This is a genomic window from Aetokthonos hydrillicola CCALA 1050 (genome assembly GCF_017591665.1).
Taxonomy (GTDB): Bacteria; Cyanobacteriota; Cyanobacteriia; order Cyanobacteriales; family Nostocaceae; genus Aetokthonos; species Aetokthonos hydrillicola.
This window is the reverse complement of record NZ_JAAKGC010000039.1, coordinates 1-57,671: the sequence shown is the minus strand read 5'-3', so window position 1 is coordinate 57,671 and position 57,671 is coordinate 1. Positions and strand designations below refer to the sequence as shown.

The following is a 57,671-nucleotide window of genomic DNA, read 5'->3' as shown; positions in this document are numbered from 1 at the left end:
AGCAACAGCAAATTCTCCGTTCATCCACCCAAAAACTTCTTTATCTAAGTCAATATTGACTAACTTCATTCGTCCACGAAGCTGATCGAGTGCTTGATTCAATTCTGGATAATCTTTTGACTGCTCCACAAATGCTGACCACCAACTGCTGATTCCTTGTCCACTGATCAGAGCCATAGTGTCAGCAGGTAATTGCGACACCACTTTAGCATCAGAATTTTGATATTGAAATTTTACCAATTGTGGGTCTAAATTAGCAACCACTTTCATCCGTACACCTACATCATCAACACCCACACCTGCCACCATAGATTTGACTTGTTTCGACTGTGCTAAGGTTTGTGGGGGTAGCTGCGCTGCTTGGGGATTTGCAGCTATCAATTTTTGTACCATGTTCCCGTAGTCAGGCACGTAAATTTGTGCCAAGGTGTTGTCTACATTTACGCCTTTTGTTAATACATTTTCTGCACCTTCTTTACTTACAAAAGAAGGCTCTCCCTTATAGGCATCAATAGCATGTTCTACAGATTGCTTTTGTGGAGCTAATACTAAATAGGTATTATTTAAAATCGTGGTGTAAGTTGATTTATTCTTGCTTGTTGTTTCTATAATTTTCTCTCCTTTATAGTCAACTTCGTTAGTTGTAATGTCTTTTTCTGACTTAAGTTTATTCGCAAAATTCAAAGCGCTAAGTTTATCCTTAATCCCCACCACCATAAGCATATTATTCTGTTGTTGTGATGTCACGGGGGGGTTTTGGACTTTTTGAGTTGAACTTGGTGGTAACATAGCAATCATCACACCACCAATCCACGGCTTTATATCTTGTTCATAAGAAATGTTACTATCAGGCAATAGCTGTTTATTTAATTTATTTAGGCTTTCTAACATTACCTGTTGTGCTTCTTTTGTTCCAAACTGCTGGAACTTTGACCAAACTTTAGGGTCAGTGGAGATATAAGTTGCCATTATTGCCTCATTGGGTACAACTTTGGCAGTTTCCAAAGCACCTGATATATCTCCAGCAGGTCCATTTTTTAAATACATGTAACAAGCAATACTTCCAGCAACAACTAATGCTGCTCCAACTACAGGAATTAATAATTTTGATTTCTTTTCAGGCATTGTTATTATCCTCTTTTATTCAAATTGTCCTCAAGACTTCTAACAGTGTCATTCGGGAGTTTGCCTATTTATGATCTAGATAGCACTAATTTATCGGTATTTACTGATGGTACCAGTGATCGTACGCACACGGTAATTGCGATAGTTTTAAACATTACTTCAAAAGTATAAAGAGGGAATTCGGAAAATTTATATTCTTGCAGAAAAAAATCCTTATATAACTTAAAAGATTGTTTTATCTTGCCAAACAGCATATAATCGTACTTTATTTACACGGCTCGGAATCTCCGACTTTTTAAGTGTTTCTTTTTCAAATTGTTACAATAGTGTAACCGCGCTTATGGTAGCATACACGGAACAAGGGGGTGAGTGAAATTTTTGAGGGTAATAAAGGTGAGACTTCACCATATAAGTGAGCATGAATTACCACTCCTGAAATCTTTTGGGTGTGCTAAATGCCATTGAAATTACACTTAAAATGCTTACATTCATCACCATGAAAAAAAAGAAAAGACATTAAAGAAGGAGTCAGAAGGAGCCACTGCGTTGACGGGTTTCCCGGCATAAAATATGTGGCATTCAGAAATCAGAAGCAATCTCGTTGGGGATTTAGGGACTTGCAAGATTAAACACTCCGTATAGAAAGTGGGAATTTGATGCCCCTTTATTCATCAGCCAGTCTCATACAATTAGTGCTGACGCGAGTGAATTTTTTCTTATTAAGACTGTTACTATCTCTAAAAGTTCTACAAACAAGGATTTTACGTAGTTCACTAAAATCCAGCTAAAGTTATCAGGATGACAAGGTCAGTAAGCATATAATGTTACAGAATTATTTTGATACAGAAAATAACCATCATAAATCTTTTGAAGTACCAGGGGCAAAACCACACTACAATCCAGATCGCCCCGGACAGGTAGAACACATTTTTCTAGACCTCAACTTAGATATACCTCAGCAAAGTTATAGTGGTAATTGCATCATCACTCTAACACCAATCCGGGATGGGATTGGGCGTTTGACCTTGGATGCTATCAATTTAAATATTCAATCTGTCCTAGTCGATGACCTGAATCAAAATTTTGACTATGATGGGGAACACTTATCTATTGAACTACAGCAACCGACACAAGTTAATAAGCGAGTCGTGATTGCGATCGCCTATTCAGTAGAAAAACCTCAGCGTGGAATTTACTTTATTCAACCAAACAAACACTACCCTAATAAACCCTCCCAAGTCTGGACACAAGGAGAAGACGAAGACTCTCGCTTTTGGTTTCCCTGCTTCGACTACCCAGGGCAGTTATCTACTTCAGAAATTCGTGTAAGAGTCCCTAAACCTCTGATTGCTGTATCCAATGGGAAACTCATCAATACAAGTGAAGACGGCGATCAAAAAATTTATCATTGGTTCCAGGAGCAACCCCACCCAACGTACTTAATTACGCTTGCTGTAGGGGACTTTGCTGAAATTCGAGACGAATGGGAAGGTAAACCCGTTACCTATTATGTGGAGAAAGGACGGGAAGAAGATGCTAAACGTAGCATGGGCAAAACGCCCCAAATGCTCAAGTTTTTGAGCGAAAAATACGGTTATCCTTATCCATTCTCGAAATATGCCCAAGTCTGCGTTGATGATTTCATCTTCGGGGGAATGGAAAATACTTCTACTACCCTGTTAACGGATAGATGTTTACTGGATGAAAGAGCAGCATTAGATAACTATAACACCGAAAGCTTGGTTGTTCACGAATTAGCGCACCAGTGGTTCGGTGATCTAGTAGTGATTAAGCATTGGTCTCATGCTTGGATTAAAGAAGGGATGGCTTCCTACTCCGAGGTATTGTGGACAGAACATGAATATGGTCCCGAAGAAGCAGCGTATTATCGATTACACGAGGCTCGTAGTTATTTAAGTGAAGATAGTGATCGCTACCGCCGTCCAATGGTAACCCATATCTACCGAGATGCGATCGAACTTTATGACCGTCACATCTACGAGAAAGGATCTTGTGTTTATCACATGATTCGGACGGAATTGAAAGACGATCTATTTTGGAAAGCAATCCAAACATTTGTGCAGGATAATGCCTACAAAGCTGTAGAAACAGTAGACTTGTTAAGGGCAATAGAAAAAGCTACTGGACGTAATCTTTTGTTCCTTTTCGATCAATACGTTTATCGTGGTGGTCATCCTGACTTTAAAGTAGCTTATACCTGGGATGCAGATAGCAAGCTAGCAAAAGTGACGGTTACCCAAACTCAAGCAGCACCAGGCAATAATGGTAGTAAGAGCAATTTATTTGACCTCAAAATCCCTATTGGTTTTGGTTACGTTAAGCAGGGAGAGCAACTGGGGGATTCCCGATCCAAAACGTTCACAGTCCGAGTTCACGAGTACGAACAAAGCTTTTATTTTCCTCTAGAAGAAAAACCCCAGTTTATTAGTTTTGATGAGGGAAATAATTACTTAAAGACAGTATCCTTAGAATACCCAATACCAGAGTTAAAAGCGCAACTGGAATTTGACCCTGATCCCATTTCTCGTATTTATGCAGCAGAAGCTTTGGCGAGAAAAGGAGGATTGGAGGTGGCGAAGGCGTTGTCTGAGGCACTGAAAAAAGACTCTTACTGGGGTGTGCGTGCTGAAGTCGCTACGCAACTGGCAGAAATTAAGTTGGATCAAGCTTTTGAGGGACTTGTTGCTGGGTTAGAAGACGAGGAAGCTCATACCAGACTAGCTGTAGTCAATTCACTCGCCAAAATCAAAACTCATGAAAGCTACCAGGCTGTAGAAGATTTATTAAAAAAAGGTGATCCCAGCTACTATGTAGAAGCAGCAGCAGCGCACGCTATTGGAGCAATTGTTGCTACAGGTGAAGATAAACAACAGGAACAACAAGCACTAGATCTCCTGAAATCTGTTTTGCTAGAAAGAGCAGGTTGGAATGAAGTAGTACGCAGTGGAGCGATCAAGGGTTTAGCTGAACTCAAAACTTCTGAAGCAGCTTTAAATCTTGTGATGGAATATACTGTATTAGGTGTACCGCAACCCCTACGTTTAGCTGCAATTCGCTCTCTTGGAAAGATTTCTACTGGTCAAAACACTGCCAATGTAGAACGGATTTTAGAGCGATTGACAGAAATTTCCCATGAACCGTTCTTTTTAACACAAGTAGCAGCGCTTACAGCTTTAGGATACATGGAGACTCCTAAGGCGATTGGTATTTTGAATGCGATCGCTCTTGCAGCATTAGATGCAAGGGTGCGTCGCTACTGTGAAGAAGAAATTGCTCGCGTGCAAAAGAATGTCGGGACAGAAAGTACACTTAATGTACTGCGCTCTGAACTAGACCAACTTAAACAACAAAACCAGGAGCTTAGAAGCCGTCTAGAAAGCTTGGAAGCTAAATCAAAATAAACCACCTACACTGTACTTAAGCGGAATCCGTGTAGGTAATTTACAAAAAATAAGGAAGTCCCAATGAAACTAGTTTCATTGGGACTTTCACTTAATGGGTAGCTTCGGGAGAATACTGCGTGAGGCATGTACTGTTTGACAGTTGTCCACGCTACACTTATTTGTAATAATACAATATTGGTTTAGTGATATTTTCTTTTTAGAATATACCCTGAGAGCCTTACAACCTCTAGTTTTAAAGCTTTGAGATTTTGACAACTTAACTTGAATTCCCCTAATCATTTAGATTATTGAAATTAATTATTTTCGCAAACATCTGTCTAAAGATTTTGCTCAATATCTATCTCAAGAAGGATTTTTGTTGTGCGAGAAACGTGTGGAATGTATGCAAAAAAGGTATCAGTGATGATAACGTGAGCAAGTCAGAGAATGTTCACATGGGACATTAGAAAAATCAGGAAATCTCTAAAAAATCAGTATTTATTGTTAAATTGAAGAGGAGAATCTGACACTGTCACGCTTTCTTCTAGAAAGATTCCATCAGAAGGATGACATTTTACGTAAAGGAGAATAGCATTTGAAGTATGTATTTAGTTCTACCATGTAGAAATCACACAAATTCGAGTTATTTTTTTAAGTGGGGAATCTTCGGAAGTAATTGTAAAAATTATTGACGAAGTTGTATGATTTTTTTGTATGCATGTTCGTTTTGTTAGTTTTATTTTTGGAATCCAACTATAGGAGGAATTCAGAGAGTAGTTAACTTATTTACTTTTTAAGAGAATACAGTCACAATTTCGAGCTTAGGTGTTTTCAGAAATTGCAAATTAACCCAGTGTTTGTACTTAAATAGTACATAGTGCCTGTTATGCGTAAGCCTGTTTTGACCATCTTTTACCAGTTCAATCCTTGGAACGCCACCATAGGTGGAATTCAGACATTAATAAACACCTTCATCAAGTATGCTCCGAACGAGTTTGAATTAAGACTCGTGGGAACAGGGAACGATCAAAATCAACCTTTAGGGAGATGGCAAAAAACAGAATTCGCAGGCAGAGAAATCAGTTTTCTGCCTTTATTTATATTGGAGAATGACAATGTCAGAAAGCTAATACCTACAACAGTTAAATACACTGCTGCTTTGATGGGCCGTTGTTTAGCCTCAGATTTTATGCACTTTCATAGACTGGAGCCAAGTTTAGCAGCTTTTAATTGGCAGGGAGAGAAAACCTTATTTATTCATAATGATATTCGGACGCAAATTCAAACAGGAAGTAATAAAAAGGCAATTTTGTGGCGGAGATTTCCTGCTGCCTATTTTGCATTGGAAAATTTGTTAGTGCGTCAGTTTAGTCAAATTCTCTCATGTAATACAGACTCTGCACAATTTTACAAGCAGCGTTATCCTAGTATGCAAGACCGAATCGCATACATCAAGAATTCATTTGATAATGAAGTTTTTTATCCATTAAGTAGGGAGGAACGAGAAGCAAAAAGGCGCGAGCTAGCTTCGCAGCTTCTTTTGGCTGAAGAAACACGTTTTGTTCTTTTCGCTGGGCGGTTGCATCCTCAAAAAGATCCTATTCTGCTAGTACGCGCGATCGCCGCTCTAAACGATCCGAGTATTCATTTGTTAATAGCAGGGGATGGGGAGTTGGCAGGAGAAGTTCGAGCAGAAATAGGTAGGTTAGGCTTATCAGATAGAGTAACCATGCTTGGGGCAATTGCCCAAGCAGAACTAGCACCGCTACATCGCATATCTAGTGCGTTTGTCCTGAGTAGTGTCTATGAAGGTCTCCCCTTAGTTGCTCTTGAGGCGTTAGCTAGTGGAACCCCTGTCGTCACAACTCAATCTGGTGAAACTCCAAAATTGCTTTTATCAGGAAGCGGTATTGTATGTGGGGAACGAACGCCCACATCCTTAGCAGATGCTTTACGCAAGATACTACAACACCCGGATGATTATCCAATAGATTCTTGCGTGCAAAGTGCAAAACCTTATGCTGCATCTAATGTAATTCGGGATGTCTATAATGCTATGTTACATCGCTGGGAGAAAAAAGGGGTTAGGGCATAGGAGAATTTAGTTGGCGATTTAAGCCTGATTAGAGTGGGTGAAATAGCGTATACGAAATCGATAAATAAAATAAACTTTGAGCAAGTCTACAAAGTCCACACTCTAACTCCTGATATTGATCAAATCTTACTCTAAGCTGACGGCCAACATGGCTTTTGAGAGAAGCCGCAACATATTTTCAGACATACAATAACGTGGATTCTATCGCCGCCGTGTATGTTCTCGATTGAGTCTTATCAAATAAACCAAAGTAAGAGTGCTTACTATGAAAATTGCTGTGATTGGTGCGAAAGGTCTTCCGCCTAAACAGGGTGGGATCGAACATTACTGTGCAGAAGTTTATCCTCGCATGGTAAATCAAGGCAACAGTGTAGATTTATTTGCTCGCTCCTCTTACACCGAGTCTGGTTGGTTAAGCCGTTACGACTTTCAAGGAGTTCAAGTTATCTCTCTACCTGGGCTCCACACGAGAGGAGTTGACGCCTTCATTACTTCAGGACTAGGAGCGATCGCCGCCACTGCTCAGAAATACGATATTGTTCACTTCCATGCTCTGGGACCTTCTTTATTCACCTGCGTTCCTAAAATCTCTCCGTCTACAAAGGTTGTAGTTACATGTCAGGGGTTAGATTGGCAACGAGCGAAGTGGGATAGCTTTTCCAGCCGCTTAATTCAAATGGGGGAGAAGGCAGCAGTACGATTCGCGGATGAATTGATTGTGGTTTCTGATGCGCTCCAAAATTACTTTTGGCAAACCTATAATCGGAGGACTATTTACATCCCTAACGCTCCAGCAAGCTACGCTGAGTCAGACCCAGATTTTAATTATGGAACCGAGCTAGGTCTTGAAAAAAAACGCTACATCCTATTTTTAGGAAGACTTGTACCAGAAAAACGCCCCGATTTGCTTGTCCAAGCCTTCAGCGCTTTAAAACCTGCCGGATGGAAACTTGTTCTTGCAGGAGGTGTGAGTGATACTAAATCGTTTACCTCACAGCTATTAGCAGACGTTGCAAAAAATCGAGATATTGTATTTGCCGGTGAATTGCGAGGAGATCGTCTTTGGGAAATTGTTCGAGGTTCAGGTTTATTTGTTCTTCCTTCTGATTTAGAGGGATTACCTCTGGCTATGCTAGAGGCGATGCAGGAAGGTATACCAGTTCTCGCAAGCAACATCCCACCTCATCAGCAATTGATCAGTGGAGGGCGGGGAATGTTGTTTGAGGCTGGAAATTTAGAATCTTGTATTTGTTCTTTAGAATGGGCAATGGCTCACCCGCAAGAATTAGCAGTTATGGCGAAGAAAGCACAAAGATCTGTGCAGATTAACTATAGCTGGGATCGCATTACCTCCGAAACATTGAAAGTATATACAACGCTTTTGAACTCTTCTAAGCGGGTTAGTATATCAGAGCATCGTGAGAGCAAGCTAGCTGGTGTTATCGGCAAAAAATAGGTTTTGTGATTAATAACAGGGGTATGTGTAATGGAGAAAGGTTTTTCATCCATACTAGCGGTGTTGAAAAGACGGAGTATACCAGCTGCAGCTACTTTCGTGGCTGTTATTGGTGGAGCGATCGCTTATTTAACGATTACTCCACATCGCTACGAAGCTTCAGCACGACTGATGCTTGATGACAAAAGGGTCAGCGTTTCTGATTTGGGTCGTGATTTAACCCAAGCGTCTTCAGCAACACCAGTTGGTGTCAGTCCACTAGCTAATCAAGCAGAATTAATTAAGTCGCAACGAGTTTTAGAACGAGCACGTCAGATATTAGCTGCTCATGGACAAACTGAAGTACTCAAAGGCACGTTAACAACTGATGATTTGAGTAAAGACTTGAAAGTAAAGATTGTTCCCGCAACCAATATTCTCGAGTTGAGCTATCAAAACAAAGATCCAAAACTAGCAGCGCAAGTGCTTAATGCCGTTTCTCAGGCAATGGTAGAAGATAACATCAGAACTATCAGTTCTGAGGCGACAAAAATCCGACAATTTTTGCAAACAGAGGTCCCTAAAGCACGCGGGCAGTTGCTTGACGCTGAAGCACAAGAAAACAGATACAGACAGCAAAGCGGTCTTGTCTCCTTTGAAGAGCAAAGCAAAAGTTTAGTTGAAAGCTTAGCATATGTGGAAAATCAACAGCGTGCTTTAGAGAGCCAACTACAACAAGCGCGATCGCAGAGTGCATCTTTACGTCAAATCACTGATTCAAAAGGTATTAATAGAGCCTATGCAACCGTACGTGGTGGTCAAGATGAACAACTTAAGGCTTTACGAAGTAAGTTGATAGAGGTACAAACAAAGCTAATCGAAGCTAGGATGCGCTTTAAAGATGATAGTCCGCCTGTAAAGAATTTGCTTGACCAACAGCAATCTCTCCGTGCATTATACACTCAAAATCTCGAACGGGTCTCGCCAGGTAATCGAGCCATATCTTCTAATAGTGTTGCAGATGACGATATTAGCCAAGATTTGACCTCTAAACTGATCCTCAATGAAACTGAGCGTACAGCATTGGAGAAGAAGCTTAAGCTGATGAAATCAGAAGCAGCTAACCTCCGGGATCGCCTCGCACAGCTACCTATAAAACAGCAACCTTTGACAGCACTGACCCGTCATAGGGAAGAAGCAACAGCATCTCTGAAGTTTCTCCAAAGCAAATTGGAAGAAGCGCGGATTACAGAAGCACAAAAAGTTAGCAATGTTCAAGTTATTGAACGAGCTAAACAACCTGCTTCACCTTCTTCACCTAAACGACTTGTTGTCTTAACACTTGCTAGTACTTTCGGCGCTGTTCTAGCTGCTGGTGTTGTACTGCTGCTAGAAATGATGGACAACACTTTACGTGATGCATCCGAAACTGAAGAACTGGTGAAATTACCAGTGCTGGGAGTATTGCCGAAACTACCAGCGAAAACCCTCGTTCTTAAACAAGCTAATCAGTTCTTGGATAACGTTGGCTTAGTAGAGCCTTATCGTTCGTTGTTTAAAACTTTGGAGTTTCGCTCTAATACGTTAAGGGTGATTGTTGTTAGCAGCACTATCTCTGGGGAAGGTAAGTCAATAGTAGCCTCACACTTAGCTGCTGTATCAGCGATGTTGTCTTGGCGAACATTAATTATCGATGCTGATTTGCGAAGACCTGTGCAGCACTCGCTGTTCAACCTAAATCCCAAAGCAGGACTTACTGATGTAATTGAAGGTAGTAAATCTTTGGAGGAAGCAGTTCAGCCTACAAACGTAGAAAACCTGGATGTTTTGCCTAGTGGAAAACTCCACGGACGACCCTCTCAGTTTTTAGAGTCAGTGGGAATGAAGTCTTTGATCGAAGAAGCTTCTCAAGAGTATGACTTAGTTATTATAGATACTCCTCCGATAAGTGCATGTGCTGATGCTGCTACATTGAGCCGTCAAAGTGATGGTTTATTAGTCGTAACTCGTCCTACCGTTACTGTCAAGGAAATGCTCACAAAGTGTGTATCAGAATTAACGAAAAATAGGATACCAGTATTAGGGGTTGTGGTAAATGGAATGACAAGTACAACAGAAAATTATTACCGCTATCCTGTGAATGGCTACCCACCTAGAAATAATTTAATTGGTCTGGGGGGGAGCGCTAAAGAATCTTTTAACGTCATAAGGACTAAGTGACGATGCTCACGAATCAACCTTCTAGTCGTTCCTCTCGTCTGGCGCTGTTGATTGGATTGGCAGGCGTGGCAATTGGTATTGCTGTAGGATTTGGCGCAGGTGTCAAGCCTGTTTATGTGGGCTTATTGTTGGGTGCATTGCCGATCATCTTCTTATTTTTTGCTTACTTCAAGCAAGCAGTGATCGTTTTATTGGTTGTGCGTACCTCTCTCGATTCTTTCTCTGCTCAGCAACTACCATCGGTATATACGCTAGCCATAGATGCTCTCACTTTGCTTTATGTGGTCGTGATGCTATTGACCGGTCGTCGAATACACACCGATCGCTTTTGGTGGTTCTTTGCTGTTTGGGTAATGCTACAAACTTTGTGGCTAATACTCATGCCTTTAGGTGGGTTAGGACTAGATGCTTCGTTGTTACCGCTAGGAATTAGGGAATGGGTGCGTCGGTTTTCCTTCCTGATGATCTACTTGCTGGTGATGCAGCTAAAAGATCACTACCATCCTCAAAGGGTTGTCTCTCTGCTGCTTCTTTCATTAGTGACACCAGTAAGTATAGGAATAACGCAAATTCCCTCAGGACAGAGAGTGGAGAGTACTTTAGGCCACCCTAATGCTTTAGCCACCTACCTATCATTAATGATGGCTTTTGTTTGGTGGAAGCTAAATTGGGCTCAACGCCGTCTACCTTGGATAGTTTTGTTAAGCATACTCACACTTGTATATGTTAGTACTCGTTCACTAGCAGCACTAATAACACTTGTCGTACTTATTTTTGTTTTAAATGCTTCTAAGCTTAATCCCTTAAAAATTATTGGAGCAGTTGTTTTATGCTTGATAGTTTTGGCGCTGTTTGCTAGCACCGAAGCGGGACAAGCGCGCCTTTTACAGTTAACTCAAACACCCCTGCTGAATCCAGACATAGATGTATCCAGAACGATGATTTTAGCAACCGAAGACGGTAATAGTTTTAATTGGCGAGTCACCCATTGGTACTACCTATTACAGTCATGGCAAAAAAGCCCAATACTCGGTTATGGAATTGGAACAGGTCAATACTTAAGTCCACTTAAAGGTCCAGACGGAAACGGTTATGCACCACACAATGATTACATCAGATTTCTTGTAGAACAGGGGCTTGTTGGTTTTGCTCTATTTATTGCTTTTTTGAGCGCTCAGTTTATCCATCTTTGGGGAATTGTGCGACGTGCGCCTCCTAACAGTGCTGAAAGGCAACTAAGTCTCATACTACTGGGTTTTTTAATCTCTACGTTGGTAAATATGCTTTCTAACAACGTTCTAGATAACGGTGATTTTTGGTTTTATTGGTGGGCTGTTTTTGCAGTTGCTGGTTGGGGAACTGACCGATTCACTAATCATCCAGAAGCAATTCAAAAAGAATAAACTTTCGTCTACTAAGTACAAAAATGAAAATTCATTCGACAAGAGGTGTACATAAACAAAGATTAATCGGCATTGACTTATTTAGAGGTATTGCTGCCTATGCTGTTTGCATCATTCACGCTGATGCAGTGATGACTTTTTCTGGTTTCTCTGTAGACGACTGGATGACTGGACTGACTCAAATGAGCAGATTCGCTGTGCCGTTTTTCTTAGCTGCATCTTTCTACTTAATGACGAATAAATTATATAAAATTGATAGCCATTTTTCATTTTTTGCTAACTTCAAGTCAAGATTTATACGTCTGTTTATTCCTTACCTGTGCTGGAGTATAATTTATATGTTACTTCGATTAATCGAAGCTCTAGGGACACATAAAGGATTAGCTAACCTATTTCAAGATCCAGTTCTAGTAATCCTTCTCGGAGGTTCAGCTTTCCATCTGTATTTTTTACCGCTTTTATTTTCTGGAAGTTTTTTACTTATATTTGCTCAATACTTGGCAAAAAGGAATATAAAAATCATAAGTCTCATTTCTCTATTTATCTTGAGCATTATTATTTATGAAATAATGATAGTCTCCGGAAATGGATTTCAACTTGGGACATATTGCCTTGAAGAAAAAGCGAGTTCTTGCTCTGTTGCATTTCAGGGATTTATACAATCAGCTTTACCAAATTTTCGCAACAATCAACTAGTGAGGCTAGTATTTGTTGAAATATCTTGGCTAGTTCAGTGCTTACCTTATGTTTTTATGGGAATGATTTTAAATTACCCATCAATAAAAGAATATATTCTAAAAATTAATAAAAGAAAGACATTGATTTTTCTTGTTACAGCAATTTTATTTTCTGTGTTTGGTGTCTTAAACAGATTTGATATTTTGTATTTTCCAGTTTCATTGTATGAAGTGGGAACGTCAGTTTTTCTGTTAATATATAGCATTTTATGTTCGAGTAATATGGGAAAATATCACTTCATAGAGAATTTAGGGATATCCAGTTTTGGAATATATCTCATGCATTATTTAACATTGAAACCTTATGCAAATATTGCTGCCAAACTTCCTACTGAATTTACAATTCTATCACCTGCTTCTACGATGCTTTTGCTTGCAACACTGTGTTTTCTGACAAGTTGGTTAATCACCTCTTTATTCTTGAATAATAAACTATTTTCAAGACTTTTATTCGGTCTATAAAGGAAGATCATATGTCATTTGCTTATAAAATATCGGGTTGGAATCGCCAACGTAAATGGAAGTTATTTTTGGCAGAAGTTCAACCAACTGCTAATACAACCGTTTTAGATCTCGGCTTTAGTGAACAAGAATATAGCGATACAGACAATTTTTTAGAGAAACATTATCCTTACGAGGAACAAATAACTGCTCTTTGCATTGAGATACCTGATATATACTTATCATCTCGTAAAGATTCTGATTTTAAAGTCCCAGAAGAAGCAATTTTGAGGAAAAAGAACGAATCTTCAGAACGTTACCCGCACTTAAAAATTGTTAATTACGATGGGAAAATATTTCCATTTGATAATCAAACATTTGATGTTTGTTGGTCAAATGCTGTTTTAGAGCATGTCGGAAATGAAGAAGAGCAAATTCTCTTTTTAAAAGAGATTAAAAGAGTAGCCAAGAAAGCATTTATTACGACACCGAACAAGTATTTCCCTGTCGAACTACATACGCGGACGCCACTCTTACACTTTTTACCGAAAAAAATCTTTGACCGCTATTTGCATTCTGTAGGAAAGGGATGGGCAGCCAATGATTACATGTACTTATTATCTATTTGGGATTTGCATAAGCGGCTGCGTGCTGCCGGAATTACAAACTACAAGATTATCAAAAATAGATTATTGTCATTTGTCATGGATTTTGTGATTATTTTTGAAGCAGATCAGAACAGTGAAAAAGAGAGTATTGCTCAATCGGTTAGCAGAAGCCACTCTTGAGTGAAAAATTTTCCTTAATTGTAGGAGTTGAAGTAAGTTATGCCGAAAGTTTCCGTTATCATTCCTGCTTACAATGCAATGAATTATCTGCCAGAAACTTTAGAAAGTGTTTTGCAGCAAAGTTTCTCTGATTTTGAAGTATTGATTATTGATGATGGTAGCTCGGATAATATTCAGGAATGGGTTTCTCTGATAACAGATCCACGAGTTAAACTCCTAACCCAAAAAAATCAAGGTTTATCCGGAGCGCGAAATACGGGGATACACAATTCTCATTCAGAGTACATAGCATTCCTTGATGCTGACGATTTATGGGAGCCAACTAAACTAGAAAAACAAGTGCGTTGCCTAGAAGAAAATCCAGAAGTTGGTTTGGTTTATACGTGGACTGCCTTAATTGATCATAAGGGGATATCTACAGGTAGAGTGTTTGTGAATTACGCCGAGGGTTATGTATGGAAGAGCCTAATTGAACACAATATTGTTGAATGTGGAAGTGTACCTATGGTTCGTCGCTGTTGCTTTGAAACCGAGGGGGTATTTGATCGGAATTTACGTTCTTATGTTGAAGATTGGGATATGTGGCTTCGGATCGCGGCGCGTTATCCTCTTAAATTGATCAAGGAACCTTTAGTTAAGTATCGACAGCATTCTGCAAGTGCTTCTAGAAACTGGGAAGCTATGGAACAGAGCTTTCGTATCGTGATCGAAAAAGCCTTTAACGCCGCACCAAACGAGTTGCAGTATTTAAAGAGCCGAAGCTATGGCTGTGCAAATCTTTGTCTTGCGTGGAAACCTCTACAAAGTCAACAAAAAGATTTGCAAAAGTCAATTTATTACCGTAGGCAAGCCTTAATACACTATCCTCAACTACGTTTCTCTAAAGAATATCTCCGACTGAGTTTGGCGATCGCTATCCTGGAGTTCTTAGGAATTGATGGCTACAGCAAATTACTGAATCTATTTTACACTTGGCGACGTAACATTCTGAATTTTTTTAGTTCCAAAATCATGACTAAATCTAGTTGAATTTCTAAGTATAAGCGATACAGAACTGATTCTTTACCCTTTTTTCAAAATTTAAACGAATATTCGTAAATTACTATGGAATTCCAACAACAATGCTAACCTCTGAAACCACTGAGTTACAAACCAAAAGTTACACAACACAGCCAGCGATCGCATTACTGCATTGTATGGACTTAATCGACGATTTTTTAGATCAAATTAATATTTCATTTGAAACTTTTTGTAATGAATTTATAGGGAGTTGGATGTTCGGCTACATCAACGCACTCAAACAAGTTGATGTGAGAACTGTACTATTCTGCGTGTCTGCCCGTTTTAAAGAACCGTCACGCTTCACTCATCTACCAAGTGGGATCACAATTTGTGTTTTACCGGCTCCTAAAGGTTATCTTGCCTACCGTGCTATTCGACATAAAGCACTAAAGCTTTACGGTGGAAGTGAAGGAAAAACGTTTAAAAATATCCAGGATACTAATGCAACTCGTCGTTCCTTACTAACAAAAACCAAGAATCTAGCTCAAAGTTTAGGTGCTTATCTGGCTACTCCAGTAGAGTTATTGGCACGTGAGATACGGCGGGAAAACTGCGAGGCTATTTTATGCCAAGAGTATGAGTATGCACGCTTTGATGTTTGTGTGCTTTTAGGGCAATTAATGCATCTGCCGGTATTTGCTACTTTTCAAGGAGGTGACAAAACCCATAGCATTCTTGAATACCCTGTACGACAGTTAGCGTTTCGCGGTTGTACCGGTGTGATCATCTCTACGAAAAAAGAAATTGAACGGGTTCGTGCTCGCTATAAAATACCCTCCGCTAAGATAGCCCGGATTTTCGATCCGATGGATACAGAGACATGGAGTGCTGTGGACAAAAGTGAGGCACGAATGGCGATCGGCATTCCTTTTAAGGCAAAAGTGGTGGTGTGTCACGGGCGCATTGAATTTTATCGAAAGGGTTTAGATATACTCCTAGCTGCTTGGGAGAAAATCTGCCGCGATCGTCCTGAACAAGATCTGCGATTACTACTTGTAGGGACAGGTTCCGACGCAGACAAACTTCGAGAGAACATTGCAAAAATGCAGTTACAAGGTGTGATATGGCGAGACGAATTTGTTCATGATCGCGATGCGCTTCGCCGTTACCTGTCTGCGGCTGACGTTTATACTCTTTCATCTCGACAAGAAGGCTTCCCCATAGCACCACTTGAAGCAATGGCTTGTGGTCTACCTGTAGTAGCTACCGATGCTCCGGGTGTACCAGACATTCTTGAAGGAGGTGAGGTTTCAGGTGGAGTTGTTGTTCCAAGGGAAGATTCCACAGCACTAGCCTTAGCACTTGGTCGTGTTCTCGATGATGAAACTTTGAGGTGCGAATTGGGTAAGCGCGCTCGTCATCGCATAGAGGAGTACTTCTTACCTAAGGTAACAGGTAAGCAACTGCGAGATTTGATGTTGAGATAAAAAGTATAAATCAGCCGCACATATTAATATCAAGGACTTGAAGTATGCCAAAAGTTTCCGTTGTCATCCCAGCCTATAATGCTATGGCTTTCTTGCCAGAAACCCTAGAAAGCGTTCTCAAGCAAACTTTCACTGATTTTGAAGTGTTGATTGTTAATGATGGCAGTTCAGATCACATTGTAGAATGGGCTTCTCAAATAACAGACCCGCGAGTGAGACTAATTACGCAAGAGAATCAGCGTGTGTCTGCTGCACGTAACACAGGTATTGCCAATGCTCAAGGTGAGTATATAGCATTCCTAGACGCTGACGATTTGTGGGAGCCAGCTAAGCTAGAAAAGCAGGTACTTTGTTTGGATAATAACCCAGAAGTAGGTTTGGTATACACTTGGACGCTTTTAGTAGATAAGCAAAACAAACCTACAGGCAGAATTTTTGCCTCCGATGTAGAGGGGAAAGCATGGGATAAAATTCTTGAAAACGACATGATTTCTAGTGGTAGCTGTCCGATGGTTCGTCGTTGTTGCTTTGAAGCTGTTGGAGTGTTTGACCGTGATTTAGCTTATGCACCTGATTTAGATATGTGGGTTCGCATTGCTTTTCGTTATCCGATAGCAGTAGTCAAAGAACCTTTGGTTCGTTATCGGCAAATTCCTAACAGTTTCTCCAGAAATCGGGAAAAGATGACTCAAGATCTTCGCCAAGTCATCGAGAAAACATTTCAATGTGTTCCTCTGGATTTATTGTATTTGAGAAACCGATGTTACGCCAGTATCATTCTCCCTTTAGCTTGGCTCGCTATAGACGAAGGGGACTATAAAAAGGCGATTCATTTCCGCCAGCAAGCTTTTCTACATTATCCACAAGTTTGTTTTTCTGAAAAATTTATACGTCTAAGTTTGGCAATATTTATGATCAGGTGGTTTGGTCCTCGTGGCTACGATGGAGTGCGAAACCTGACTCATATTCTACGTCAAAGCATGTTAGGTGTTTTCAGCTAACTATTTAATATGTATAGAGACATAAGCAATCAAGAACTAATAGTTGATCAAAGTCCTAATCGAAAGCAGTATTGGCTTAATTTATCGAAATATGGAGAGAAATTTTATTTTCCGCCAGTGCAACAAATTGTTCCACACTAAAACTAGCCGATTATTATGAATTTCTTTGCATTATATCCTTACAATGACAGATTCTTAAATTAGATAAAAGCAATATGATCGGTGTGATTACACCAGTGCGTAAATTTGTTGTTTAGATAGAGGAAGGAAAGTGTCAGATACTGTAATCCAAGTTGAAAACTTAGCAAAGAAGTACGTTATTGAACATCAAGAACAGGGAGTATCTAATTACAAGACATTTCGTGGAGCAATGACAGATGCTGCAAAATCCCTTACAAGAGTTTTTCAGGCTCATACAAAGAACGACGCAAAACCAGGGCGTGAGGAGTTTTGGGCACTACACAATGTCTCGTTTGAGATTAAACAAGGTGAAAGAGTCGGGATTATTGGGCGAAATGGAGCAGGGAAGTCAACACTGCTGAAAGTTCTTAGCAGAATTACAGAACCAACAAGGGGATTGATAAAAATTAAAGGACGAGTCGCAAGTTTATTAGAAGTCGGTACAGGTTTTCACCCAGAACTTACTGGTAGAGAGAATGTCTATCTTAATGGCGCGATCCTGGGTATGAGCAAAGCCGAGATTCAGCGAAAGTTTGATGAAATTGTTGCGTTTGCAGAAATTGAAAAGTTTTTAGATACACCAGTCAAGCGTTATTCTTCTGGAATGTATGTCCGTCTTGCATTTGCGGTAGCTGCTCACTTAGAGCCAGAAATTTTGATCGTAGATGAAGTCTTAGCAGTAGGAGATGCAACTTTCCAGAAAAAGTGCCTTGGCAAAATGGGAGAGGTTGCAGAAGGTGGTAGAACTGTACTGTTCGTTAGCCACAACATGCAAGCCATTAGGCGGTTATGTTCTCAAGCAATTTACCTTGAGCGAGGACTTACGAAAAAAGTCAATAATGTTGAAGAAGCAATCCAACTCTATTCTGCACAGTCATCTATGTCAACTTTTGATATTGACTTAGATTCAATGCGTAGAATTAGTGGATTTGGAGAAAAGGTTCGTTTACTTCGTCTTCAATTAGCTGGAGATACGGGTTTTAGCTACGGAGAACCTTTAAATTTAAAATTTACTATACAGTGCTTCCAGAAGATACCCGATTTAGTAATTGGAATTGGGTTTGACACATTAGATGGTAACAGGATCATGACACTTGACTCTGACCACAATCAACCTGCTTTACAACTACCAATAGGTATTCATGAAATTTGTTTGTATTTAGATAGAAATCCACTTCATCCAAATATTTATTATGTTGCTCCTGCAATACATTCACACAATTATCCTTTGGATGCTATCAGTAACCCGTTAATTTGGGAAGTTAGTTCAGGTCCTACTGATTTGGTTGGAGATAGAGGTTATGGAGGTTGTCGTCTACCTCTCAAAGTGTTTACACCAAATTTTTCATATTAATCATTTTGAATGGCAAACTCAAATTACTTAGAGATGTTCAGAACTTTTATAGTAGAATTCTTCTCACACTTACGCCTGTTAATACGTTGGAATTTTATCTTAGTACTCCATCGAGTAGCACAAATCCTTCAGCAAAATAGATCTCACACTAGTAAATATCAACCACGTAAGGTAGTACATATCTCGCCTAAATATTTTAGTGAACATTCATACATCGGTGGTGGGGAAAGATATCCCACTACTTTAGCGCAGACTATGGCTCATTATGTTGAGACTGTACTAATTACCTTTGGTGAAACCAGAAATAGCTGTATTCAAGAAAATCTGAGAGTGGAAGTATACCGCAAAATTGGAACTTTACCTGACTCTATATTTTATCTCTGGGAGTTAGTAAATGCTGATGTAGTACATTGCCATCAATATAAAACAACTTTAACTAATCTCACCGTTCTGATTAGTGCAATTTTAGGAAAGCGCATATTTGTGACAGATCACGGAGGATGGGCAAATAATTTTAGTGAACAACTCCCAATAGATAAATTTGTGGATAGATTCCTTACTGTCTCTGACTTTTCTGCAAAAACTTTAGCATTGACTGAAAGAACAGAGACAATATACGGCGGAGTTGCTCAAGAATTTATAGATGCACAAATCAGTGTTGAACGACAAACAAAGATTCTCTTTGTTGGACGCTTACTACCACATAAGGGAATTGATTATCTTATCGAAGCAGTAGATCAGGAGACACCATTAGACATCGTTGGTAGGATTTACGATGAAATATACTTTTCACACTTAAAAAAATTAGCAAGTAATAAGCGAATACGATTTATCACTCATGCTACTGATAATGAAATCGTTTCTAGTTATCTAAGTGCGACAGTAACAATACTTCCTTCAGTGTATGTAGATATGAATGGAATGAAACACCCAGCACCAGAACTACTGGGATTAGTGTTGCTAGAAAGCATGGCGTGTGGAACACCAGTTATCTGTACAAATGTAGGAGGTATGCCAGAAATAGTTGTGGACGGAGTTACTGGTTTTGTAGTGCCTCCCAATGAAAAAAATGTATTAAAAGATAGAATTAACTATTTAATAAATCATCCTAATATTGCATTAAATATGGGTAAAGAAGGGAGGCAAAAAGTGTTGAAAGAATTTACATGGGATGCAGTAACACAACGTTGCTTAAGTGCTTACAGTGGATAACTTTATCTAAGCTGAAATTACTTATTTCAAAATTCTACTGTGGTCAAACATGTATAACTAATTCCAGGATTTGAAAATGACGAAACTATTGATAATATTACCATCTACTCAACGTGGCGGTACGGAAGAATATGCATTAACCATCGCATCGGCGGCAGTAAAGAATGGTTGGGACGTACATGCAGCATTTCCAGAAATTACGACGACAGCAACACTAGTTCAAACCTTTGAGGAGAAAGATGTATATTATCACAGTTTAAATATTTCTGAAGTTAATAATTATAGATTTAAGACATTGAAATATATTTTGCAATTATTTAAAACGCTTATTCTCTTGTTTAAAATACAGCCAGATGTAGTACAAATAAACCTTCCAGGATTTGACTGCTGTTTTGGCAGTATACTAGCGTGTGGCTGGTTAAGAATACCAACATTGGTTGTGTTTCATTTATTCTTGGATCGTGCTTACTTCTCTGAGCATAAATTGAAACTTTATGCTTGGGCAAGAGCCAGAAATCAGCAGTGGACAGCAGTCTCAGAATACAATCGTCGATTAGTATCTGAATCATTTAGAATTCCCTCCAACGAAGTACTTCTTATCTATAATGGTGTCAACACTAAGGAGGTTGATAACAAAAATAAATCAGAGGGAATTGTCGATATACGTTATCAATTACGCCAAGAAATTGGAGTTCCTCAAAATAGTATACTTGTTTTAACAGTTGGGCGTTTGCATTCTCAAAAAGGCCATAAAGACTTGATCCCAACAATTCCTTATTTGATTAAAGACTTTCCAGATTTAAGGTTTATCTGGGTGGGGGATGGCGAGGAAAAAGAAAATTTAGTGAATCAGGTTCGAAGATATGGTGTAGAAGATAAAGTCTTTTTTCTAGGATATCGATCTGATGTATCAAGATTGCTCAAGTCTGCTGACCTTTTTGTATTTCCGACTCACTTTGAAGGACTACCACTTGCAGTGCTTGAATCAATGGCAAACAATTTGCCAATTATCACCACAGAAGCAGCTTCTATTCCAGAAGTCATTGAGGATAAAGTACACGGTTTGTTATGCAAGATAGGTGACAGTTGTGATTTACTGGAAGCTCTTCGTTGGGCTCTAGAACACCCTGATAAAATGAAACAAATGAGTATCAATGCAAAATTACGTGTCCAGGAATTCTCAGAAGATAGAATGGTTCAAGAAACTTTAAGTATCTTACAAAAGTTGAGTTATACTTTCCCAAAAATCTCACAATCCGTTGTCAAACATGAATTCTAATTATAATGAAGCAAAAAAGTATATATGAATACCCCTATTAAAATTCAGATTGTTAGCAGAGACATTCCAATTGAAAATACTATCGGTAACGCTACTTATATTCTAGATTTCATGCGTTACTTACGAAAGGCAGGTTGTAAAATCGAGTTTGTATTCCTTAATTCCTCACCTAACGGCAGATTTCCTTGGTATATCATCCCGCCTGCAATTGCAGAACTTGCGAATGTTTCTGCTAAAGATAACTTGAGGATAGGTCGTATTTTAGTTAGGTTTAATCCCTTATCTAACTTGGTAGCCGAGCTGCTGCGACCGATTTACAATCAGCTACCAAAAATGTTGAAGAATATTTATCGATCTTATAGAGATAGACGACAAGAAAAACCTATATATAAATATGGGGTTTCCTCTCAGCCTTGGGACACCTTAGCAAGCTTAGAAGAGATAAGTTTTGCCAATTTACGCTTTGTTAAATTCAAACCCGATGTCGTAGTAGTTAATTACGCCTTTTTAAGCGATATCTTATGCTCGCATTTTCTAAACGAAAAAGTATTAAAAGTCATACTTACACATGACGTACGTTCCCAAAGATCTGCTCACTTTAAAAAATTAAATTTTTCGACTTTTGAGTCATATTGGAGCGTGGAACAGGAAATTATAGCCTTAAGCAAAGCACAACTATTATTAGCCATCCAGCAAGAAGACGTAAATATCTTTAAGGAATTAGTCCCTCAATGTGACGTAATTCGTATGCCTATATCTGCTGTATGTCATTCTCACACTGTTAAGCAAATAGCTGGCCGTTGCTTGTTCGTCGGTAGTGCGACAGATCACAACTACTACGGTTTACAGTGGTTTCTTGAAAATGTATGGCCAATTATTGTACGGTTAATACCCAATTGCACCCTCCATGTATGTGGTAGTGTATGTGACTTAATTCAAGGCACTTTTCCCAATGTTCGTTTTTTAGGTAGAGTCGAGGATTTAAAGCCTGAATACAGTGCTGCCGAAGTTTGTCTGGTTCCTTTGGTTGCGGGTAGTGGGCTGAAGATTAAACTTGTAGAAGCGATGTCTTATGCTCGTGCTTGTGTTTCTACCAGTGTCGGTGTTCAAGGATTGCATGAGATTGTAGACAAAACTGTGCTGACAGCAGATCAATCTGAGGATTTCGCACTAGCTATACATACGCTCTTAACCAATCCAGGTAAACGCCAATGGATGGAGGAACAAGCTTATAGATACGTAACCGAAAAACTTTCTCCTCAAGCAGTTTATCAACCTTTTATAGATTATATTCACCAGTACTTGCAGCCAGGATCAAGGAGAACTCAAAAAGTGAAAACTAAGGAAACTGAGGATTTGAGCAACGTCACGTCTTTATTGTAGTCATTTAATCAGTTTGTATTGTTGTTTAGCCATCTCATTATCATGTTTTAGGCAGATAAAAAATAGCAGTCTAAATCTTAAAAATAAACACATAAAAAAGGTAGCAAAGATATGCAAGTAATAAGCAGAGTTCAATTTCCTAAGACATTAGAAGCTTCAGATGTATGTATAAAGTTAGAGACAGATAAATTAATAGATTTTTATGCAGGGAATAACAAGATTATTTTGCACTCAGGTAGCAAAATATCTTTCAACACTTACTTTAATTCAATCTACGAAAAATTCTATACCAAATACACAAGCCTGAAATCGCTGTACTATTTATTAAAGCTAGAGGGTGATTTTGAAATTTGTGCTTATCGGGAAACCTATGAGGCAAGTGAAAAAAAACTGATTTATCAACAAACAGAAAAAGGTTGTCAGGTATCAGATTATGTAAAGGTGGTATTACCAGAACTCAAGGAAAACGAACAAGCAGGTCGAATGTATTTGGAAATAACTTGTTTAAGTTTACAAGGCTTGTTTATAGAAGGATTAGTGGTAACCGACCAAGAAAAGCAGCGAGATGTATCTTTAGCTATTATCAGTTGTACATTCAAGAAAGAAGCCTACATTAAAAATACAGTTCATACCATATTACAAGACAGTTTTTTACAAAACAAGAAGTTTAATATCTTTGTTGTTGACAATGGTATAACTCTTAATGAAAGTGAATTTTTAGATGAAAGAGTTCAGCTTATTTCTAATAGAAATGTAGGGGGAAGTGGAGGATTCACAAGGGGATTGATTTCGGCGCTAGAGCAAGGCGTTTATACCCACTTCTTGTTTATGGATGACGATATAGAGTTAGACAGTGAAGCTATTTACAGGCTGTTTTCTTTATATGAATATGCACAACAGGACTTTGCCGTGGCTGGTAGTATGCTAGATCTATACAAAAAACACATTTTGTATGAAGCTGGAGCATTATATAATACATATTTGAACGAAGAACGAAACTTCCAGTATCATCCATTTTCAATTCATCTTCTTAAACATAATTTTGAGCTAAAAAAAACGACATCTCTTAACTTTCTTCTAGTAGAAGACAAGATAGATTACGGAGCATTCTGGTTTTTCTCTTTCTCCAAAGAAGTTGTAGAAAAGATTGGATTACCACTACCATTTTTCATCAAAGTAGATGACATAGAGTTCGGAGTAAGAATTAGTCAAAATTTTGAGAATGGGATAGTAGCTTTCCCATCGATAGCTGTATGGCATGAACCCTTTTATATGAAAAGACCAGTGTGGGATGTTTACTATTGGTTTCGTAATCACTTAATCTCAAATTCAATACACGGCTCACCTAAGTATTTTAGAGCAGTTAAATCTTTAACACACGGTATTATATATAACTTATTGAAATTTGATTATAACTCAGCACTAATGCTTGCTAAATCTTTTGAGCATTACATAGAGGGGCCTAATTTTATTAGAAATAATGACCCAGAAATTTTACATTCCCAGATTGTTCAACAAAGTAAAAGTCACAAAAGTCAAACTGTAATAGCTTCTAACACCTTGAATAAAGAAGATTATCAATTTACCAAAATTGGAAAATTTAAAAAACTGTTAAGCTTGGTAACACTCAATGGTCATTTTCTTCCCAAATCTCTGATTAGTGAAGAGAGTACAATGATTCGAGAGCGATATATTGCAATGGTTAAAGATGGATCTCAATCACAAATTTTACGTACTCATCGACACGAAGAACGTGACTCTGTTTGTAAAGCATTTGCTAAAAAAAGAATTATTTTTGTTCAGGAGCCCATTCCTTCATCTTATGAAAACGAAATAGACAAGAAAGCAGCTATGAATATTTTGTATTCTTGGATTAAATCTATTATTAAAGGCAGATTGATATGGGCAAAATTAACAACAGAATGGAAACAATCTGCCAAAGATTTAACATCTATTGAATTTTGGAAGTATTACCTTGAACACCAGAAATAACAATAAATCTCAATATACAGACTTTGCCCATATTCGTGGACAGGAAGAACATGACCTTTTGCTAAAACAAGAATTATTTTTATACAGGAAGAAATTCCTTACTCTTATCTGAATGAAATAGATAAGGAGGCAGTTATGGATATTTTATCTTCGTGGATTAAATCTATTGTTAAAGGTAGATTGCGATGGTCAAAATCAACAGCAGAATGGAAAGAAGCTGCAAAATATTTTACATCGAGTGAATTTTGGAAGGAATACTTTGAATATCCTTAAATTAAAGTTTAATGTCAAACTAAGGACTAGCAAATAAATGAAAGTAGATTGGTTAATTGTTGGAGCAGGATACTCAGCCTGTGTGCTAGCTGAAAGGATCGCGAGTCAACTAGCACAACGAGTTCTTATTGTAGAACGGCGAGATCACATTGGTGGTAACGCCTACGATTACTACAACGAGCATGGTATTTTAGTACATAAATATGGCCCCCATATTTTCCATACCAAATCCAAAAAAATTTGGGACTACTTATCGCAATTTACCGAGTGGAGACACTACTTTCACCATGTACTTGGTGTAGTAGAAGGGAAAAAGGTTCCCATACCATTCAATTTGAATTCACTCTACGCACTTTTTCCTCCTCGCTACGCAGAAAAACTAGAAGAACAGCTTCTAGAACATTTTGGTTTTGGAGTCAAAGTTCCAATTCTTAAACTGCGTGAAAGCGCTAGTGGAGATCTAGAATTTTTAGCTAACTATATCTATGACAACATTTTTCACCGCTACACACTCAAGCAGTGGGAACTAAAACCAGAGGATCTTGACCGTGGAGTAACAGGGCGAGTTCCAGTTTACATAAGCCGAGACAATCGCTACTTCCAAGACCCGTATCAAGCGATGCCAAAGTACGGTTACACCGAAATGTTTCGTCGGATGCTCGCTCATCCTAACATCAAAGTGCTCTTAAACGCGGACTATCGCGAAGTCATTAACGACATTAAATTCAATCGAATGGTTTACACAGGTCCGATTGATACGTTTTTTGACTATATGTATGGTGAGCTACCTTATCGCAGTATCCGCTTTCATTTTGAAACACTAGACCAAGAGTCCTATCAGGAAGTAGGCACAGTCAACTATCCTAATGAATACGATATTACTCGTATAACCGAACAAAAGTATTTATCAGGACAGACTTTACCTAAAACTACATTGGTAATGGAGTATCCCCAAGCCTATTTACCAGGTAAAAACGACCCTTACTATCCAGTTCCGCGAGAGGAAAACCGTGAGCGATACGACCTCTACCTTAAAGAGGTTCAAAACCTCAAAGGTTCCGTCATCTTTGCTGGGCGTTTAGCTGAGTATAAGTACTACGATATGGATCAAGCCGCATTACGGGCTTTAAGCTTGTTCGAGAAAGAAGTAGCGACGGTGTGAAATTTGCCGTCATTCCGACCTTCTCCCCACGCGGAGAGGGTTGGAAATTAAGGACTTATTAAACCCATCTTCTTCGCCATCAAAAGCAACAAACCAAGTTTGGCGAGCGAGAGGTGTACCAGCCATTCTACGAGCTATTGCCAATACAACAGCCGTACCTGATGCATTATCGTTGGCACCAGGGGAACCACTTACTGCGTCGTAATGACCACCTAAAATAACCTTAGGTTGGGTAACACCTTCAAGACGAGCAATGATGTTACGCCCTGTTATAACTTGCTGGTAACAATTTACATTCAAAGTAATATTAAGCGGATTTTGTTTAGCGCGATCAATTAATTTATTACCTTCTGTATCTGCTATTTTTTTATCTAAAACTTCTCTGACTTGGCCTGCTCGGCTTCCTTATGTATTTCGTCCATTTAAAATATAAGCAATATTACCCTATGGGATGTTAAAAGTTTTAGCCTCATCTTCGCTGTTCAGTTTTTCTTCATTATGTAGAGAAGCCTATACTAACCTGAAGGTACAATGTAGGTAGTTCATGCAGACTGCCAAATAAAGTGTTAATCGGCAGCGCTATTGAATTACTCAATTTCCAATAGGTGGAGCAAGTGGTTTTCGCGGAGTTCCACCACCACCAATGGATTTTGGTCCATTGTTCTCAATAATATAAACAGCTGAAAATAGCTTCATAACATCTTGATAGAACTTTCCACTTGTACTGTCAAAACCATAGCCGAAGGTTTTGCCGAACTCCTCAGGAACTCCTTTCTCCACTGCTAAATAATGAGTTTCTGGAGCAGCACTATCAACAACATAAGCACCGTAATCTTGCAAAGCATAAAACAGCTTTTTCGCTGTTGATGTTTGTAATCTGAGACTTGCAAGAGTTACCTTAGGTGGAATAGCCAATAAAGTCCCTTGAACAAGAGCAGGATTTTTTCCATGGTAAAGTTTATCTGCGCCGTTATCGGCGTTGCTTGCAGGCCAACGATATCCAGGAATAGACTTTGAGTAATAAAGGTATCTTTCTCCCCAAAGCAATACTTTTAATGCGTGACGAATAGGCTGGTTATTGGTAAGTTCACCCTTGCGAATAGAACCACCGATAGAAGAAAGACCAGAACCAAAATGTGCCCCACCTCTTCCATCTTTATAAATATCAATATCGGGATAACGGTAACCGTAGAGAGGACCTCCTTTTTGACAGCGAGCTAGAGGTGAAAGCTGGACTAAAGTTTTACCATCAGGCATTAAGAATGCTGAGGCGTTGTTAGGTGTATAGTATGGATGGTTCGTTGCATCTGGAACAATTAAATCATCTGGAACTGGTAGCGAAATTCCCATAGATTGAGTACCCGTACAACGTCCCTGAGCCCAGTTACCAGGACCAAAAACTTGACGTAAAGGATCGCCTTGTTTCAGTTTGTAAAAGTATTCCAAATCTGCTGTAAAGTGGGCTGCTTTTCCAATATGTGCCGGTATGTAGCGCGCACGCGAGCCAATAGGCATATTCCAAATTGATGTAGATGCAAATGGCCAAGTAAACTTGTCTCGCGTTTGTGTTTTAGCAGGAGTTGAAAAAGAGCCTAAAGCAATAGTGAGGACTACAACAACCACAAATATAAGTAGTTGAGATAGCCGCTTCCGGTTTGGTAAAAATGGAAAGATGCTCATGAAAAAAGCCACTTTAATAGTGGTAATTGTGTTGGCAGGTATAACTTATCTCAGAAGAGATTGCTTACTAATCACCTAATAGGATATGAGCGAAAACTTTATTGAATTCTAATTTTTATATCTAAAGTTGTACTTGGCTTGAGTGCTAACAGTTTTTGTTTAGCTGACTTTTGTTTCTCGGAAGCTGTTAATACCTTCGGATATAATTTACACCAAGCCTTGGTTCTAATACCGAAATTAACTATTTAGGTTGTTGAATAACAATATATACTTTTGTGTACTATTATAAAAGAATAAGAACAACCATAACAAAGTAAGTTTAGTAAATTTTAACTAAATTACACGAAAAAACAAAGGAAATGCCACGCGTCGCATTTGTAGAGCTTAAAGGCTGCTATGCGATGGTTTAAAGCATGACCTTTTCTGCAACTAAATGAGGTAAATAAGGGAGTGAATTGGCAAACCCTTACACAACACAACAATCGAGAATACGACCCGGAAGCGATCGCTCGTTACTATAGCTATCGTCCTTGGCTAGCTTGGACGCGAGCACTGATCATTATCTTGAGCTTTGCTTGGTTTATCCTCAGTCTCAAGTTAGACGAATGGCAAAACCAAGTCGAGCAGAACAAGTTGAAACGCGCTACCCAACTACGACAGTTGCTCACTCGTCTTGGACCTACTTTTATTAAAGTAGGTCAGGCTCTATCGACACGACCAGACTTAGTACGCAAAGACTTCCTAGAAGAACTTGTAAAGCTACAAGATCAGTTACCAGCTTTTGATAATCACATCGCATATCAGATTATCGAAACAGAACTAAACCAAAACATCAACGAAATTTTTAGCGATCTGTCGCCGATTCCTGTTGCTGCTGCTAGCTTGGGTCAAGTATACCGTGGTCGTCTCAGAAGCGGCGAAGAAGTCGCAGTGAAAGTACAACGCCCTAACTTACGTCCACTATTAACACTAGATCTTTACCTATTGCGTTGGGCTGCTGGTTGGCTAGCGCCTTGGTTACCGCTCAATCTCGGTCACGATCTGACGCTAATTGTGGATGAGTTTGGCACTAAGTTATTTGAAGAAATTGACTATATTCATGAAGCGCGCAACGCGGAAAAATTTGCTCACAACTTCCGCGACGATGTCAGTGTCAAAGTTCCATTGATTTATTGGAGTTATACCAGTAATCATGTTTTAACCTTAGAGTGGATTAACGGTTTCAAACTTACCGATACAAAAAATATCCGTCACTCCGGTTTAGATCCAGAAGCAATTATCCAGATTGGTGTGACTTCAGGTTTAAAACAGCTATTGGAATATGGTTTTTTCCATGCTGATCCCCATCCAGGCAATTTATTCGCCATGCCCGATGGTCGTATGGCTTATATTGATTTTGGTATGATGGACCAGTTGGATGAAACTACAAAAGAAGCGCTGGTAGATGCGCTTGTACACTTAGTCAACAAAGACTACTGCGATCTCGCTGAAGACTTTGTACGCTTAGGCTTTCTCACACCAGACACAGATATTCGCCCAATTGTACCAGCACTAGAGAAGGTTTTGGGTAATGCGATCGGCAAAAATGTCAGGGATTTCAACTTCAAAACGATTACAGATCAGTTCTCAGAACTGATGTATGATTATCCTTTTCGAGTCCCAGCACAATTTGCTTTAATTATTCGCTCTTTGGTAACACAGGAAGGTATCGCTCTTAGCCTCAACCCAGAGTTTAAAATCGTTGAGGTAAGTTATCCCTATGTAGCAAAGCGTCTCCTCACAGGTGAATCGCCTGAATTGCGGCGACGATTGCTCAATGTGCTATTCAAAGATGGTAAATTTCAGTGGCAGCGTTTAGAGAATTTGATCGCGATCGCTCGAACCGATAGCAACTTTGACGTGCTACCCACAGCACAGTTAGGTTTGCAATATCTACTTTCTAATGAAGGGAAATTTCTCTGGAGGCAGTTGGTACTTGCTTTGACCGAAGATGATAGGCTTCATACTGCAGAAGTTCAACGCTTATGGGATTTGGTTAAAGATGACTTGAAACCAAACCGTTTGTTAAGCGTAGCTATCAGCGTTTTAACAGATCTATCGAAAGAAAGCGCTGCTAGTTTTATCCCAGAACTGTCAAATAATTAGTGGTTATTATTACAATAACCACTAATTAAAAACCCTTCAGTATTTCCTTCCTGTCAGACAAACTCCCCCCTGCAAGGCTTAGGCGAGTCCCCTACAGCAAGGCTTCCTTCTTCAAGCCCCTCTCACCAACTAACAAATAAAAATCAAGAGTTTCATGTACTATTATCCTTTACAACCACCGTATATTCTTCTAGCTATAGGAATATTTGCAGCACTAACCTCTGGTGTAGCTTTCGCCGGAACCTTGAAATTAATTGTGGAGAAATGGCAAAAAGACGGCGCAGAAAAGAATTCTAGTTCTCGTTTGTCAAGTACCCAATTACTCATACCATTCTTGGGAATAACTCTTGGTATCGGGTTGTTTCTGTGTTCTGGTTTTGAAATATTTGGTTTTCCGCCCTTACTCGCATATGCAGTTGGTTTACCTGTTGCTCTTTTGACTTCTTTATTAGTTTGGTTTCAGTTAAAAAGTATGCTAGTTTTTGTCGAACGTAAAGGAATGCGCTCTTTAAATCTAGATCTTTAAAGTCAGTTGTAACTCCTTACTTACATCTTGCTCGCCTGCCATCAATCGCACACGAGCAGGATAATAGCCTGACATTTTTAAAGTTGTTTTAACTGATAATCCTAATGACTTTAGCCAACAGGCTAATGTTGTAGCTTTTAGACATCGACAACAGGGCATTTTATGTTACCACGATAAAAGATTTGTGATTGCCAAAGCTTTGTCCATATTTAATTTCTGCATATTCATAGATGCAGATATGCTAATACTGGCACCTATACCAGTAGATATGGATTTTAAATTTTATTATCGATAAGGGAATTTGAAACAGACTAGTTGTAAAAAAAATTAAGATCTTTTAATGCCATTAATTTAGCGAAGTTTAAACGGTAATGATAAGCAAACCTCATTTTCCATTTATCCAAAAATGCTTGCTGATAGCTAAGTAGAGAAGCATCTATGTGTTTAGTGACTTGTTTAATTGCCTGCCAAGCATCACTATCATTATTAATAGTCCACCCCACTTTAGCTGCTGCTAAGCCTATAGTATTCCCTTCCCCAGCGTGAATACCTTTTAATTCCAAGTAACGCCCAATCTTTCCCCACAGATTGAAAAACTCTATTTCTTTACCTTGATCTTTAGCAACAACAAATAAAGATTCCCCAATATAGGTAGTATTCTCTAAAGATATATTTAACTTTGAGGCTACATTTCTTATAGAGTCTAACCTTTCTGGAGAATATTTATTTACATGTTCAAGCAAATTCTCACAGTGATTTGTCGTGATTCCTGGAGCCCATTTGAGCGCATTCGGGACTCCGTCTAAGATTCTTGTATCTGCATCAATAAAAATTGCAGCACTAAAGTCCGACAGCGCTTTGGCTAACACAAAACGTTTATCGTTAAAACAAGTGAGAATACCTTGTTGTTTGTATTTATAAGCTAAAACATTAGCGTTACTACTAAAATGTTCTGGCTCATCACTGTAAACTAATAGAACAACACCAGGGAAATTTTTTTCTAAATCTTTTGCTAATTCCTGCGCAAAAAGACAATATCTTGTTCCTAAAGCTAATGTGCAGAAGCAATAATTTTTTGGTTCTTGATTAATAAATTGTTGCATTAATTTTAGACAGACGCTAGCAAGTACTCTGGATTTTACAAATCTACTCACACAGACAAGCTAGCGTCAAGTTATTACTGTATTAGGGGTAGGGTAACCAGGGGAGAAAAAATTACATCGGTAATTTTACACTTGTGTTGGGAGTAGCACTGAAGTCAAACTTCGACTTTGTAATTAAGCTGATGTTCATCTCCAGGTAAACCTCGAAAACCCCAATTATGTTTTGGAGTTTCAAAAATTGTGATCTCCAAATCTTGTTTTGAAATTCCAAGTGACTGAACTCGCTCAAACAATAAGCGTATTAACTGCTTTTTTGCCTCAACACTACGTCCTTCAAACATACTTAGTTCAATGATAGTGTAACGCTCAGTCCGTCCAGCCGGATAGAAAAAATCACTTGGATGAAGCGGAAAAAACCTGTGCGCACGTTTATCTGCTGGGTACTGTAGTGCTTCCATCACGCAGGAATGAATAACATCAGACAGTTGCTGCTTGATCGGCTCAAGGTGGTCTTTGAGAGCATAAATTTTGACTTGTGCCATACTGAAGATGATTTATCTATGCCGACCTACTCATAACACAGGCAAAAGTTTTTTTTAAAACTTTTGCCTAAAGTTTTCCCTATTCCTATCTATGCGCTATTGCACCATCTCTGAGGATGTTTGTGCTACTTGTTGGGGTTGGGGTTGAAACATGAATAGGGAGTATACCACATCTCGGCGGATATTGGTCATCATATCCAAGAATAGTTCGTATCCCTCGCTCTTGTATTCAATTAGAGGATCTTTTTGACCATAGCCCCGCAGTCCTACAGATTCACGCAAAGCGTCCATTTGTTGCAAGTGTTCCCGCCAGAGGGTATCAATTCGCTGCAAAATAAAGAAACGCTCTGCTTGCCGCATTAGTCCTGGTGTAATTTGATCAATTTGTGCTTCTTTAAGATCGTAGGCAATTCTTACTTGTTCATGCAAAAAGGCTTTGAGCTCGGTAACCTGCATATCATCTAATTGGTTGGGTTGTAAGTCCGCTAGCAGATAAACGAACTCTTTGACTTTCTCAACCAGCTTTTCTAAATCCCATTCTTCAGGTGGTAATTCTGGGTTGATGTAGTAGTTAACGATATCATCCATCGTTTTCTCGGCGTACTTAATCACCTGTTCTTTTAGATCTTGCCCTTCTAGCACTCGACGGCGTTCGGCGTAGATCGCGCGACGCTGATTGTTCATCACCTCGTCGTATTCAAAGACTTGCTTACGGATATCGTAATAGTAAGTTTCGACTTTTTTCTGAGCGCCTTCCAAACTGCGAGTCAGCATCCCAGATTCAATAGGCATATCTTCTTCAACGTTGAAGGCGTCCATTAAACGGGCTACGCGATCGCCTCCAAAAATCCTGAGCAAGTTATCCTCTAAACTCAGGAAAAATCTAGTTGAACCAGGATCCCCTTGGCGTCCTGCGCGTCCACGTAACTGGTTGTCAATTCGCCGTGATTCGTGACGTTCTGTACCAATCACGTGCAATCCACCTAGCCCTACTACCTCATCGTGTTCCTGTTGGGTGAACTGTTCGTACTCCTGCTTAACACGGTTATAGGCTTCCCGCAATTTCTGGATAACAGGATCTTCTGTAGGAGCTTTTTCTGCCGCCACAGCCACTTTATCTTCTGCTTCCAGTTCTGGTAAACTGCGCTCACCATATTGCCGCACAGCCAATTCCACTGCTGCTTTAAGCAGCTGTTCTGTTTCTTTAGAAAGTTGAATAGGGAAAACCTGGGGTGAAGCCTTCCAAGTTTTTACTTTTTTACCAGGAACAAAACCTTGACCGCTACCACTTCCTACAGGTAAACCAGCCGCCCTGTGAATCCCAAAAGTATCTTCATCTTCTGGTTTGACGATCCGAGGCATAAAGTATTCCCGTAGCTTTAGACGCGCCATGTATTCGGAGTTACCACCCAAGATAATGTCAGTACCCCTACCAGCCATGTTTGTAGCAATAGTAAGAGCACCTTTACGTCCAGCTTGGGCTACAATTTCCGCTTCACGTTCTACGTTTTCCGGTCTAGCATTAAGTAACTCGTGGGGAATCCTCTGCTGCTTAAGTAGCTGGCTAAGAAGTTCTGATTTTTCCACACTAGTCGTTCCCACCAACACTGGTCTACCGGCGTTGTGCATTTCGGCACATTCTTTTGCGATCGCCTGCCATTTACCCTGCTCTGTTTTAAACACCATATCAGACCAGTCTTGACGGCTTCTGGGTCTATTGGTAGGAATTATAGTTACTTCGAGTTTGTAGATTTTTTCAAACTCCGCTTCTTCTGTTTTTGCCGTTCCTGTCATTCCACCGAGTTTAGGATACAGCAAGAACAAGTTTTGATAAGTAATTGTTGCTAGGGTTTGAGTTTCTGGTTGAATTTCTACCCGTTCTTTTGCTTCTATTGCTTGATGGAGTCCATCACTCCAGCGTCTTCCTGGCAGAACCCTTCCAGTGAATTCGTCTACAATTACTACTTCGCCATTACGAACAATATAGTTTACGTCCTTGAGGAATAGTTCTTTTGCTTTAATGGCGTTAAAAACAAAGTGCGCCCAAGGATCTTCTGGGTCAAATAAATCTTTAACTTTTAACAGCTGTTCTGCTTCAGCAAAGCCCTCATCAGTCAATAGCACGTTACGAGCTTTTTCATCGACTTCGTAATGCTCATCTTTCTTAAGTGATGATGCTATTTGGGAAGCTTGTATGTATTTTTCCGTTGGGCGTTCTACCTGTCCTGAAATAATCAGCGGTGTCCGTGCCTCATCAATTAAAATTGAGTCTACCTCGTCAATCACACAGTAGTTGAATGGGCGTTGCACAACATCTTCCATTGATGTTGCCATGTTATCGCGTAAGTAGTCAAAACCCACCTCGCTATTTGTGACATAGGTAATATCACAGTTATAGTTTTTCTGGCGTTCCTTTGGCGTCATACTTTGCTGAATCAGACCGACGCTTAACCCCAGAAAGCGATGCACCTGCCCCATCCATTCCGCGTCTCGACGAGCCAGGTAATCGTTCACTGTAACTACATGTACACCTTTACCACTTAGAGCATTCAAATAGCTGGGTAAGGTAGCAACTAGGGTTTTGCCCTCACCGGTTTTCATTTCAGCAATTTGCCCGGTGTGCAGGATAACACCACCTAAAAGTTGAACATCAAAGTGCCTTAACCCCAACACTCGCCGTCCAGCTTCCCTTACGACAGCAAAAGCTTCGCTCAGGATATCGTCTAGGGTTTCACCTTTGCTGAGACGCTGCTTAAACTCTGCTGTTTTGCCCTTTAACTCGTCATCCGAAAGGGCTTTAATATCTTCCTCTAAGAGGCTAATCTCTGTAATAAAATGTTGGTATTTTTTCAGTTTCCGAGCGTTGGGGTCGCCCAACAAAGTTTTTAGCATGGCAGGTTATTTAACAGAATTAAGGGGGATAAGAATTATAGGTTTGGCATTACATGATCAGCGCTTAACCCAACCAAACCTTGTTGTTGTGGATAGCCTGTAAATGAGAATTGGCTCAAAAACAGAGAATAAGACGAGCCACTAGTTTACTAAATGATTGTTTTTATCTGTTAGTTTTATTTAGACTGTCTTCATAGTATCATTTCACCCCCATGTGGAGCAGCGAACCTTAACCATCAACAGGTAGAGATCGCCGAAGGGTTAACAGGGTTGGGTGAACGCCCGACAGGAAGAGGGGGTGAGTACAACATTCAAAAGTTAAAATTCTTTTAAAATTATGGCGAATTCTCCCACTCACTCGTTAGGCTACGGAAGTTAAACTGTGCAGCGCTCGGATGACAGCTAACACAGCTGCCTATTTGCACGGGACGTGGTAGTTTGACTTTAGGATGCAGAGCTTTAAAATAGCGTGAATCGTTGACGCGGTAGGGTGTTCCGTCCTCCTTTAATTGAGTACGAGAGAAATTTACCAGATACCTCCACACAAGAGCGCGGGGTGGATCAATTAATGGCTTTAACTGCACACCATAGTGCTGCGAGTCTTCCAAAAGGTTTTTCCAAGTTTGGGTTGGCAAAACCGCCGGTGGTAAAGCAATATGACAACTAGAGCAGTTTTCCAAATACAGATCTTGCCCTAGCTTATACTGTGCTGGCACTACGTCAACAGTACCAATTTCGTTTGATGGTGCAGCAGCTTGAACGTTATTTGTCAATGCTAACAGCCAGCCCATAGCCAGACTCCAAGCCAGGATCACCAAAAATAACCCAATCGGCTTTCGCCTGAGTTTTCGTTCAGAAAATTTGCGCGTAACAATATTTAACATTCCTCACACCAAGTAAAGGGGGAGCAGAGTAGGAAAAAAGACAAATCTTACCCAGTTTTGACTTTTGACTTTTGAATGCGTGACTTTTGACTTCCCCGCAGGGGTGCCCAATCCTCTATTTCCTTTTGATTACCTGCAAAAGCTGGTTTCCACCTTGCTGAAATTCATAAGGAACATTTTTGATTTTAACCCCATAACCTCGTGCGTCTAATTCTTGTATCACAGGTTCCAAGAAAGGTGAAGTTTCTCCAGTCATATTGACCAACAAAGGAAAAATACGTACTTCATTTGCTACGCGACACATTTCAGTAATTGCAGCTAAATGAAATTCTAATGATAGTTGGTCCGAGTAAGTAAACAATAAATTAGAACACAGTGCTAAATCAAATCGCCCCGAGTTAAAAGACAATGTTGGAAGAGCTTCCTGCTTGTAACGCCCTTGCTGAAGTCCTAAAGAAAAATCCGTTACAAACTGCTGCATTGCTGCCATCCGAGTTTCAACCAAGTGTTGAGGAGACTGATAAATTTTCCAGACGAATTTGTGCCGATTTGCTTCAACACCCTGTAGCATTACAGGGCAAGTTTCTTCAATACGACTGGCAATTTCATCTGCTGAAAACTGGTATATTGGGTCGCAAGAGATAACATTGTATCCTAGCTTGGTCATTTCAGCGTTAAAACTCGCAGGACCACTTGCACAGTCAATAATCTTGGACTGTAGATCATTAACTGTGAGATTAAACATTTGGATGTATTCTTCAAGCGATCGCCCCCACGGAAAAATTTGCTCTAGCCGTAACCCCATATAGAATTAAATTTGTCTCTCATTGACGACTCTCCCTCCTAAAGGAGCGTCCAGTCTTTCACACAGTAACATCTAGTAGAGGGTTCTTACTCGAACCGTTCCAGATTGCTATCCGAGCTAGGGCAGTCAATTGCCCTCTACACACTCCACTAAGATCAAGATCCAGTATCGTGCTTACTTTCTTGAGGATGTTGGCAGCTGCGTTAGCATCTGCATTGATGTACCAGTTTTTTGCTCCCGTACGGTACAGTCCTCTATGTACTCGCCTGCCCGATGCTTCCCATCCTACGGGTTTTTCACCGTGTTTCGGAAGGGTGTCATTATCAAAGAACGATGCTTTTGATGTGTACGCCTCGTCAGTTTCAATGAACTGGATACCGTAAAAATCGCACAGTTGCTTTATCCTGTCCTTGAGTCTGGCTGTGGGAATGGAGACGAAAGATTGATTGCTTTTCCTCCCCATCCCTGATGCTTGCTTCTGTCCAACGTTCCAACCGAAAACTATGGGAAAAAATTAATAGAATCGCTGATAGCCAGAGTATTAGTGCTAGTGAATTAATTGAAAGGTGGGCGCGTGAATTAGAATGAATAAAGCCGTCCTACAAGGACGGGGTTTTAAACCCAGTGATTTTGATAAAGTGAGTAGAGGATCTCTTGAGCAGGGGGAGCAGGGGAAGAATTGAGTGAATTCCTCTGTACCCAATCCCCAATCCCCAATCCCCAATCCCCAGTACCCAATCCCCTATCCCCCAAAAAAAGCTCTCGCAGCATTACAATCTTGATAAATTTGGGTTTTGAGGGCTTCTAGCGAAGGGAATTTTTGCTCAGGACGTAAAAATTTTTCCAGTTGTACAATCAACTTTTTGCAATACAAGTCACCAGTCCAATCTAGTAAATGGACTTCTACAGATGTATAAGTACCATTGACTGTTGGACGACAGCCAATGTTCATGACTCCGAGATAGTCAGCGGCAGTAACATCTGATGCCTCGCCCAAGTTCTTCACACGCACAGCATAAACACCTAACCGAGGCAAAAATTTTTGTTTTGGTACATGCAAGTTAGCGGTAGGAAAACCAATAGTCCTGCCTAGTTGTTGACCTTTTATAACAGGACCAACTAGATTGTAAGGACGCCCTAGGAGTTGGTTTGCTTGTTCAACTTCACCACGCTCAAGATGTTGACGAATCAGCGAACTGCTAATTCGTTCATAGGAACTATGTATAGATAACTCCTCTGAACAAACTTGTAAGGGAACAATAATTACAGGGATATCGTAGCGCGCGGCAATCGATTGTAAATCTTTGGCCGTTCCACTACGATTGCTCCCAAAACGAAAATCTTGCCCCACACTAATTTTGCGACATTGCAGTTGTTGCACCAGAATTTTTTCTACAAACTCTTCAGGGGTTAAAGCACATAATTCTTTATCAAAGGGCAACAGTACTAATTGTTCTACCCCAAGCGATCGCATTTGTTGGCTTTTTTCATCCACTGGTGTTAACAAAGTGTGAGTTTTTCCTGTAAAAAACTCTTGAGGGTGGGGGTTAAAAGTAACAACCGTTGAGTAAATATATTCAGTCGATGAGGCGATAGCTGGGGGTATAGTGTTCTCTACTTGGTTGATATTAGGCAAAGACAAAGAATATCTTGCCGAAAAATCTCCCTGCTCAATCGACTGTTCCCTCAAGTCTGTAACCTGTTTTGGCAGGATATTTTTTTGAGGAAAACCTCCAATAGCAGGCTTTTTCTCCAGGCGACTGCTGTCATATTGTTCCTGCTGTTCGACCTTTTCGTTATTTTCTTCTTGTAATTTGAGAATTGGTTCAATGACGCGTTGATGACCACGATGTACACCATCGAATTTGCCAAGAGCAATAACAGTTGGAGTTAAAGCCAATTCGGTCGAAGAAGTAACCCACACAGAACACCCGTTTTGAGACAGATTTTGGAACACACCGATTTTTTGGGATTTGAGTTTTGTTCAGCTATTTATCAGCTTAGCTCAACCCATTTTTTCAAAAATTCAAGTTACTTGAATCTTAGCCGTTCTTTTAGTTTTGTTTTTAGTTTAAAGCATATTGGCTCTTAATGTTTTTAAGCTGAGGAGCGGTCAAGTATAGAAACCGACTCCGAATAGGAAGCTTGTGTTGATATTTCAAGTGTCATTCCCTCACGTGCCATGATCGCGCCAGAAAATTTCTCAGATGCTTGTTCTCCTACACTGTCTAAAAAGTCGTCGTTGTGAGATGGGTCATGGTGAAAAATTACCAAAGTTTTGACATTAGCTGCTTTGGCTACCTTCACAGCTTCTTGCCATGTAGAATGGCCCCAACCAATTTTAGGCTTACTTGGCAAATGATACTCCTCATTGGTGTACGTAGAATCGTAAATGAGGACGTCAGCATCACGAGCCAGCCACAAGACGTTTTCATCGAGTCTGTCTGGAAAATGCTCAGTATCAGTAATGTAGACAGCCGCAGCGCCAAGCCAGTTAACTCTATATCCTACCGCCTCACCAGGATGATTGAGCTGTGCAGTTTCTACGATTATATCATTGATTTGTATAGGTTCCCCTGGAGTGACATCAAAGAAATCTAAATCTGCTTGCATAATTTGCAAGGGCACAGGAAAATTCGGATGCAGCATCTGGTCATTAAGGCGCTGTTCTACGGTCGAACCATCAGGCGCGATCGCGCCGTAAATATGAAAAGTGTTTCCCTTGATAAACCCTGGAGTAAAGAAGGGAAAACCTTGCATATGATCCCAGTGGGAGTGGGTGAAGAAAATATGAGCTTCTACTGGCATCTTGGACAGCAAAGATTGTCCTAAAACGTGCAGTCCTGTTCCACCGTCGAAAATTAAGCGTTTGCTGCCCACTTGCATTTCAACACAAGGGGTATTCCCTCCATAACGGACGGTGTGTGGTCCCGGGCAAGGTATACTGCCGCGAACGCCCCAAAAATGCACAGAAAATTGGTTCTCTATCCTAAACATGAATATGGCTAGCGGGACTGAGTGGGCGATCAATCAAAAAAATATCACTTATTCTGTTAAGTTTATGCTGTCTTACCAATCTTTGGTAGACGGAATGTTTAGTAATAAAACAGCATATTGTTTTTAAGGCTAGCTTTGCTTTCGGATTAGTCGGGTTTTGACTCAAATTAGCCTCAATGCTTCTTTGCTTATCTTTTGTGGTTATATTCAAAGACGTTCCTACTTTATAACCTAAATTTTGCTGTGATGCATTTTACGCTCATATCAAGAAAAGTCGAATTTCCACTTAGATAATTCTGTTAGTCCATTGGCATAGGTGAGATTGTATTGCAACGGTGTTATACTGATGTAGTTTTTACGTACAACATGTACGTCAATCGGCAGATTTGGATTTAAATTTAAACCTGGTGGCGGTTCAACATCTTCCTGAACTTCTCCGGTTAACCAATAGTAAGTTTTACCCCGTGGATCGACTCGCTTGTCAAAAACATCAACATAACGACGCACTCCTTGACGGGTGATAAGGACTCCTGCTATTTCTGCCGACTCAACAGCGGGAACGTTTATGTTAAGCAACATCAGATCTGGCAGAGGTGTTTGGTTCAGTTGGGCTACTATATTTTTTGCAAAAATGGCAGCAGGCTGAAAGTTCTTAGAAGAGAAACTTGTAAGACTTAGAGCAATACTTGGAATACCTTCAATTACACCCTCCATCGCAGCAGAAACAGTACCAGAATAAAGAATTTCGGTTCCCAAATTAGCACCTTGATTAATGCCAGAAAGGACTAAATCAGGAGGAGAGTCTAGCAAAGCCCATAGTGCTAATTTCACACAATCAGAGGGAGTACCATCGCAAGCCCAGGCTTTGATAGCGGGATGAAAAACCGATTCGATGATTTCAGCACGGATTGGTTGGTGTAGTGTTAACCCATGACCAGTTGCAGACCGTTCGCGATCTGGGCAAACTACAGTAACATCATGACCTGCTTCTGCTAAGGTATTGGCTAGAGTACGTATACCTAGAGCAAATATCCCATCATCATTGCTAATTAGTAATTTCATAACCCTTAGTTGTTGCTCATTTAGTCATTTGTGATTTGTTATTTATTATTTGTCAATGTCATCAGTCACAAACAAAAAAGGAAGAAATAGGGTTAGGTAAACAGTTGTCTGGTGCCATACCATGGTCTACAACACCATTGACTCCCCTTTATTGGAGTGTCGCATAACAAATAACTTCTAAACTAGTAAGTAGGGAGGAGAAGCTCCGCGCTATATTACTTTTAAGGCAGCACCCTGCTCTTAGAGAGACGGGAATCGTGTTACACGGTTTCCAAACGTATCGTAATATTTACACGACTAATGCTTAATGACTAATGACTAACAATTTAGAGACTCAACTTTTAGCATTGCAGGAACAAGGAGAAAAAGCGATCGCCACAGCCGATACGCTAGAACGCCTAGAAGAACTTAAAGTAAGCTACCTGGGTAAAAAGGGTCAGTTAGGGGTGCTGTTACGCAGTATGGGTCAGCTAAGTGAGCAAGAACGACCAATAATTGGAGCTATTGCCAATACAGTCAAGGAAGCTTTACAAAATAGCCTAGAACGGCAACGCGCAGCTTTAGAATCGGCTGAAATTGAGGCACAGCTTAAAGCTGAAACTCTAGATGTTACAATGCCGGGAATTTATCGCCCCCAAGGTCGTATTCATCCCCTAAACGGGATAATAGATCGCGCCTTGGATATCTTTGTTGGTATGGGATATACCGTGGCAAGTGGTCCAGAGATGGAAACAGATTACTACAACTTCGAGGCACTGAACACTCCACCTGACCACCCAGCCCGTGACATGCAGGATACCTTCTACCTATCAGACGGAAATTTACTGCGGACTCATACCTCGTCAGTGCAAATTCGTTATATGGAAACCGAGGAACCGCCCATTCGGATTGTTGCCCCAGGAAGGGTGTATCGAAGAGATAACGTAGATGCAACCCACGCAGCAGTTTTCCATCAGATTGAACTTTTAGCAGTTGACGAGGATCTGACTTTTACGGATCTCAAAGGCACTGTGAAAGTGTTTTTACAAGCGATGTTTGGTGATGTACCTATTCGCTTCCGTGCTAGTTACTTCCCATTCACCGAACCCTCTGCTGAAGTAGATTTGCAGTGGAATGGTCGCTGGCTGGAAGTTATGGGCTGCGGTATGGTTGACCCCAATGTGTTGAAAGCAGTGGGCTACGATCCAGAAGTTTATAAAGGCTTTGCCGCTGGATTTGGCGTAGAACGCTTTGCAATGGTACTACATGAATTAGATGATATTCGCCGCGTGTATGCCAGTGACTTGCGCTTTTTACGGCAATTTTAACTGTTACGTCGGCAATTATCACAATGCCGACAACGCCAACTAGCAGCTTCTTTATCAAAACCAAAAGCGTTTAACAAAAACTGCCAACGGCATTGTCTGGTCGTGAGATAATGATTCATCTGCTTGGCTGAAGCTAATTCTCTTGGTGGCTGGTTTCGTGTACCAGGAATAATACTGTAATGGAAAGGGTCAAGCCAGTGTAATTGACCAGCACTATGCAGTAGAGAAAGGGCGATCGCACCATCAGGAAATTTTTTTTCCACTGCATTAACCTCTCCCTGCTGTGGCAGTTTTTTTACTAACTGTTGTGCAGAAAGATGTAGCGATCGCACCCGCTCTTCAAAAAACCGTCGTCTTTGCTTGTCTTCTGGATCTAACCATCCAGTGGGTTCACTCATCAATGTCAGTGTGTCTGCGGGTTTCCCATCCCGCCCAGCGCGTCCAATTTCCTGTACATACTCAGATAGCAGTAATGGCGCATGAAAGTGTATTACCCAACGAACATCTGGCTTGTTTATCCCCATCCCGAAAGCTGAAGTGCAGACAACAAAAGGGATTTTTCCGCTAAGCCAGCTAGCTTCTACAGCGCGGCGTTCCTCTGCTAAAAGTCCTGCATGATAGCCCTCTGTTGCCAGACCATTCTGTCTCAGCCATTCAGCTAAATTCTCGCTATCTCGTCTTGTCCTAACGTAAACTAACCCGGTTTGTTTTGCTCGATTTTGAATAAATTTTAATACTTGTTGCTTTCTTCCTCGCGGTGTCCATGCTATACGAACACTGAGATTAAGATTAGAACGGTAAGGGTTAATATGAAAAATTGCTGGTTCTTGTAATTGTAAAGTCTCTTTTATTATTCTTTGTCCAGCAGGGTCAGCAGTAGCGGTAAAAGCAGCTAGCGCTATCTTTGTTCCTGGCGGCTTTGATTTTAGAAGTGCTGGTCTTACAGATCCTAATCTTCTATAAGTCGGTCTAAATGTGTCTCCCCATTGTACCAGACAATGCGCCTCATCTAAAATCAAACCATTAATAACAAGTCGGGGCTGAGACAACAGATTCCAGACTGGCTCACTTAATAAAGTTTCCGGCGACAAGTACAATAATCTCAGTTGTTGTCTATTCAAAGCTTGCAAAGTTTGTCTTCGCTGAAAGGAAGGCAATTCGCTGTGTAAAAGAGCCGCTGATAATTTGAGACTGCGTAGTTCCTGTACTTGGTTTTCCATCAACGCTACCAAGGGCGAAACCACTAAAGTTAATCCAGTTTGCAGCAGTGCTGGAAGTTGAAAGCAAATAGACTTTCCCCCACCAGTAGGCATAATAATTAGGGCGTCTTTTTTTGCTAATAAAGTTTCAATAATTTCACCCTGCGGCGGACGAAAATCTTTATATCCCCAAATTTTTTGAAAAGTAGCGCGGACATCATCCCAAGATATTGTGGACGATTGATTCATAAAAAAAGTAGATAGAGAAGTCAGGAATCAGAAGTCAGGAGTCAGAAGTCAGGAGTCAGAATTTATACTGGCTCCTGTATTCTGAATTCTGACTCCTTCTTCTAAAATTACTTCTCCGCTCTATCTACCTTTTCAGGATTGTTTTAGATATTCAGTATTTTCTACTACATTCAGGTAAGCAAGTACTTAAAGAAAGATTCAGGAGCGATAAAAACAGTTTCACCACCAAGGATCAAAAAGCTTATTCCCTGCTCCCTGCTAAGAGCTCCCTCTTAAACTTTTGCTAGTTCTGGGGTAGGACGCTTACTGTTGCGAATGGAGGCGATCGCTTCAGCATAATCCTTTGCGTTAAAGACTGCTGAACCGGCTACAATTGCATTTGCTCCAGCTTCCAAAACTTGCCAGGTATTACTAGCTTTCAATCCTCCATCGACTTCAATCCAGGGATCTAAACCGCGTTCATCACACATCTGCCGTAGTTTGCGAATTTTGGTCACCATTTCAGGAATAAAACTTTGACCACCAAAACCGGGGTTGACACTCATAATCAACACCAAATCGCAAAGTTCTAATACGTACTCAATAAAATCTAAAGGTGTTGAAGGATTGAGTACAACACCAGCTTTTTTACCAAGTTCCTTAATTTGACCCAGAGTCCGGTGCAGGTGAGGCGAAGCATTATGTTCACAATGAACTGTGATATGATCTGCTCCGGCTTTAGCAAAATCTGCTACATACTTTTCTGGCTCCACAATCATCAAGTGGACATCCAGTGGTTTAGTAGTAACCGGGCGAATCGCCTCCACAACCAGAGGTCCTATCGTAATATTAGGTACAAAGCGACCGTCCATTACATCAACGTGAATCCAATCTGCTCCAGCTTCGTCTACGGCGCGGACTTCGTCTCCGAGGCGGCTAAAATCGGCTGATAGGATAGATGGAGCAATTACAATAGGCTTTTTGGGTGTTGTTTGGGTCATGGTAGTGGGTTGTTGAGCATCCTCGTCTGTCTGCATTTTAACAAAAATGGGGCATCGGGTATAGGGTCTAGGGCAATCAGTAAATAACTAATGACGAAAAAATTAACTTGGATAATTTGGGGATTAAGTGCTTGTTGCTTGAGTGCACCAGTGTTGGCTTTAGGGAATTTTCTTGATAGTAACGGTATTGATGCTTTGAGGCTACATCAACCCCCATATAATTTAACCGGTCGCAAAATTGCTATTGGTCAGGTAGAAATTGGGCGTCCAGGGAAGTTTGGCTTAGATAAAGCTGTCTCTAAAAATCATGCTGTCTCTCTAGCGGGAGTGTTTTTACGCACATCAAAAGCAATATCTAATACCAGTGTCGATCCTCATGCTTATAATGTCGCTGGTATTATGGTTAGTACAGATAAAGCCTTAAAAGGAATTGCTCCAGAAGCGCGACTGTACTCGTCTGCCATAGGTAGTACTAAAAACATGAGTCAGTCAGAGGAGTGTTTATCTGCTCAACATATAGCATTGCAAAATGGTAAAGATGTTCGTGCTATTAATTTCAGCTTTGGTGAACCTTTAAACCGTGATCCTCGACCTGAAGCTGTTTTAGATGGCAATGCATTACTAACCCTATGTATAGATTGGTCTAGTCGCGCCCACAATGTTTTATATGTAGTTGCTGGTAACCAAGGTAAGGGAGGTATTTCTATCCCCACTGATAACTATAACGGGCTGAACGTGGCTTTTTCATCCCGTCGTGGAGGAGTGTTTAATAAAGTTGACGTTTCTAATCTAGCGGCTTCTGATCAGGCAATGATCCAGCGACTAGCGGGAAGAGAAATTAATTTAGGTTCACGTAGTGGTATTAGTTTAGTTGCTCCCGGGAGTAATATTCGCTTACTTAGTCCTGATGGTAAAACCAACAAAGTCACAGGTACGAGTTTTGCTGCGCCTCAAGTTACCGCAACAGCAGCGCTCTTACAAGAATTTGGCGACAGACAATTACGAAAAAAACAACCTAACTGGAGCATCCATTCTCGCCGTCATGAAGTCATGAAAGCAGTATTGCTAAATTCAGCAGACAAAATCAAAGATACTGGTGATGGCTTTAGATTGGGAATGACCAGAACGTTAATTGATAAACAAAATCGTGATTGGCTAGCATCTGTCGCCTACAAAAACCCAAAAATTCCATTAGATAGTCAAATGGGAGCAGGGCACCTAAATGCTTTTCGTGCTTACAAGCAATTTAGTGCTGGTGAATGGGATCCTTCACAACCTGTCCCTGCTATAGGCTGGGATTATCATACCATCGATGCTGGGGCCTCTATGGAATATACATTAGACAAAAAATTACAGCAGGGAAGTTTTATAGCCATCACTCTTATTTGGGACAGATTAGTGGAGTTAGAGGATAAGAATAAAACTGGTGAGTATGATGCTAATGATGAGTTTCGCGATCGCGGCTTAAACAACCTCGCCCTTTACTTAGTAAAAGCCGATGCTCGAAATACGGAGGCTGCTATTTGTTCTTCAACGAGCGAGGTTGATAATTTACAACATATTTTCTGTCCCGTTCCTGCTACAGGTAATTACAAAATCCGCGTTCAATTTCCTAGAAAAGTCAACGAAAATACTCAACCCTACGCCTTAGCCTGGTGGAGTGTACCAGCTAAATAGGGCAATGGGCATGGGGCAATGGGCATGGGGGATGGGGTATACATAGGGCATAGGGCTAGGACTTTAAGCACTACCGCGTTTACGGAAATAGTTTCATGTGTGGAAAAATCCTTTGTTGAACTGCTACGAATTCCTACCTCATATCTGATGATTTTTGTCAATGTCTAATACCCCATGCCCAATGCCCAATGCCCCATGCCTATTTCCTCGTTGCCAAAACTGTAACAGACCGAAATTTCTTCGAGTTGAATGCGATAGTCAAGAGGAAGACCTTGCGGATTTAAGGTGGTAAAATGGAGGATAAATTTAGTCCTGCTAGAACAAATTTCCTGCAAAGGCGTTATGGAGTTCGCCTGGGGAGACGTTACGTTTTAGCTGCTGCTGGGGTTGTTTTAGTAAGTGTACTAGGATGTTCTCAACTTAATAGACAGTTGGGAACAATGGATGGGTCAATTAATCCTTTACAAAGGATCTATTCGCTTACTCCACTTGAAGAAGAGCTATAGTAACATACTTTACGAACTATGACCTTCAGTAATTGGAGACGATGTATCTACTACACTTGGTGCATCTACTTCAGTAGATCGCTCATTCTGCTGTAAAACCAGATTACCATCTTGTTTACCGGAAGTACTGCTTTGAGGAGCTACACAAGTCTCTGTAAGAGAAGTAGAGGTTTCCTCAGAGTGAGTGCTATATATACGAGGACGTAATGCACTTAAAACTGTCTTAACAACAACAGCTGTTGGTACTGCTAAAATTACACCCAACAAACCACCAATCCTTGCTCCTGTCAAAACTGAAATTAGCAACCAGACAGGATTTAAACCAGTGAAACTTCCTAAAATTCTGGGAGCAATTAAGTTTTCCAAAATTTGCTGCACAATCACTGCGGCAGATAATACTCTAGCACCCATACTGATATCTTGCAGGGCCACCAGGGTCGTCGTGAGAGCTATCCCCACAGAACCACCGTAAGGAATTAACGCCATAACACCAATAGTTAAGCCAAATAGCACACCGTATGGGACTTTCAACCATAGAAAGGCTGGTATTAGGGCTGATGCCATACAGGTAGAGATAATTAGCTGTGTAATGAAGAAATTTTGAAAGCTAAGGCGTACTGTTTGAGAAAAAGCTTGACGAAATCTTATAGGTAGCCAATCAACTAAGCTCTGCCAGAGTTCATCTCCATGTTGCAGAAGATAAAAAGTCAAAACCATCGTCAATAGAAAGTCTAGCAGGCTAGTAAGTGTAACTACAGCTAGATTCAAGACTTGTCCTGCGATCCCTTGCAATTGGCTCTTGACGCGGTCGTTAATTTGTACTACCAAAGCGTCAAGATTTATTGGGATGCCAAATATTTCTGCTTTCTCGTTCAACACCATTAACTGACGGCGTCCAGAATCAATTAATTCTGGTAAACGAGCCACTAGTTGCTGAGCTTGGGTTAAAGCTAATGGAAATAATGTCAAACCCAGGGCTAACAAAATCGATACAGCGATTAAAAAGACTAAAATAGCAACTTGCTCTCGCTTAGCCCCATGACGCACCATCCAACTTACAGGGTAGTTAAGCAGAAAGGCTAGCACCGAAGCTCCGACTAAAATGACTATCAGCGAGTGAAAGTAAGTAAAAATTACTGAAATTGCCCAACCATTAAGTACCATGAGCGGAGCGAACAGTGCGATCGCGCCCACTCGCGCTATCGGTGTAAGTGTCTGCCACCAGTTTAAAAGCTTGCGTGTCTGCATCTGCTGATTGCGAGATAAAACTCAATAACTTTTTTGCTTATAGTTTATTATCGCTAACTACGTCATTATCATTCATCTGTCTAGCTTAGGATTACACTTATTCAATCATGAAAAATTTCCAATCTGGTGATGCTTCCCAATCAAAATCTAGGGAATACGAAGATCTAGAAATTGATCCAATTGTCCCTTTTTCCTCACTAGTCTGGTATTTAATCCCCATTATCGGCTTTTTTCCATCTCTATGGACTCTCTATCGTCGCCAAGGTAGTCGGGAACAACTTGCAGCTAGTCGTCTGTCAATTACTTTGGGATTTATGTGGCTTGTGGGGGATCTCTTGTTATCGACTGGGGCAGGAACTTCAGAATTTTTAACATTGCGTTTATTAACTCTTAATACCTTTGTGACATCTGGGTACTTTTTGGTTAGTGTCTGGTTGATTATACATGCAGCTAGGGGCAAAACTAAGCGCTTACCTGGAATTAGCAACTTTGCCGAGCGAGTGCTTGGCAAGTACTTGTCTTAAATCCTATACTATTTATCTCTATCTGTAGAATTAAAGTAAATTTGGTTTATTCAACAACATCTACTTGCTAAACTGAGGAATGTTGATAAAAACTGCACAAGCTTTACCTGAGCCGTAAAAATATTTCCCACAGAACTAGTCAAATCTGGTTCATTCTTGTCATACTTCAAGGAAACGTTTCCGGATTAAGCAAAAAATTGCAGAAACAAAGCTACAAGTGTTGTAACTGCTACCAAAAATACAAACTGACCACTGAATATTTGAGAGTTAGCTATTATTGGTTAATTCTTAAGCTGTTAAGCAAGCTGATAAGCGAAAATTTTATTAGATAAGTGTGAGGAAGTCTGTGACTATTCAAAGAACTTCGGCGCAAGAAGATCATTCTGCATCCCAACCCAACCGCAATGACAGCAATTCCAAAGCAGCTAAATCTAAACGTTGGTTGTGGTTTTGGCTATTGATGAGCGGTATAGCAGTAGTTTCAGCAACAGCAGGAGCTCTGTTGGCGGTTTCTTGGACAAGCAAACCTTTGATGCATAGAGAACTTAGTGCTGATGAAGCTGCGGTGTTTGATGGCGATCGCATCGCTGGCGGTGGGCTACAGTTTTCTCAATTAACTCGCCCTGTCAATATTTTACTTTTAGGAATGAGCGTACTCCCACCAGATGTGAAGAACCCTCCTCCTGAAAGCCAACATTTGAGGTATCAGCCTGAGATTAACTCCTTTGATGGTCTGTCTGACGTGATGTTATTGCTCAGATTTGATCCCCAGAAGAAAAAAATAGTTATGCTTTCCGTCCCTAGAGATACTCGCACCGAGGTTGAGGGGCATGGTATTAAAAAAATTAATGCTGCTAATGTAGACGGTGGACCAGCTTTAACTGCTAAAACAGTTAATCATCTTTTAAATGGAGTGGGAATTGATCGCTACATAAGAATTAACGTTTTGGGGGTGGGTAAGCTGATTGATGCTTTGGGAGGAGTGACGGTTTACGTTCCCAAAGATATGAAGTATCAAGATGATTCACAGCACTTATATATTAATTTGAAGGCAGGAAAGCAGCATCTTGATGGCGATCACGCACTACAATTGTTACGTTTTCGTCATGATGCCCTAGGTGATATTGGTCGAATTCAACGGCAGCAAATGGTGATGCGTGCCTTGATGGATCAGACACTTAACCCCGCTACCTTGACTCAACTCCCCAAAATTCTTGATGTTGTTAAAGATAACATCGATACAAACATGACAGTTGAGGAATTAGTAGCGCTAGTTGGTTTTGGAGTACGAACAAATCGCTCTAACATGCATATGTTAATGCTTCCTGGTCGATTTAGTGGGAAAAGGGAGTTTGATTCTAGCTACTGGTTGCCAGATAGCCAGCATATCAAATCTATGGTGGCTCAACACTTTGATGTGGAAACAGCAGCAGCACAATCAAGTCCGACTAATCCAGCCTCGTTACAAGTAGCAATTGAAGATAGTACAGGCAGCAAGAATCGTGCTAGTCTCCGACCATTAATCTCAACCCTGGAAAGAGCAGGTTATCGTAATATTTATATAGCTAAACACTGGGGTGAACCTTTAGATGTGACTCATATCGTCGCTCAACAAGGAGATGGTAACAGCGCTGAATCAATTCGTAACATTATCGGTTTTGGGGAAGTCAGGGTAGAAAGCACCGGGAATCTTGGCTCTGATATCAGCATCCAAGTTGGTAAGGATTGGTTGCGACAAGCAGGGAGCAGGGAGCAGCCCCTTTGGGGAAGTCAAAAGTCAAAAGTCAAAAGTCAAAAGTAAGGGAGCAGGGGAAAAAAATTTCTATATGTTTTAGAGTTATTTGGGGAATTTTGAGATCCAATCTTGTAGAATTGGGTTTACTACTTCAGGAGCCTCATCCTGGGGACAGTGACCTACGCGTTCTAGAGGGATAAACTTTTGTACTCGTGGGAAGTTAGCTAATTCTCTACCTAGCTCAATTGGTTCCCAAGGATCAGAAGCTCCCCATAAAATAATAGCTGGACAAGGTAGTAAAGGTAACAAATCTTCTGGTAAAGGTCCTGCCGAGTATGAAGTAAACGCAAGGAAAACAGCTACAGCACCTTGATCGCGTGCTGGTGACATAAGTAGATCTACTAATTCATCTGTGACAACTTCGGCATTAGCATAGGCTTGTAGTAAAATTTTACGGACGGTTTTTGGCTTAGCTATTTGATTGAAAAAGAACTCCCCGACTGGTTTGATCGATAGCAACTGCTGAAGTAGAGGTGCGCCAAAGCGGCGATGCCAAGGTAAGGTGACTCGTTTGCGATCGTGCAATAGTCGCAGGGAACAGTTAAGTAAGGCAATTCCTAATGCAATATTAGGGTTGCTTACTGCTGCTTGCATTGCGACAATACAGCCAATAGAATTGGCGACTAAAAAAGCTGGTTCACCTACGACTTCGCGGCAAAAATCTGCTAATTGCTGCCCCCAGGTTTCAAATGTATAGGTAATTGTTTCACCTGGCTTAGGTTTAGCTGAACCGCCAAAGCCTATTAAGTCAATAGCATAGACACGGCAATTTTCTGCAAGCACAGGAATATTTTTGCGCCAGTGCCACCACGAAGCTCCAAAACCATGCACCAAGACAACAGATGCTCCAGTTGTTCCTTGGGTTTGATAGCAGATGGAGAAGCCTTGCCAAATCCAGGTTTTTGTTGAGGTATTTGTTGCGGTGGAACTAGAACCAATCATGAGATATCAAGTTATTAGTATAATGGGATAAACGTTGCAGCAACTTGCTACAGCCATAACTACTTTTATTGTCGCAATAACATACATTATCTGTGGCTAAGCGACAGGAATATGTACGGTTGCCTCCTCCTTACCCAATTAATCTTAAGATAGTGTACTCATTGTTCAGATTATGTCAGGATTGGGAGTTAAAGTCATTAATGTTGTAATACAAACAAGGCGTTCATCATGCTGGCAGAAAATTCGACTTGTGTGCTCCCATTTCTAGGTTTTGAGGTTGCTGCTACTTATGAGACAGCTCGTGTAGTTATCTTACCGATTCCTTATGAGGCCACAACTACTTATCGTCGGGGCTGCAAGCACGGCTCCTACGCTATTTTAGAAGCATCTCACCAAGTAGAATATTACGATGAAGAAATAGATAAAGAAACAGGTTTAGAGGTTGGTATTTATACACACGATCCAATTGCAGACACTCGTGAAGGACGCAGTGTTTCATCTGAGGAAATGTTACAAGTCACTGAAGAAACCGTGTCTAAATTGATTGCAGATGGCAAATTTGTTATTGCTTTGGGTGGTGAACATAGCATTACTGCTCCAATTGTAGAAGCGTATCGTACAGCCAATAGGAATGAGCCATTTACCGTAGTACAAATTGATGCCCACGGGGATTTACGCAACGAGTATGAAGGCTCAATTTACAATCACGCCTGTGTTATGCGACGGGTTGTAGATATGGGTTTACCAACAGTACAAATAGGTATCCGTGCTATTTGTAAAGAAGAAGCTGATTTAATAAAAGAAAAACAACTTACAGTATTTCGCGCACGGGAAATTGCTCATAACCCAAATTGGATTGATCAAGCACTTTCTGCTATTCAGACTGAAAAAATCTTTGTGACGATTGACTTAGACGGGCTTGATCCTACTTTGATTCCAGGTGTAGGAACCCCAGAACCAGGTGGTTTGAATTGGTATGCTCTGAGTACTTTTTTACGAAGGCTATGTGCTGATTATAATGTAATAGGGTGTGATGTTATGGAGTTAGCACCAATAGTAGATTCAGTAGTTTCACAATTTACGGCGGCTAAGCTGGTCTATAAAATTATAGGGTATCAAGCTTTAGCTAAAGGGTGGTTTAAGACTTGAGAACGACGCTGTATATGACTACATTTTTTGTTTTTAGTTCTTGGAAATTCAAAGAAGATGACTATACTAGAAACAATTGATACTCCTATTGGTAGCTACGCACCAGATTTTGAACTGCCAGGAACTGACAATGAAGTACATCATCTGAGCCGTTATCTAGAAAAGTTCCGCGCAGTAGGCGTCATTACAATGTCTAATAACTGCCCTTACGTAAAATTGTATCTGGAGAGGCTCAAAAATATTCAAACCGAATTTTGTGGACAACGCTTCACACTGATAGGGATGAATGGCACTGACGCGATCGCCGATCCAACGGAAAACTTTGAAAAGATGCAAGCTTTTGCTAAAATACGAAACTTGAACTTTCCGTATTTATGGGACTCAACTCAAGATGTAACTCGTAGCTTTGGTGCAACTAAAACTCCAACAGCGTTTTTGATAGATAGAGATGGTGTAGTGTGCTACAAAGGGCAGATTGATAACAACCCCCACAATATCACTGAAATTGTGGGGAAAGATTATCTGAAGCTGGCGATCTCTTCTGTTCTTAAAGGAGAAGAAATTGATCCACAAGAAACAGAAGTTATCGGTACTTACCTAACATGGCGTAAGTAGAGACAGAAAGTCACTGTGCTGCTATCTTTAATTGGAGGCAATTACTTATTTTTTGATAAAGCGTAACTTCATGGGAACAAATTACCGACGGGTTTTACTTAAGCTAAGCGGTGAAGCCCTTATGGGCAACATGGGCTATGGAATTGATCCGGAAGTGGTAAAAGAAATAGCCGCAGAAGTAGCGGAGGTGATAGCAACTGGTGTTCAAATTGCCATAGTCGTGGGAGGCGGAAATATTTTTCGTGGTGTGAAGGCGGCGTCGGCGGGAATGGACAGAGCGACTGCTGATTACATCGGGATGATTGCCACGGTAATGAATGCCATGACGTTGCAAGAATCACTGGAACGAATAGGAGTACAAACGCGGGTTCAGACTGCGATCGCTATGCAAGAGGTAGCAGAACCGTATATTCGTCGTCGCGCCATCCGTCACTTAGAAAAAGGGCGGGTGGTAATTTTTGGCGCTGGTTCGGGAAATCCCTTCTTCACCACTGATACAACTGCTGCTCTGAGAGCCGCAGAAATTGATGCGGAAGTGATTTTTAAAGCCACAAAAGTAGACGGAGTATATGACGCTGATCCTCACATATTCCCCGATGCAAAACGCTATAACACTCTAACATATGGACATGTTTTAGCAAAAGATTTGCGTGTAATGGACAGTACTGCGATAGCCTTATGTAAAGAAAACAATATCCCAATTCTCATATTTGACTTAACCGTGCGAGGTAATATCAAGAGAGCAATCATGGGAGAATCCATAGGCACGCTTGTGGGAGGTTCTTGTGAAATTAGCTGATGCTGAGAGTACAATGCAAAAGACCGTTGAGGCAACTCAACGAGCTTTTAACACAATTCGCACTGGTCGGGCAAACGCCAGTTTGCTGGATAAAGTGATGGTAGAATACTACGGTTCGCCTACATCGCTAAAATCCTTAGCAAACATTAGTACGCCCGATTCTACAACAATATTGATTCAGCCATATGATCGTAGTAGTTTGAGCCTGATTGAAAAGGCAATTTCTCTGTCGGATGTGGGTTTAACCCCCAGCAACGACGGTTCTATAATTCGGCTTAACATTCCGCCTTTGACGAGCGATCGCCGTAAAGAACTAGTCAAAATTGCTGCCAAGTATGCTGAAGAAGGGCGCGTTGCCATTCGTAATATTCGCCGTGATACAGTAGATACTATACGCAAACAGGAAAAGGGTGCTGAAATCTCCGAAGATGAATCACGGGATCAGCAAGACAAATTGCAAAAGCTCACAAATAAATACACCGCTAGAATCGACGAATTGCTTGCAGAGAAAGAAAAAGACATCACAACTGTCTAATTCAACTCAAAAAAACAAAGAATATGAGGAATGATTGTCTATCTTCCTCTTATTCTCTTGCTAGGGAATAGGGATAGCACTTCTCTGGTTGGTCGAGTATTGTAGGTTGGGTAGAACGGAGTGAAACCCAACAATTTTATTAAATAAGTGTTGGGTTACCCTATGCGAAGACACCTTGGGCTTCTACGTTCCCCAATCTACATGCTATTCCTTATTCCCCATTAAGACTTTTTACGAAAACTTTACATATTACCTAAGAACATTGACAAAAAATTTTTGAACGTTAGAACTAATGAATTGTATCTTGGTAAGGTGATTTACAGGAATAAATGTACCGCCGCCGTTGGTTTCGACTTCGCTCAACCAACTGAGAGATCGAGAGTTGAGCGAAGTCGAAACTCGCACTCCCCAGGTATTTTCTTTCTCGGAAATCACCTAAGTATTGCAAAAAATCAAGACGCTGTATCTACTAAAAAATCTTCCTAGTCGTACCAAGACTGACACAGATTTTAACATTTAAAAAACGAGAGGAATCGTATTTAATGTTTGATCAGCCAATACAAACAAATAAAATAAAAATTTACCAAGAAACCATCCTGAGAAAAGTTTATACAAAATAGCTTTCAGGTTGTAGTGCTATAACCAAAAAATTACATATCAGGGAAATTGTTTTTTTCAAACAAGGTAAGCAGCGTTTTTTGCTCCTTACCAAGCTTTGCCCTGTCAAATAGTGTCCGCAAACTATTAAAGAAAAACTAAAAAATCAACTAACAATTAGGAGCAAAGGTTTAGCCATATGTACGACTGCATCATTGTCGGCGCGGGACCAGCTGGTGGATCAGCTGCATATCATCTAGCCAAGCAAGGACGTTCTGTATTAGTTTTAGAAAAAGAATCTTTACCAAGATATAAACCTTGTGGTGGTGGCGTATCTCCAGCTATTGCTGAGTGGTTTGACTTTGACTTTAGCCCAGCAATTTCTATCAAAGCAGACACAATTCGCTGCACTTGGAAAATGGAAGATCCAGTGGAAGCAGAATTAAAAACACCCGAACCAGTATGGATGGTGCGAAGAGAAATTTTTGACCATTTCTTAGTGCAGCAAGCCCAGAAGCAAGGTGCTGAACTAAAAGATAATACAGAAGTAAAAGGGATTGATTTTAAAAGTGATCATTGGCAAGTAAACACAGCCAATGGACCTTTTTCTGGTCGTTATTTAATTGCTGCTGATGGTGCTAAGGGACCAATGGCAAAATGGCTAGGTTTTAAAGATCGCAAACGCCGTTTAGCTGGTGCTTTGGAAGCCGAAGCACCAGCCGATGTACAGAATGGTAACATCGCTCACTTTGAGTTTGGCATGATCAAAAACGGTTACCTCTGGAACTTCCCCAAAGCAGATGGGTATTCTGTGGGTATTGGTACATTTATCGGTGGTGAACCACAAGATTTCAAAGGAAATTTAACCGAGTACGGTAATCTGTTTGGCTTGGATTTGAAAGTTTGCAAACAGTATGGTCACGCTCTTTGTTTATGGAACGGTAATCAAAAATTACATACTGAAAATGCGCTTTTGGCTGGGGAAACTGCTTGTGTTGTTGATCCCTTTACAGCTGAAGGTATTCGTCCGTCGATTTTTAGTGGCGTGAAAGCAGCCGAAGCGATAAATAAAGCTTTGGCTGGTGACAAGAATGCTTTAGAATTTTACTCTGAAACCATTAACGAGCAATGGGGTAGTGATATGGCTTGGGCCCAAAAATTAGCCGGAGCATTCTATCGCTTTCCTGGTATTGGTTATAAAGTGGGTGTTAGACGCCCCTCTGCTGTGCAAATCATGGGCAAGATTTTGTGTGGCGAATTACGTTATGGCGATGTAGCTGGTAGGGCGCTTAAGCGTTTAGTTCCAGTCCCAGGTTTTGGAGGATAATAATTCCTCAAATAATCTTCGTTTCCAGCTTGTAGGGGCGAACGGCGTTCGCCCTTAGTCTAAACGACCATACATCTGCTCAATAATAAGCTGTTACGCATAAAATTCTTATACAAGAAGCGGGCAAGATGCCCGCACTACAATAATTTTACGTTTTTGTCTTATACAATCTAGCTACTTGAAATCCGGTTACAATTAAAGCTAGACAAAGCCAAGATATAAACTATGTCAGTTGTTGCAGCTAAATCTTACGTAGAATATCGGAACGAGGCTTATTGGATCGAAGGAACTCGGATTTCCCTCGATTCCGTTGTCTATGCCTTCCGAAATGGATTATCTCCTGAGAGCATTGTTCAGTCTTTTCCGTTGCTGACATTGGAACAAGTTTATGGCGCGATCGCGTTCTATCTCGCAAATCGTGATGTGATCGATACTTATTTAGCAGCCGAGGAAGCAGCTTTCGACGCAATGCCTCAGCCCCTACAAACCACTGATCCAGCTTTGTATAACAAATTGATGGCAGCTAAGGCAGCAAAACAGCAGGTAGAATCGTGAGTATTCGTTACCAAGCCGATGCTGATTTAAACCAGGCGATCGTCACAGGGGTTTTACGGCGAGAACCAACAATTGACTTTCAAACTGCCTTTGCTGCTCGGTTGGAAGGTGTTAAAGATCCACAAGTATTGGCGATCGCCGCACAACAGGGACGTGTTCTCGTTAGTCATGATCGGAAAACAATGCCATTAGAATTTGCTGAGTTTATCACCAGCAATCAAAGCTCAGGAGTTATAATTGTCTCCAGAAAATTACCGATTGAAGTGATTATCGAAGAACTGTTGCTGATTTGGGCAGCATCCAGCGCAGAAGAATGGGTAAATCGAATTGCCAAGTTACCCCTTTGACGCCAGACTAACGAAGAATTTATGGCGGTGCGTTGCGCTGCGCCACAACGCACTCTACATTAACATTTCTTAACATAGCTTGAAATATTAGCACAGACTTAGCTTAATTCATATCTTGCACCAATAAAATGATAAATATAAATGCTACCGCGACGATACTGATTGTGTGACTGCATTTAAATTAGCCAGGGATTATAAATCCCTGTCTAAGAGCTAAATTCCTCTAGAAGAGGAATGGAAACGAATGTTTTATAGTTAAATCTTTGATACTTTTGTGGCGTTAATTCAGTATTTATATTTAAAGGTGCAAGATCTGAGTTAAGCAAATTAGTATAAAAGGTTTGTAGTTGCGCTTTAGCGCACTAAAGTGCAACTACGAACCAATAACGGTTGATTTGTGTAGCCATTCACAATTTACAATCCTCACGGTACTCTCCAAATCTTGATAGTCTTGTCCCAACTACCACTGGCAAGAGTTTTGCCATCTGGACTGAAAGCGACGGAACGAACCTCGCTAGAATGCCCCCTAAGGGTGTGGATTTGCTCTCCAGTTGCTAGATTCCACAGTTTAATGGTGTGGTCATAACTACCACTGGCAAGAGTTTTGCCATCTGGACTGAAAGCGACGGAACGAACCTCGCTAGAATGCCCCCTAAGGGTGTGGATTTGCTCTCCAGTTGCTAGATTCCACAGTTTAATGGTGTGGTCATA

46 protein-coding genes and 1 pseudogene (1 of these 47 running past the window's edge) are annotated in these 57,671 nt (G+C 40.5%); 30 read left to right on the top strand and 17 right to left on the bottom strand.

The annotated features are described in order from the left end of the window. Positions 1-1,125, bottom strand: the 5' portion of a protein-coding gene (locus G4P69_RS19860) for a DUF3352 domain-containing protein (protein WP_208350950.1). 540 nt of this gene lie to the left of the window's left edge; 1,125 of the gene's 1,665 nt are visible here — the first part of the coding sequence; it begins with the start codon at positions 1,123-1,125; its stop codon lies off the left edge, out of view. Between the two features lie 821 nt (positions 1,126-1,946). Here G4P69_RS19860 and G4P69_RS19855 point away from each other — a divergent pair. From G4P69_RS19855 to glf, 16 genes are all read left to right on the top strand, one after another. Beyond that, complete coding sequence (locus G4P69_RS19855) at positions 1,947-4,547, top strand: M1 family metallopeptidase (RefSeq protein WP_208350948.1); 2,601 nt, start codon at positions 1,947-1,949, stop codon at positions 4,545-4,547. Positions 4,548-5,415: 868 nt separating this feature from the next. Beyond that, positions 5,416-6,624 carry a glycosyltransferase gene (locus G4P69_RS19850; protein ID WP_208350947.1) on the top strand — a complete coding sequence of 403 codons (1,209 nt, stop codon included), beginning with the start codon at positions 5,416-5,418 and terminating at the stop codon, positions 6,622-6,624. Positions 6,625-6,889: 265 nt separating this feature from the next. After that, complete coding sequence (locus G4P69_RS19845) at positions 6,890-8,080, top strand: glycosyltransferase family 4 protein (protein WP_208339776.1); 1,191 nt, start codon at positions 6,890-6,892, stop codon at positions 8,078-8,080. 30 nt (positions 8,081-8,110) lie between these two features. Then, a complete protein-coding gene (locus G4P69_RS19840; protein ID WP_208339777.1) occupies positions 8,111-10,279 on the top strand; it encodes a GumC family protein in 2,169 nt (722 codons plus the stop codon). A gap of 2 nt (positions 10,280-10,281) precedes the next feature. Then, positions 10,282-11,682: an O-antigen ligase family protein gene (locus G4P69_RS19835; RefSeq protein ID WP_208339778.1), complete on the top strand. Its 1,401-nt coding sequence runs from the start codon at positions 10,282-10,284 to the stop codon at positions 11,680-11,682. A gap of 23 nt (positions 11,683-11,705) precedes the next feature. Further along, a complete protein-coding gene (locus tag G4P69_RS19830) occupies positions 11,706-12,881 on the top strand; it encodes an acyltransferase family protein (RefSeq protein WP_208339779.1) in 1,176 nt (391 codons plus the stop codon). Positions 12,882-12,892: 11 nt separating this feature from the next. Continuing rightward, positions 12,893-13,648 carry a class I SAM-dependent methyltransferase gene (locus G4P69_RS19825; protein WP_208339780.1) on the top strand — a complete coding sequence of 252 codons (756 nt, stop codon included), beginning with the start codon at positions 12,893-12,895 and terminating at the stop codon, positions 13,646-13,648. A gap of 39 nt (positions 13,649-13,687) precedes the next feature. Continuing rightward, positions 13,688-14,677, top strand: coding sequence for a glycosyltransferase family 2 protein (locus G4P69_RS19820; protein ID WP_208339781.1), 990 nt, complete (start codon positions 13,688-13,690; stop codon positions 14,675-14,677). Positions 14,678-14,769: 92 nt separating this feature from the next. Next, positions 14,770-16,137, top strand: a complete 1,368-nt coding sequence (locus G4P69_RS19815; RefSeq protein WP_208339782.1) for a glycosyltransferase family 4 protein — start codon at positions 14,770-14,772, stop codon at positions 16,135-16,137. Positions 16,138-16,181: 44 nt separating this feature from the next. Next, positions 16,182-17,138 (top strand): glycosyltransferase family 2 protein, encoded by a 957-nt coding sequence (locus G4P69_RS19810; protein ID WP_208339783.1) that lies wholly within the window; start codon positions 16,182-16,184, stop codon positions 17,136-17,138. Positions 17,139-17,409: 271 nt separating this feature from the next. Further along, entirely contained in the window at positions 17,410-18,672 is a 1,263-nt protein-coding gene (locus G4P69_RS19805) for an ABC transporter ATP-binding protein (protein ID WP_208339784.1), read from the top strand. A 9-nt stretch (positions 18,673-18,681) separates the two neighbouring features. Next, positions 18,682-19,884: a glycosyltransferase family 4 protein gene (locus G4P69_RS19800; protein WP_208339785.1), complete on the top strand. Its 1,203-nt coding sequence runs from the start codon at positions 18,682-18,684 to the stop codon at positions 19,882-19,884. Between the two features lie 76 nt (positions 19,885-19,960). Further along, positions 19,961-21,163 carry a glycosyltransferase gene (locus G4P69_RS19795; RefSeq protein WP_208339786.1) on the top strand — a complete coding sequence of 401 codons (1,203 nt, stop codon included), beginning with the start codon at positions 19,961-19,963 and terminating at the stop codon, positions 21,161-21,163. 24 nt (positions 21,164-21,187) lie between these two features. Then, positions 21,188-22,546: a glycosyltransferase gene (locus tag G4P69_RS19790; RefSeq protein WP_208339787.1), complete on the top strand. Its 1,359-nt coding sequence runs from the start codon at positions 21,188-21,190 to the stop codon at positions 22,544-22,546. A gap of 111 nt (positions 22,547-22,657) precedes the next feature. Then, a complete protein-coding gene (locus tag G4P69_RS19785) occupies positions 22,658-24,538 on the top strand; it encodes a glycosyltransferase family 2 protein (protein WP_208339788.1) in 1,881 nt (626 codons plus the stop codon). Between the two features lie 310 nt (positions 24,539-24,848). Next, a complete protein-coding gene (gene glf / locus G4P69_RS19780) occupies positions 24,849-25,973 on the top strand; it encodes a UDP-galactopyranose mutase (RefSeq protein WP_208339789.1) in 1,125 nt (374 codons plus the stop codon). A 9-nt stretch (positions 25,974-25,982) separates the two neighbouring features. Here glf and G4P69_RS19775 read toward each other — a convergent pair whose 3' ends face one another. Continuing rightward, positions 25,983-26,273 (bottom strand): M28 family metallopeptidase, encoded by a 291-nt coding sequence (locus G4P69_RS19775; protein ID WP_243902188.1) that lies wholly within the window; start codon positions 26,271-26,273, stop codon positions 25,983-25,985. 291 nt (positions 26,274-26,564) lie between these two features. Further along, positions 26,565-27,653, bottom strand: a complete 1,089-nt coding sequence (locus tag G4P69_RS19770) for a hypothetical protein (RefSeq protein WP_208339790.1) — start codon at positions 27,651-27,653, stop codon at positions 26,565-26,567. A gap of 450 nt (positions 27,654-28,103) precedes the next feature. Between G4P69_RS19770 and G4P69_RS19765 the strand changes: the two genes are divergently transcribed. Further along, entirely contained in the window at positions 28,104-29,798 is a 1,695-nt protein-coding gene (locus tag G4P69_RS19765; protein WP_208339791.1) for an ABC1 kinase family protein, read from the top strand. A 154-nt stretch (positions 29,799-29,952) separates the two neighbouring features. Next, positions 29,953-30,324 (top strand): hypothetical protein, encoded by a 372-nt coding sequence (locus G4P69_RS19760; protein WP_208339792.1) that lies wholly within the window; start codon positions 29,953-29,955, stop codon positions 30,322-30,324. A gap of 311 nt (positions 30,325-30,635) precedes the next feature. On the opposite strand, the gene G4P69_RS19755 is transcribed toward G4P69_RS19760, so the two are convergent. The 9 genes from G4P69_RS19755 to surE all read right to left on the bottom strand — a co-directional run bounded on the left by G4P69_RS19755 (position 30,636) and on the right by surE (position 40,609). Beyond that, complete coding sequence (locus G4P69_RS19755; protein WP_243902189.1) at positions 30,636-31,427, bottom strand: hypothetical protein; 792 nt, start codon at positions 31,425-31,427, stop codon at positions 30,636-30,638. A 155-nt stretch (positions 31,428-31,582) separates the two neighbouring features. Beyond that, on the bottom strand, positions 31,583-31,969 hold the full coding sequence (locus tag G4P69_RS19750; protein ID WP_208339793.1) for a tautomerase family protein: 387 nt from the start codon (positions 31,967-31,969) through the stop codon (positions 31,583-31,585). Positions 31,970-32,065: 96 nt separating this feature from the next. After that, entirely contained in the window at positions 32,066-34,861 is a 2,796-nt protein-coding gene (secA, locus tag G4P69_RS19745) for a preprotein translocase subunit SecA (protein ID WP_208339794.1), read from the bottom strand. Between the two features lie 335 nt (positions 34,862-35,196). Next, on the bottom strand, positions 35,197-35,745 hold the full coding sequence (locus tag G4P69_RS19740; RefSeq protein ID WP_208339795.1) for a diheme cytochrome c: 549 nt from the start codon (positions 35,743-35,745) through the stop codon (positions 35,197-35,199). A 115-nt stretch (positions 35,746-35,860) separates the two neighbouring features. Beyond that, the gene (locus tag G4P69_RS19735; RefSeq protein WP_208339796.1) at positions 35,861-36,550 is read right to left on the bottom strand and encodes an SAM-dependent methyltransferase; all 690 of its coding nucleotides are present in this window, start codon (positions 36,548-36,550) and stop codon (positions 35,861-35,863) included. A gap of 58 nt (positions 36,551-36,608) precedes the next feature. Continuing rightward, a complete protein-coding gene (locus G4P69_RS19730; RefSeq protein WP_208339797.1) occupies positions 36,609-37,013 on the bottom strand; it encodes a zinc ribbon domain-containing protein in 405 nt (134 codons plus the stop codon). Positions 37,014-37,292: 279 nt separating this feature from the next. Beyond that, positions 37,293-38,507 (bottom strand): bifunctional riboflavin kinase/FAD synthetase, encoded by a 1,215-nt coding sequence (locus G4P69_RS19725; protein WP_390692631.1) that lies wholly within the window; start codon positions 38,505-38,507, stop codon positions 37,293-37,295. Positions 38,508-38,647: 140 nt separating this feature from the next. Continuing rightward, a complete protein-coding gene (locus G4P69_RS19720; protein WP_208339798.1) occupies positions 38,648-39,547 on the bottom strand; it encodes an MBL fold metallo-hydrolase in 900 nt (299 codons plus the stop codon). 264 nt (positions 39,548-39,811) lie between these two features. Continuing rightward, the gene (surE, locus tag G4P69_RS19715; RefSeq protein ID WP_208339799.1) at positions 39,812-40,609 is read right to left on the bottom strand and encodes a 5'/3'-nucleotidase SurE; all 798 of its coding nucleotides are present in this window, start codon (positions 40,607-40,609) and stop codon (positions 39,812-39,814) included. 314 nt (positions 40,610-40,923) lie between these two features. On the opposite strand from surE, the gene pheS reads away from it, so the two are divergent. Next, complete coding sequence (pheS, locus tag G4P69_RS19710) at positions 40,924-41,916, top strand: phenylalanine--tRNA ligase subunit alpha (RefSeq protein ID WP_208339800.1); 993 nt, start codon at positions 40,924-40,926, stop codon at positions 41,914-41,916. On the opposite strand, the gene G4P69_RS19705 is transcribed toward pheS, so the two are convergent. Next, entirely contained in the window at positions 41,913-43,364 is a 1,452-nt protein-coding gene (locus G4P69_RS19705) for a RecQ family ATP-dependent DNA helicase (RefSeq protein ID WP_208339801.1), read from the bottom strand. The genes pheS and G4P69_RS19705 overlap by 4 nt on opposite strands. A 272-nt stretch (positions 43,365-43,636) precedes the next feature. Further along, positions 43,637-44,344 (bottom strand): ribulose-phosphate 3-epimerase, encoded by a 708-nt coding sequence (gene rpe / locus G4P69_RS19700; protein ID WP_208339842.1) that lies wholly within the window; start codon positions 44,342-44,344, stop codon positions 43,637-43,639. 90 nt (positions 44,345-44,434) lie between these two features. On the opposite strand from rpe, the gene G4P69_RS19695 reads away from it, so the two are divergent. Next, the gene (locus G4P69_RS19695; RefSeq protein WP_208339802.1) at positions 44,435-46,021 is read left to right on the top strand and encodes a S8 family serine peptidase; all 1,587 of its coding nucleotides are present in this window, start codon (positions 44,435-44,437) and stop codon (positions 46,019-46,021) included. A 293-nt stretch (positions 46,022-46,314) separates the two neighbouring features. Continuing rightward, a pseudogene (locus G4P69_RS19690) lies at positions 46,315-46,446 on the top strand (serpin family protein); the annotation flags it as partial. Between the two features lie 90 nt (positions 46,447-46,536). On the opposite strand, the gene G4P69_RS19685 reads toward G4P69_RS19690, so the two are convergent. Further along, the gene (locus G4P69_RS19685; protein WP_208339803.1) at positions 46,537-47,775 is read right to left on the bottom strand and encodes an AI-2E family transporter; all 1,239 of its coding nucleotides are present in this window, start codon (positions 47,773-47,775) and stop codon (positions 46,537-46,539) included. Positions 47,776-47,882: 107 nt separating this feature from the next. On the opposite strand from G4P69_RS19685, the gene G4P69_RS19680 reads away from it, so the two are divergent. Together G4P69_RS19680 and G4P69_RS19675 are read left to right on the top strand one after the other, a co-directional pair. Beyond that, positions 47,883-48,299 (top strand): hypothetical protein, encoded by a 417-nt coding sequence (locus tag G4P69_RS19680; RefSeq protein ID WP_208339804.1) that lies wholly within the window; start codon positions 47,883-47,885, stop codon positions 48,297-48,299. A gap of 346 nt (positions 48,300-48,645) precedes the next feature. After that, the gene (locus G4P69_RS19675) at positions 48,646-50,100 is read left to right on the top strand and encodes an LCP family protein (protein WP_208339805.1); all 1,455 of its coding nucleotides are present in this window, start codon (positions 48,646-48,648) and stop codon (positions 50,098-50,100) included. 36 nt (positions 50,101-50,136) lie between these two features. Here G4P69_RS19675 and G4P69_RS19670 read toward each other — a convergent pair whose 3' ends face one another. Continuing rightward, positions 50,137-51,036, bottom strand: coding sequence for an alpha/beta fold hydrolase (locus G4P69_RS19670; protein ID WP_208339806.1), 900 nt, complete (start codon positions 51,034-51,036; stop codon positions 50,137-50,139). A 228-nt stretch (positions 51,037-51,264) separates the two neighbouring features. On the opposite strand from G4P69_RS19670, the gene speB reads away from it, so the two are divergent. The 7 genes from speB to G4P69_RS19635 all read left to right on the top strand — a co-directional run bounded on the left by speB (position 51,265) and on the right by G4P69_RS19635 (position 56,960). After that, entirely contained in the window at positions 51,265-52,185 is a 921-nt protein-coding gene (gene speB, locus G4P69_RS19665; RefSeq protein WP_208339807.1) for an agmatinase, read from the top strand. A 57-nt stretch (positions 52,186-52,242) separates the two neighbouring features. Further along, positions 52,243-52,800, top strand: coding sequence for a thioredoxin family protein (locus G4P69_RS19660; RefSeq protein ID WP_208339808.1), 558 nt, complete (start codon positions 52,243-52,245; stop codon positions 52,798-52,800). A 70-nt stretch (positions 52,801-52,870) separates the two neighbouring features. Continuing rightward, entirely contained in the window at positions 52,871-53,599 is a 729-nt protein-coding gene (gene pyrH / locus G4P69_RS19655; protein ID WP_208339809.1) for a UMP kinase, read from the top strand. Next, positions 53,586-54,134, top strand: a complete 549-nt coding sequence (frr, locus tag G4P69_RS19650; protein WP_208339810.1) for a ribosome recycling factor — start codon at positions 53,586-53,588, stop codon at positions 54,132-54,134. The genes pyrH and frr overlap by 14 nt, the downstream gene beginning before the upstream one ends. Positions 54,135-54,930: 796 nt before the next feature. Next, positions 54,931-56,058 (top strand): geranylgeranyl reductase family protein, encoded by a 1,128-nt coding sequence (locus G4P69_RS19645; protein ID WP_208339811.1) that lies wholly within the window; start codon positions 54,931-54,933, stop codon positions 56,056-56,058. Positions 56,059-56,283: 225 nt separating this feature from the next. Beyond that, positions 56,284-56,613 carry a DUF433 domain-containing protein gene (locus G4P69_RS19640; protein WP_208339812.1) on the top strand — a complete coding sequence of 110 codons (330 nt, stop codon included), beginning with the start codon at positions 56,284-56,286 and terminating at the stop codon, positions 56,611-56,613. Continuing rightward, positions 56,610-56,960, top strand: coding sequence for a DUF5615 family PIN-like protein (locus G4P69_RS19635; RefSeq protein ID WP_310833498.1), 351 nt, complete (start codon positions 56,610-56,612; stop codon positions 56,958-56,960). Before G4P69_RS19640 ends, G4P69_RS19635 begins: the two co-directional genes overlap by 4 nt. Before the next feature lie 423 nt (positions 56,961-57,383). On the opposite strand, the gene G4P69_RS19630 is transcribed toward G4P69_RS19635, so the two are convergent. Further along, positions 57,384-57,671, bottom strand: a 288-nt coding sequence (locus G4P69_RS19630; protein ID WP_208350946.1) for a WD40 domain-containing protein, incomplete at its 5' end; no start/stop codon positions are given.

Bases quoted from the DNA above. Each gene is read 5' to 3' on its own strand.
- G4P69_RS19830 (WP_208339779.1), top strand. From the start codon at position 11,706: ATGAAAATTCATTCGACAAGAGGTGTACATAAACAAAGATTAATCGGC.
- G4P69_RS19845 (WP_208339776.1), top strand. From the start codon at position 6,890: ATGAAAATTGCTGTGATTGGTGCGAAAGGTCTTCCGCCTAAACAGGGT.
- G4P69_RS19825 (WP_208339780.1), top strand. From the start codon at position 12,893: ATGTCATTTGCTTATAAAATATCGGGTTGGAATCGCCAACGTAAATGG.
- G4P69_RS19810 (WP_208339783.1), top strand. From the start codon at position 16,182: ATGCCAAAAGTTTCCGTTGTCATCCCAGCCTATAATGCTATGGCTTTC.
- G4P69_RS19820 (WP_208339781.1), top strand. From the start codon at position 13,688: ATGCCGAAAGTTTCCGTTATCATTCCTGCTTACAATGCAATGAATTAT.
- G4P69_RS19740 (WP_208339795.1), bottom strand. From the start codon at position 35,745: ATGTTAAATATTGTTACGCGCAAATTTTCTGAACGAAAACTCAGGCGA.
- G4P69_RS19670 (WP_208339806.1), bottom strand. From the start codon at position 51,036: ATGATTGGTTCTAGTTCCACCGCAACAAATACCTCAACAAAAACCTGG.
- G4P69_RS19755 (WP_243902189.1), bottom strand. From the start codon at position 31,427: ATGCAACAATTTATTAATCAAGAACCAAAAAATTATTGCTTCTGCACA.
- G4P69_RS19790 (WP_208339787.1), top strand. From the start codon at position 21,188: ATGAATACCCCTATTAAAATTCAGATTGTTAGCAGAGACATTCCAATT.
- G4P69_RS19680 (WP_208339804.1), top strand. From the start codon at position 47,883: ATGAAAAATTTCCAATCTGGTGATGCTTCCCAATCAAAATCTAGGGAA.
- G4P69_RS19760 (WP_208339792.1), top strand. From the start codon at position 29,953: ATGTACTATTATCCTTTACAACCACCGTATATTCTTCTAGCTATAGGA.
- G4P69_RS19840 (WP_208339777.1), top strand. From the start codon at position 8,111: ATGGAGAAAGGTTTTTCATCCATACTAGCGGTGTTGAAAAGACGGAGT.
- pyrH (WP_208339809.1), top strand. From the start codon at position 52,871: ATGGGAACAAATTACCGACGGGTTTTACTTAAGCTAAGCGGTGAAGCC.
- surE (WP_208339799.1), bottom strand. From the start codon at position 40,609: ATGAAATTACTAATTAGCAATGATGATGGGATATTTGCTCTAGGTATA.
- G4P69_RS19645 (WP_208339811.1), top strand. From the start codon at position 54,931: ATGTACGACTGCATCATTGTCGGCGCGGGACCAGCTGGTGGATCAGCT.
- secA (WP_208339794.1), bottom strand. From the start codon at position 34,861: ATGCTAAAAACTTTGTTGGGCGACCCCAACGCTCGGAAACTGAAAAAA.
- G4P69_RS19855 (WP_208350948.1), top strand. From the start codon at position 1,947: ATGTTACAGAATTATTTTGATACAGAAAATAACCATCATAAATCTTTT.
- G4P69_RS19785 (WP_208339788.1), top strand. From the start codon at position 22,658: ATGCAAGTAATAAGCAGAGTTCAATTTCCTAAGACATTAGAAGCTTCA.
- G4P69_RS19695 (WP_208339802.1), top strand. From the start codon at position 44,435: ATGACGAAAAAATTAACTTGGATAATTTGGGGATTAAGTGCTTGTTGC.
- G4P69_RS19705 (WP_208339801.1), bottom strand. From the start codon at position 43,364: ATGAATCAATCGTCCACAATATCTTGGGATGATGTCCGCGCTACTTTT.
- G4P69_RS19750 (WP_208339793.1), bottom strand. From the start codon at position 31,969: ATGGCACAAGTCAAAATTTATGCTCTCAAAGACCACCTTGAGCCGATC.
- rpe (WP_208339842.1), bottom strand. From the start codon at position 44,344: ATGACCCAAACAACACCCAAAAAGCCTATTGTAATTGCTCCATCTATC.
- G4P69_RS19640 (WP_208339812.1), top strand. From the start codon at position 56,284: ATGTCAGTTGTTGCAGCTAAATCTTACGTAGAATATCGGAACGAGGCT.
- G4P69_RS19730 (WP_208339797.1), bottom strand. From the start codon at position 37,013: ATGGGGAGGAAAAGCAATCAATCTTTCGTCTCCATTCCCACAGCCAGA.
- G4P69_RS19815 (WP_208339782.1), top strand. From the start codon at position 14,770: ATGCTAACCTCTGAAACCACTGAGTTACAAACCAAAAGTTACACAACA.
- G4P69_RS19735 (WP_208339796.1), bottom strand. From the start codon at position 36,550: ATGGGGTTACGGCTAGAGCAAATTTTTCCGTGGGGGCGATCGCTTGAA.
- G4P69_RS19835 (WP_208339778.1), top strand. From the start codon at position 10,282: ATGCTCACGAATCAACCTTCTAGTCGTTCCTCTCGTCTGGCGCTGTTG.
- G4P69_RS19685 (WP_208339803.1), bottom strand. From the start codon at position 47,775: ATGCAGACACGCAAGCTTTTAAACTGGTGGCAGACACTTACACCGATA.
- pheS (WP_208339800.1), top strand. From the start codon at position 40,924: ATGACTAACAATTTAGAGACTCAACTTTTAGCATTGCAGGAACAAGGA.
- speB (WP_208339807.1), top strand. From the start codon at position 51,265: ATGCTGGCAGAAAATTCGACTTGTGTGCTCCCATTTCTAGGTTTTGAG.
- G4P69_RS19850 (WP_208350947.1), top strand. From the start codon at position 5,416: ATGCGTAAGCCTGTTTTGACCATCTTTTACCAGTTCAATCCTTGGAAC.
- G4P69_RS19770 (WP_208339790.1), bottom strand. From the start codon at position 27,653: ATGAGCATCTTTCCATTTTTACCAAACCGGAAGCGGCTATCTCAACTA.
- G4P69_RS19720 (WP_208339798.1), bottom strand. From the start codon at position 39,547: ATGTTTAGGATAGAGAACCAATTTTCTGTGCATTTTTGGGGCGTTCGC.
- G4P69_RS19795 (WP_208339786.1), top strand. From the start codon at position 19,961: ATGACGAAACTATTGATAATATTACCATCTACTCAACGTGGCGGTACG.
- glf (WP_208339789.1), top strand. From the start codon at position 24,849: ATGAAAGTAGATTGGTTAATTGTTGGAGCAGGATACTCAGCCTGTGTG.
- G4P69_RS19660 (WP_208339808.1), top strand. From the start codon at position 52,243: ATGACTATACTAGAAACAATTGATACTCCTATTGGTAGCTACGCACCA.
- G4P69_RS19800 (WP_208339785.1), top strand. From the start codon at position 18,682: ATGGCAAACTCAAATTACTTAGAGATGTTCAGAACTTTTATAGTAGAA.